The organism is Halocynthiibacter namhaensis (assembly GCF_000812685.1).
Taxonomy (GTDB): Bacteria; Pseudomonadota; Alphaproteobacteria; order Rhodobacterales; family Rhodobacteraceae; genus Halocynthiibacter; species Halocynthiibacter namhaensis.
In genome coordinates this window covers 1-56,140 of sequence record NZ_JWIF01000016.1, presented here as the reverse complement: position 1 = coordinate 56,140, position 56,140 = coordinate 1, and the positions used below count along the sequence as shown (strand labels likewise).

58 protein-coding genes, 1 tRNA gene and 1 pseudogene (1 of these 60 cut by a window edge) are annotated in these 56,140 nt (G+C 51.9%); 30 read left to right on the top strand and 30 right to left on the bottom strand.

Features of this window, described 5'->3' with window-relative positions; genetic code table 11:
* Positions 1–458: the 3' portion of an aminotransferase class IV gene (locus tag RJ38_RS03185; protein WP_039017446.1), read on the top strand. The gene continues 184 nt to the left of window position 1, outside the view; 458 of the gene's 642 nt are visible here — the last part of the coding sequence; its start codon lies beyond the left edge, outside the window; its stop codon occupies positions 456–458.
* 75 nt (positions 459–533) lie between these two features.
* Positions 534–983: a YtoQ family protein gene (locus RJ38_RS03180; RefSeq protein ID WP_039017445.1), complete on the top strand. Its 450-nt coding sequence runs from the start codon at positions 534–536 to the stop codon at positions 981–983.
* A 79-nt stretch (positions 984–1,062) separates the two neighbouring features.
* Here the strand turns inward: RJ38_RS03180 and RJ38_RS03175 are convergent, their stop codons facing one another.
* A complete protein-coding gene (locus RJ38_RS03175) occupies positions 1,063–1,758 on the bottom strand; it encodes a glutathione binding-like protein (RefSeq protein ID WP_039017444.1) in 696 nt (231 codons plus the stop codon).
* A gap of 163 nt (positions 1,759–1,921) precedes the next feature.
* On the opposite strand from RJ38_RS03175, the gene mscL reads away from it, so the two are divergent.
* Entirely contained in the window at positions 1,922–2,356 is a 435-nt protein-coding gene (gene mscL / locus RJ38_RS03170) for a large conductance mechanosensitive channel protein MscL (RefSeq protein ID WP_039017443.1), read from the top strand.
* Positions 2,357–2,840: 484 nt separating this feature from the next.
* Here the strand turns inward: mscL and ald are convergent, their stop codons facing one another.
* Positions 2,841–3,959 carry an alanine dehydrogenase gene (ald, locus tag RJ38_RS03160; RefSeq protein WP_039017467.1) on the bottom strand — a complete coding sequence of 373 codons (1,119 nt, stop codon included), beginning with the start codon at positions 3,957–3,959 and terminating at the stop codon, positions 2,841–2,843.
* A 141-nt stretch (positions 3,960–4,100) separates the two neighbouring features.
* On the opposite strand from ald, the gene RJ38_RS03155 reads away from it, so the two are divergent.
* A complete protein-coding gene (locus RJ38_RS03155) occupies positions 4,101–4,559 on the top strand; it encodes an Lrp/AsnC family transcriptional regulator (RefSeq protein WP_039017441.1) in 459 nt (152 codons plus the stop codon).
* A gap of 7 nt (positions 4,560–4,566) precedes the next feature.
* Here RJ38_RS03155 and RJ38_RS03150 read toward each other — a convergent pair whose 3' ends face one another.
* Positions 4,567–5,085 (bottom strand): peroxiredoxin-like family protein, encoded by a 519-nt coding sequence (locus tag RJ38_RS03150; protein WP_039017440.1) that lies wholly within the window; start codon positions 5,083–5,085, stop codon positions 4,567–4,569.
* A gap of 76 nt (positions 5,086–5,161) precedes the next feature.
* Complete coding sequence (locus tag RJ38_RS03145; protein ID WP_039017439.1) at positions 5,162–6,007, bottom strand: DMT family transporter; 846 nt, start codon at positions 6,005–6,007, stop codon at positions 5,162–5,164.
* Between the two features lie 260 nt (positions 6,008–6,267).
* On the opposite strand from RJ38_RS03145, the gene RJ38_RS18750 reads away from it, so the two are divergent.
* The 5 genes from RJ38_RS18750 (at position 6,268) to tal (ending at position 10,839) form a co-directional block, all read left to right on the top strand.
* Complete coding sequence (locus tag RJ38_RS18750) at positions 6,268–6,438, top strand: hypothetical protein (RefSeq protein ID WP_156121734.1); 171 nt, start codon at positions 6,268–6,270, stop codon at positions 6,436–6,438.
* Positions 6,432–7,388, top strand: a complete 957-nt coding sequence (locus RJ38_RS17970) for a calcium-binding protein (protein WP_052245158.1) — start codon at positions 6,432–6,434, stop codon at positions 7,386–7,388. The genes RJ38_RS18750 and RJ38_RS17970 overlap by 7 nt, the downstream gene beginning before the upstream one ends.
* A 310-nt stretch (positions 7,389–7,698) precedes the next feature.
* Positions 7,699–8,871 (top strand): calcium-binding protein, encoded by a 1,173-nt coding sequence (locus RJ38_RS17965; protein WP_082005609.1) that lies wholly within the window; start codon positions 7,699–7,701, stop codon positions 8,869–8,871.
* Between the two features lie 154 nt (positions 8,872–9,025).
* Positions 9,026–9,709 (top strand): ribulose-phosphate 3-epimerase, encoded by a 684-nt coding sequence (rpe, locus tag RJ38_RS03130; RefSeq protein ID WP_039017438.1) that lies wholly within the window; start codon positions 9,026–9,028, stop codon positions 9,707–9,709.
* A gap of 176 nt (positions 9,710–9,885) precedes the next feature.
* Positions 9,886–10,839: a transaldolase gene (tal, locus tag RJ38_RS03125; RefSeq protein ID WP_039017437.1), complete on the top strand. Its 954-nt coding sequence runs from the start codon at positions 9,886–9,888 to the stop codon at positions 10,837–10,839.
* 87 nt (positions 10,840–10,926) lie between these two features.
* Here tal and RJ38_RS03120 read toward each other — a convergent pair whose 3' ends face one another.
* Positions 10,927–11,661: a helix-turn-helix transcriptional regulator gene (locus RJ38_RS03120; RefSeq protein WP_238321632.1), complete on the bottom strand. Its 735-nt coding sequence runs from the start codon at positions 11,659–11,661 to the stop codon at positions 10,927–10,929.
* Between the two features lie 137 nt (positions 11,662–11,798).
* Between RJ38_RS03120 and RJ38_RS03115 the strand changes: the two genes are divergently transcribed.
* The 3 genes from RJ38_RS03115 to RJ38_RS03105 all read left to right on the top strand — a co-directional run bounded on the left by RJ38_RS03115 (position 11,799) and on the right by RJ38_RS03105 (position 13,650).
* Positions 11,799–12,155, top strand: coding sequence for a VOC family protein (locus RJ38_RS03115; RefSeq protein WP_039017435.1), 357 nt, complete (start codon positions 11,799–11,801; stop codon positions 12,153–12,155).
* A gap of 133 nt (positions 12,156–12,288) precedes the next feature.
* The gene (locus RJ38_RS03110; protein WP_039017434.1) at positions 12,289–13,113 is read left to right on the top strand and encodes a bifunctional allantoicase/(S)-ureidoglycine aminohydrolase; all 825 of its coding nucleotides are present in this window, start codon (positions 12,289–12,291) and stop codon (positions 13,111–13,113) included.
* 42 nt (positions 13,114–13,155) lie between these two features.
* Complete coding sequence (locus tag RJ38_RS03105) at positions 13,156–13,650, top strand: GNAT family N-acetyltransferase (protein ID WP_039017433.1); 495 nt, start codon at positions 13,156–13,158, stop codon at positions 13,648–13,650.
* Positions 13,651–13,693: 43 nt separating this feature from the next.
* On the opposite strand, the gene RJ38_RS03100 is transcribed toward RJ38_RS03105, so the two are convergent.
* The 3 genes from RJ38_RS03100 to puuE form a co-directional block, all read right to left on the bottom strand.
* A complete protein-coding gene (locus tag RJ38_RS03100; protein WP_039017432.1) occupies positions 13,694–15,049 on the bottom strand; it encodes a uracil-xanthine permease family protein in 1,356 nt (451 codons plus the stop codon).
* Between the two features lie 72 nt (positions 15,050–15,121).
* Positions 15,122–15,625 carry an ureidoglycolate lyase gene (locus RJ38_RS03095; RefSeq protein ID WP_039017431.1) on the bottom strand — a complete coding sequence of 168 codons (504 nt, stop codon included), beginning with the start codon at positions 15,623–15,625 and terminating at the stop codon, positions 15,122–15,124.
* A complete protein-coding gene (gene puuE / locus RJ38_RS03090) occupies positions 15,622–17,049 on the bottom strand; it encodes an allantoinase PuuE (protein ID WP_156121733.1) in 1,428 nt (475 codons plus the stop codon). The genes RJ38_RS03095 and puuE overlap by 4 nt, the downstream gene beginning before the upstream one ends.
* A gap of 152 nt (positions 17,050–17,201) precedes the next feature.
* On the opposite strand from puuE, the gene uraH reads away from it, so the two are divergent.
* The 6 genes from uraH to RJ38_RS03050 all read left to right on the top strand — a co-directional run bounded on the left by uraH (position 17,202) and on the right by RJ38_RS03050 (position 25,108).
* Positions 17,202–17,555 (top strand): hydroxyisourate hydrolase, encoded by a 354-nt coding sequence (gene uraH / locus RJ38_RS03085; RefSeq protein ID WP_039017429.1) that lies wholly within the window; start codon positions 17,202–17,204, stop codon positions 17,553–17,555.
* Positions 17,556–18,621: 1,066 nt separating this feature from the next.
* Complete coding sequence (locus RJ38_RS03070; RefSeq protein WP_082005608.1) at positions 18,622–20,955, top strand: heavy metal translocating P-type ATPase; 2,334 nt, start codon at positions 18,622–18,624, stop codon at positions 20,953–20,955.
* Entirely contained in the window at positions 20,955–21,353 is a 399-nt protein-coding gene (locus RJ38_RS03065; protein WP_039017427.1) for a MerR family DNA-binding protein, read from the top strand. Before RJ38_RS03070 ends, RJ38_RS03065 begins: the two co-directional genes overlap by 1 nt.
* Positions 21,354–21,478: 125 nt before the next feature.
* Positions 21,479–22,981 (top strand): glycerol kinase GlpK, encoded by a 1,503-nt coding sequence (gene glpK, locus RJ38_RS03060; protein ID WP_039017426.1) that lies wholly within the window; start codon positions 21,479–21,481, stop codon positions 22,979–22,981.
* Positions 22,982–23,075: 94 nt separating this feature from the next.
* Positions 23,076–23,843, top strand: coding sequence for a peroxide stress protein YaaA (gene yaaA / locus RJ38_RS03055; protein WP_039017425.1), 768 nt, complete (start codon positions 23,076–23,078; stop codon positions 23,841–23,843).
* On the top strand, positions 23,843–25,108 hold the full coding sequence (locus RJ38_RS03050; protein ID WP_039017424.1) for a glycerate kinase type-2 family protein: 1,266 nt from the start codon (positions 23,843–23,845) through the stop codon (positions 25,106–25,108). The genes yaaA and RJ38_RS03050 overlap by 1 nt, the downstream gene beginning before the upstream one ends.
* Here the strand turns inward: RJ38_RS03050 and RJ38_RS03045 are convergent.
* On the bottom strand, positions 25,092–25,418 hold the full coding sequence (locus tag RJ38_RS03045; protein ID WP_052245155.1) for a DUF4377 domain-containing protein: 327 nt from the start codon (positions 25,416–25,418) through the stop codon (positions 25,092–25,094). The two genes, RJ38_RS03050 and RJ38_RS03045, sit on opposite strands and share 17 nt — an antisense overlap.
* Before the next feature lie 500 nt (positions 25,419–25,918).
* Here RJ38_RS03045 and RJ38_RS03040 point away from each other — a divergent pair, with 500 nt between their 5' ends.
* The 5 genes from RJ38_RS03040 (at position 25,919) to RJ38_RS03020 (ending at position 28,563) form a co-directional block, all read left to right on the top strand.
* A complete protein-coding gene (locus RJ38_RS03040) occupies positions 25,919–26,281 on the top strand; it encodes an AtpZ/AtpI family protein (RefSeq protein ID WP_039017423.1) in 363 nt (120 codons plus the stop codon).
* Positions 26,278–27,036 (top strand): F0F1 ATP synthase subunit A, encoded by a 759-nt coding sequence (locus RJ38_RS03035; RefSeq protein WP_052245154.1) that lies wholly within the window; start codon positions 26,278–26,280, stop codon positions 27,034–27,036. Before RJ38_RS03040 ends, RJ38_RS03035 begins: the two co-directional genes overlap by 4 nt.
* Positions 27,037–27,099: 63 nt before the next feature.
* Positions 27,100–27,339 carry a F0F1 ATP synthase subunit C gene (locus tag RJ38_RS03030; protein ID WP_039017421.1) on the top strand — a complete coding sequence of 80 codons (240 nt, stop codon included), beginning with the start codon at positions 27,100–27,102 and terminating at the stop codon, positions 27,337–27,339.
* 80 nt (positions 27,340–27,419) lie between these two features.
* Complete coding sequence (locus RJ38_RS03025; RefSeq protein ID WP_039017420.1) at positions 27,420–28,001, top strand: F0F1 ATP synthase subunit B'; 582 nt, start codon at positions 27,420–27,422, stop codon at positions 27,999–28,001.
* Between the two features lie 4 nt (positions 28,002–28,005).
* Positions 28,006–28,563 carry a F0F1 ATP synthase subunit B gene (locus tag RJ38_RS03020; RefSeq protein ID WP_039017419.1) on the top strand — a complete coding sequence of 186 codons (558 nt, stop codon included), beginning with the start codon at positions 28,006–28,008 and terminating at the stop codon, positions 28,561–28,563.
* A 136-nt stretch (positions 28,564–28,699) separates the two neighbouring features.
* On the opposite strand, the gene RJ38_RS03015 is transcribed toward RJ38_RS03020, so the two are convergent.
* The 4 genes from RJ38_RS03015 to RJ38_RS03000 form a co-directional block, all read right to left on the bottom strand.
* Positions 28,700–28,945, bottom strand: a complete 246-nt coding sequence (locus tag RJ38_RS03015) for a hypothetical protein (protein WP_039017418.1) — start codon at positions 28,943–28,945, stop codon at positions 28,700–28,702.
* 136 nt (positions 28,946–29,081) lie between these two features.
* On the bottom strand, positions 29,082–29,858 hold the full coding sequence (locus tag RJ38_RS03010; RefSeq protein WP_039017417.1) for a FadR/GntR family transcriptional regulator: 777 nt from the start codon (positions 29,856–29,858) through the stop codon (positions 29,082–29,084).
* Between the two features lie 100 nt (positions 29,859–29,958).
* Positions 29,959–30,618: a YiaD family glycine zipper/OmpA-like lipoprotein gene (locus RJ38_RS03005; protein ID WP_039017416.1), complete on the bottom strand. Its 660-nt coding sequence runs from the start codon at positions 30,616–30,618 to the stop codon at positions 29,959–29,961.
* Between the two features lie 111 nt (positions 30,619–30,729).
* Positions 30,730–31,572 carry a methylated-DNA--[protein]-cysteine S-methyltransferase gene (locus RJ38_RS03000; RefSeq protein WP_039017415.1) on the bottom strand — a complete coding sequence of 281 codons (843 nt, stop codon included), beginning with the start codon at positions 31,570–31,572 and terminating at the stop codon, positions 30,730–30,732.
* A 389-nt stretch (positions 31,573–31,961) separates the two neighbouring features.
* Between RJ38_RS03000 and RJ38_RS02995 the strand changes: the two genes are divergently transcribed.
* Both RJ38_RS02995 and RJ38_RS02990 read left to right on the top strand, forming a co-directional pair.
* On the top strand, positions 31,962–33,071 hold the full coding sequence (locus RJ38_RS02995) for an efflux RND transporter periplasmic adaptor subunit (RefSeq protein WP_039017414.1): 1,110 nt from the start codon (positions 31,962–31,964) through the stop codon (positions 33,069–33,071).
* A 10-nt stretch (positions 33,072–33,081) separates the two neighbouring features.
* Positions 33,082–36,114, top strand: a complete 3,033-nt coding sequence (locus tag RJ38_RS02990; protein ID WP_039017413.1) for an efflux RND transporter permease subunit — start codon at positions 33,082–33,084, stop codon at positions 36,112–36,114.
* Positions 36,115–36,205: 91 nt separating this feature from the next.
* On the opposite strand, the gene RJ38_RS02985 is transcribed toward RJ38_RS02990, so the two are convergent.
* Entirely contained in the window at positions 36,206–36,415 is a 210-nt protein-coding gene (locus RJ38_RS02985) for a hypothetical protein (RefSeq protein WP_039017412.1), read from the bottom strand.
* Between the two features lie 126 nt (positions 36,416–36,541).
* On the opposite strand from RJ38_RS02985, the gene RJ38_RS02980 reads away from it, so the two are divergent.
* Positions 36,542–37,594, top strand: coding sequence for a dipeptidase (locus tag RJ38_RS02980; RefSeq protein WP_039017462.1), 1,053 nt, complete (start codon positions 36,542–36,544; stop codon positions 37,592–37,594).
* Positions 37,595–37,606: 12 nt separating this feature from the next.
* Here RJ38_RS02980 and RJ38_RS02975 read toward each other — a convergent pair whose 3' ends face one another.
* The 7 genes from RJ38_RS02975 to RJ38_RS02945 are packed head-to-tail and all read right to left on the bottom strand — an operon-like array spanning position 37,607 to position 44,066.
* Positions 37,607–38,533, bottom strand: coding sequence for an AEC family transporter (locus RJ38_RS02975; protein WP_039017411.1), 927 nt, complete (start codon positions 38,531–38,533; stop codon positions 37,607–37,609).
* Entirely contained in the window at positions 38,533–39,354 is an 822-nt protein-coding gene (locus tag RJ38_RS02970) for an MBL fold metallo-hydrolase (RefSeq protein ID WP_039017410.1), read from the bottom strand. The genes RJ38_RS02975 and RJ38_RS02970 overlap by 1 nt, the downstream gene beginning before the upstream one ends.
* Positions 39,354–40,160 carry a TatD family hydrolase gene (locus RJ38_RS02965; protein WP_039017409.1) on the bottom strand — a complete coding sequence of 269 codons (807 nt, stop codon included), beginning with the start codon at positions 40,158–40,160 and terminating at the stop codon, positions 39,354–39,356. The genes RJ38_RS02970 and RJ38_RS02965 overlap by 1 nt, the downstream gene beginning before the upstream one ends.
* Positions 40,161–40,163: 3 nt before the next feature.
* Positions 40,164–41,309: a DNA polymerase III subunit delta' gene (locus RJ38_RS02960; RefSeq protein ID WP_039017408.1), complete on the bottom strand. Its 1,146-nt coding sequence runs from the start codon at positions 41,307–41,309 to the stop codon at positions 40,164–40,166.
* The gene (tmk, locus tag RJ38_RS02955) at positions 41,306–41,929 is read right to left on the bottom strand and encodes a dTMP kinase (protein ID WP_039017407.1); all 624 of its coding nucleotides are present in this window, start codon (positions 41,927–41,929) and stop codon (positions 41,306–41,308) included. The genes RJ38_RS02960 and tmk overlap by 4 nt, the downstream gene beginning before the upstream one ends.
* A 59-nt stretch (positions 41,930–41,988) precedes the next feature.
* Positions 41,989–43,203, bottom strand: coding sequence for a D-alanyl-D-alanine carboxypeptidase family protein (locus RJ38_RS02950; RefSeq protein WP_238321631.1), 1,215 nt, complete (start codon positions 43,201–43,203; stop codon positions 41,989–41,991).
* A 14-nt stretch (positions 43,204–43,217) separates the two neighbouring features.
* Complete coding sequence (locus RJ38_RS02945) at positions 43,218–44,066, bottom strand: SPOR domain-containing protein (protein ID WP_039017406.1); 849 nt, start codon at positions 44,064–44,066, stop codon at positions 43,218–43,220.
* Between the two features lie 234 nt (positions 44,067–44,300).
* Here RJ38_RS02945 and RJ38_RS02940 point away from each other — a divergent pair.
* Positions 44,301–44,390, top strand: a tRNA-Ser gene (locus RJ38_RS02940).
* Positions 44,391–44,521: 131 nt separating this feature from the next.
* On the opposite strand, the gene RJ38_RS02935 is transcribed toward RJ38_RS02940, so the two are convergent.
* From RJ38_RS02935 to RJ38_RS02900, 8 genes are all read right to left on the bottom strand, one after another.
* On the bottom strand, positions 44,522–45,397 hold the full coding sequence (locus RJ38_RS02935) for a hypothetical protein (protein ID WP_039017405.1): 876 nt from the start codon (positions 45,395–45,397) through the stop codon (positions 44,522–44,524).
* The gene (locus tag RJ38_RS02930; RefSeq protein WP_052245153.1) at positions 45,394–48,369 is read right to left on the bottom strand and encodes a class I SAM-dependent DNA methyltransferase; all 2,976 of its coding nucleotides are present in this window, start codon (positions 48,367–48,369) and stop codon (positions 45,394–45,396) included. Before RJ38_RS02930 ends, RJ38_RS02935 begins: the two co-directional genes overlap by 4 nt.
* Before the next feature lie 83 nt (positions 48,370–48,452).
* On the bottom strand, positions 48,453–49,097 hold the full coding sequence (locus tag RJ38_RS02925) for a hypothetical protein (RefSeq protein WP_039017404.1): 645 nt from the start codon (positions 49,095–49,097) through the stop codon (positions 48,453–48,455).
* 273 nt (positions 49,098–49,370) lie between these two features.
* Positions 49,371–49,793 carry a hypothetical protein gene (locus RJ38_RS02920; RefSeq protein ID WP_052245152.1) on the bottom strand — a complete coding sequence of 141 codons (423 nt, stop codon included), beginning with the start codon at positions 49,791–49,793 and terminating at the stop codon, positions 49,371–49,373.
* Between the two features lie 107 nt (positions 49,794–49,900).
* Positions 49,901–50,179: a winged helix domain-containing protein gene (locus RJ38_RS02915; RefSeq protein ID WP_039017403.1), complete on the bottom strand. Its 279-nt coding sequence runs from the start codon at positions 50,177–50,179 to the stop codon at positions 49,901–49,903.
* Positions 50,180–50,274: 95 nt separating this feature from the next.
* The gene (locus RJ38_RS02910; protein WP_039017402.1) at positions 50,275–50,469 is read right to left on the bottom strand and encodes a helix-turn-helix transcriptional regulator; all 195 of its coding nucleotides are present in this window, start codon (positions 50,467–50,469) and stop codon (positions 50,275–50,277) included.
* 161 nt (positions 50,470–50,630) lie between these two features.
* Complete coding sequence (locus RJ38_RS02905) at positions 50,631–51,371, bottom strand: hypothetical protein (protein ID WP_039017401.1); 741 nt, start codon at positions 51,369–51,371, stop codon at positions 50,631–50,633.
* A 97-nt stretch (positions 51,372–51,468) separates the two neighbouring features.
* Positions 51,469–52,695, bottom strand: coding sequence for a tyrosine-type recombinase/integrase (locus RJ38_RS02900; RefSeq protein ID WP_039017400.1), 1,227 nt, complete (start codon positions 52,693–52,695; stop codon positions 51,469–51,471).
* A gap of 283 nt (positions 52,696–52,978) precedes the next feature.
* Here RJ38_RS02900 and RJ38_RS02895 point away from each other — a divergent pair, with 283 nt between their 5' ends.
* From RJ38_RS02895 to RJ38_RS02885, 3 genes and pseudogenes are all read left to right on the top strand, one after another.
* Positions 52,979–54,187: a tyrosine-type recombinase/integrase gene (locus RJ38_RS02895; RefSeq protein ID WP_052245151.1), complete on the top strand. Its 1,209-nt coding sequence runs from the start codon at positions 52,979–52,981 to the stop codon at positions 54,185–54,187.
* Between the two features lie 20 nt (positions 54,188–54,207).
* Entirely contained in the window at positions 54,208–55,188 is a 981-nt protein-coding gene (locus RJ38_RS02890) for a hypothetical protein (RefSeq protein ID WP_039017399.1), read from the top strand.
* A gap of 169 nt (positions 55,189–55,357) precedes the next feature.
* A pseudogene (locus RJ38_RS02885) lies at positions 55,358–55,732 on the top strand (IS3 family transposase); the annotation flags it as partial.
* A 187-nt stretch (positions 55,733–55,919) separates the two neighbouring features.
* Here RJ38_RS02885 and RJ38_RS02880 read toward each other — a convergent pair.
* The coding region (locus tag RJ38_RS02880) for a transposase (RefSeq protein WP_039017398.1) at positions 55,920–56,140 on the bottom strand (221 nt) is incomplete at its 5' end.

Genomic DNA, 56,140 nt, shown 5'->3' with positions numbered 1-56,140 from the left:
CGTCCAATGTTGCCCTGCGATGTCGGTTCGCGCTGACCCGACAGGGCCTGTCATTAACGACGTCCCCAGTGACCGTCGCCGCCGCCTCGTGGAAGGTCATGATGTCCAAAGGTGCCATTGATGAAAAAGACATCTGGCGGGGGATGAAAACATCTCAGCGTGCGATCTATGACCAAGCCCGCGCAGATATGCCATCCGGCATTGATGAAGTGCTTTTCTTGAACACGCGCGGGGCTGTTGCTGAAGGCGCAATCACCAATATTTTTGTGAAGGATGACAAGGGCATGCTGTTGACACCCCCTGTATCCGCTGGGGCTTTGCCGGGGGTTTTACGTGCGGATTTGCTTGCGACGGATCAGGCGAAGGTTGCGCGATTATCCCTGCGTGACCTCACCGAATCCAAGATCTTTTGTGGCAACAGTTTGCGTGGCTTGATTCCGGCAGAATTGGTGCTTTGATCTGTTTTGGCTGGCACTGAATAGGGGATGGTTTAAGATACGCCACATTGGCTTTGACACAGATGGGACACAGCGATGACATTGAATGTTTACCTCTCGGGAGAGATCCACACAAATTGGCGCGAAGAAATCATGCAAGGTGCGGCAGACCTGGACGTGAGTTTTTCTGCTCCGGTGACGGATCACGCATCGTCCGATGATTGCGGTGTGGCGATCTTAGGTGCGGAAGAAAAGAAATTCTGGCACGATAATTTGGGCGCGAAAGTCAACGCAATTCGCACGCGTAAAGGCATTGCCGATGCGGATGTGGTGGTCGTGCGTTTTGGTGAGAAATACAAACAATGGAACGCGGCTTTTGACGCAGGCTATGCTGCGGCTTTGGGCAAAAGCGTGATTGTGCTGCATGGCGCGGATCACCAACATGCGCTGAAGGAAGTTGACGCGGCGGCACTGGCCGTATGCGAAGACCCACGTCAGGTCGCTGAGATCTTGCGTTATGTTCTAAGTGGTGAGTTGCCTGTTTGACCGGGCCTGAACACACGCGATTGCATTCAATGTAATCGCGTGTGTTCATGTGTTATCTCGTCGTCCTATCGCTGTATGGTTAACCGACCTGAGGAATCTTGAGACCTTTTTGCACAGCGGGGCGGTCCATAAAACGTTCTAGCCATGCGACGACATTCGTATGTTTGTCGAATTCCAGTAGCTCTTTCGCGCCATAGAAATCCAAAGCACGCAACCAAGGCACAATCGCGATGTCTGCGATGGAGTATTCACCCGCAATCCAATCGCGACCTTCCATTTGCTTATCCAGAACCGCAAGCAGGCGTTTGGCTTCGCCGATATACCGGTCACGTGGGCGCGGGTCTTCGATTTCCGAACCCGCGAATTTGTAGAAATACCCAAGCTGACCCAACATCGGGCCAAGGCCGCCCATTTGGAACATCAGCCACTTTAGAACTTCGTATTTGCCAGCACCTTGGGGCATCAACTTGCCGGTTTTTTCAGCGAGATAAATCAAGATCGCGCCACTTTCAAATAGACCAACCGGGGCACCATCGGGGCCATTTGGATCAATGATCGCAGGGATTTTGTTGTTGGGGTTGAGGGATAGAAATTCGGGGCTTTGCACATCGGCATCAGACAGTGTCACAAGATGGGGTTCATAAGCCAATCCAAGTTCTTCCAAAGCGATGGAGATCTTCACGCCGTTCGGTGTGGGGAAGGAATACAGTTGGATCACATCCGCATTTGCAGCAGGCCAACGGGAGGTAATGGAAAATTGAGAAAGATCAGACATGGTGTTTCCTTTTTAAGTCGGGCGTGTGAATTCTGTCATTTATACCGATTGGGGAAATGTAGGCACGATTTCCCCCGAGAACAGGTTTGGATATGTGCGCCGGGTGCAGTATACATCTGCGCAGGCGAACAGCCACTGGGGCTTGTACATAAGGAAACAAGAAATGTTAAAAGAATTCAAGGACTTCATCGCAAAAGGCAACGTCATGGATATGGCTGTTGGTCTGATCATTGGTGCAGCTTTCACAGCGATTGTGAAATCTCTGGTTTCTGATTTGATCAATCCAATCGTTGGTCTGTTTACGGGCGGTGTTGATTTTACCAATAAGTTCATCATCCTAGGCGGTGACGGCACGGTTTATGCATCATTGGAAGCTGCGCGCGAAGCAGGGGCCGCGGCCTTTGCTTGGGGTGCCTTCATGATGGCGGTCGTCAATTTCCTGATTATTGCTTGGGTTGTCTTCATGATGGTGCGCTACCTGAACAAGGTAAAAGAGGCCGCAGCGAAAAAAGAAGAAGAAATTGCGGCGGAAACCCCCGCTGGACCAAGTGAGATCGATGTTTTGCTTGAGATCCGCGATTCTCTTGTTAAGAAGTAAAGTATATCGTGCAGACGGGGGGCGCAGGTAAATTACTCCGGTAACCCTCCGCATACAGGTTTGGGCTCGTCAGCAATGACGGGCCCGTTCTGTTTTTGGGGAGATGATTGGCATTTCCCCGCTGGAAGCGCCGTTATTGAAAGAAGTTGCCGATCATTTTTCTGACGCGGATCGAGATTCGTGAGAAGAGTAAACCCAATGTATCTCCGAAATATATAAAAATGATCATTCCAATTACTGCGATTGGAAAACGCTCGTGATGCCAGGTTTCAGGTTCCCACATATATACGCCCCCCAGTGTTATGACCAAGAAGCAAGTGCCGGAAATACGGTTCATCTAATCTCATATCCCTATGTGAGTATACGCTATCAACAGAAGCAATGCTTCCTGCCATCTATGCAAGGCATAAAAAACGAGTGTACCAACAAAAAAAAGGGCCGGAGGTTTCCCCCCGGCCTAGGTGTTTGATCATCAGGAGAGAGATCAGATTTCTAGTGCTGCTTCTGGTGTGATGCTGTCCATGTTCAGCGCTTCGCCGACGGCTGCGTAGGTCAGTTTGCCAGCGTGTACGTTCAAGCCGTTCAACAGGTGGCCGTCATCTTTACAAGCTTGTTTCCAGCCTTTGTTGGCAAGGGCCAGCATGAAGGGAAGGGTCGCGTTGCCAAGGGCAATGGTGGATGTACGTGCAACCGCGCCGGGCATGTTGGCCACACAGTAATGCATCACGCCGTCGACCTCATAGATGGGGTCTTCGTGGGTGGTGGCTTTGGATGTTTCAAAGCAACCGCCTTGGTCAATCGCAACGTCCACAAGAACAGCACCTGGTTTCAGAGTTTTCAACTGCTCGCGTGAGATCAACTTAGGTGCAGCGGCGCCCGGGATCAGAACTGCGCCGATGATCATGTCAGCGTCTGCCGCCAATTCAGCGGTCGCACCAGCGGTAGAGTATTGGTTCTTGAATGTGCCGCCAAAGACGTCGTCGAGATATTTCAGACGTGTCAGGGACCGATCAAGAACAGTGACGTCCGCGCCCATACCAGCTGCGATTTTCGCTGCATGCGTACCAACAACACCGCCACCGATGACCAGAACTTTCGCAGGGGCCACACCAGGAACGCCGCCCATCAGAACACCGCGACCGCCATTGGCTTTTTGCAATGTATATGCGCCAACCTGTGGGGCCAAACGACCGGCAACTTCGGACATTGGGGCAAGCAAAGGTAGGCCGCCATTGCGATCAGTCACAGTTTCATACGCAATCGCAGTACAGCCGCTTTCGATCAGATCGTTGGTCTGTGCGGGATCGGGTGCCAGGTGCAGATATGTGAACAACAGCTGACCCTTGCGCAGCATCTTGCGCTCGCCTGGTTGTGGTTCTTTGACCTTAACGATCATGTCTGCAACTGCGAAGATCTCAGCAGGGGTCGCCATCATGGTCGCGCCAGCCGCGATATAATCTTCATCCGTAAAGCCAGCGCCGACACCGCCGCCTGCTTCGATGAACACTTCATGGCCGTTGTTTACAGTTTCCAAGGCCGCGGCCGGTGTCATACCGATGCGAAATTCTTGGGGTTTGATCTCTTTTGGGCAACCGATTTTCATTGTGTGATCCTCACTCATTTCTCTTAAGGCAGACTGTCGCAAGGGCCGCACGCAATTGCTTGGGTAATTATGGGGTGTAATTCGGGTATTTTTGAAGTATCTTCGATGCTGAGTGAAATTATTAGAAGAATCCACGAAGATATGAGCATCGACAGCGTAGATCGACGAATACTGATTCAACTTCAAAAGAGTGGCAGAATGTCCAATGCGGAACTGGCCGAACGGATAAATCTGTCGGCCTCGGCCTGCCATCGTCGCGTGCAGCGTTTGGAAACGGAAGGGTACATCAAGGATTACGTGGCGCTTTTGAACCCGCGCAAGCTGGGCCGTCCGACAACGGTCTTTGTGGAAATCACATTGGCCGCGCAGGCGGATGAGGTCTTGGACGCTTTTGAACGTGCGGTCGCAAAAATTCCAGATGTGTTGGAATGCCACTTGATGGCCGGGAAGTCGGATTATGTGTTGAAGGTTGTCGCGCTGGATACCGAAGATTTCGCCCGTATCCACCGCCAACATTTGTCGCGCCTGCCCGGGGTGACGCAGATGCAAAGCTCCTTTGCCCTGCGCACCGTTTTCAAGACAACCGCGCTGCCGGTCTAAGGTCGAATTAACCGGCGTAATCGCCACGGATTGGGTAGTTGTTTTCGCGGATGTATTTCACGCCGCCGGCAATCGCACCCATATCCGGGCGGGAAAATGGTGCGTTGGAAATATCTGCAAGGTGCAGAACACCTTGGTCATTCACAACAAAAAGGCCCGGTTCCGCATAGGGGCGGTCGGTTTCCGCCGCGCTGCGAGGTTCTGAAATATAAAGACCCAGTTCTTTCATCTGCTCAATCGACAGGCCATAGGCCACTCTCGCGTCCAGTTTGATGTCAGAATGGAAATTGCGGGCTTTTTCTTCGGGGTCGCCGGACACGACTGTGATCTCAACACCGGTTTCGGTGAAGGCTGCAACATGTTTCTGCATGGCCTTCAGTTGCAAGCGACACAGCGGGCAATGCGCGCCGCGATACACCAGAACAAGGGCCCAATTGTCGCCGGATGCTTTGCCAAGGGTGACGTTTTTGCCAGATAGGGTTGGCAGCGTGATTGCGGGGAAAGTTTTACCAGTTTGCGGTTTCATGTTTTGTCCTTTGTACGTTTCTGGCCGCAGAGTGACCGTATCGTATCAAAGGTGCAAATCGCGATGTTGTGATGTGTCAACCGGTTCTGCGTAGCAATAGCGTGGCAAAACCCGATGCGAGCAGCAGTGCAATGCCTGCAAATCCTAGGATATCTGGCCATGTGTTGAAGATAAGGGCCCCGAAAACCGTCGCAGAAATTAATTGAAGGTAGATGAAAGGGGCAAGGCGCGAAGCCTCGGCCCGTCGATAGGCCATGACCAGACAATAGTTCCCAATGGCAGAGCCAAGCGCGCTGATGAGAAGGGGGATGGTGAGGGCGTGATCAAAACTTGGTATGCTGATCAACCCCATAGGTGTCAGCAACAGCGAGCCGATCACCAGTTGCGATAACAGCATTTCTAGCGGGCGTGCGCGGTCGGCCAGCCAACGACTGGCGGTTAGGTAGCTGCCGTAAAATACCCCAGCAATTGCTGCGTAGACTGCCCCAACACCCATGTCTGGACCGGGCCGAACGACCAATACAACACCGCAAAACCCCAGTAAAAGAAGCGCGGTTCGTTTGCGTTCCAAGCGTTCTCCAAGCAGGAAGCCTGATGCAAAGTAACTTAAGATTGGGCCTAGGAAGAAGATTGCAAAAACCACGGCAATGTCTTCCGTGCGCAGGGCTGTCAGAATGGATGAAATACCGCCAGTGATGAAGGCGCCCCGGAGCCAGACCCGCCAATCAAGATACAGGTGCAAATCGAAGCGCCCGACGATGGGCATAAATACTAACATCCCGATGAGGAACCGACTCCAGGCGACAAAGAATGGCGAGACACTCAGCGTTGCGGTCAGGATTTTACCCGCTGCATCCCCACCAGGGATGAGCACCATGGCAGCACATATAAGGGCGATTGCTGGGAAAAGAGAACGATCCATGTCGCAGGTGTCCCAGTTTTTCCGGGTGCGTGCAATATGTGAATGGCCGTTGATGCCTGACGGGCCGTGCGGAATGACTGCATTTTATTTAATTCAATTCCAAATTTAAATTACATTTTAAAAACGAATATTTACGGAGAAATGATTTGTAGTGAATTTACGGCTAATAAGGTCGGTGATTTTGAGACAGAAGTGTTTTTAACGAATGTTCCATTGGTTTGAGGATCGAATTTTGAGTAGGTGCGAGGGATTGATTTATCATGATTGGCCTGATCGGTATTGCTGGCTTGCTGTACAGTGGCGTTGCTTTGAGCATGTTTTGGGATCTTGAAACAGATTCCCAGACCGACCCTGATGAAGGGGGGGGCAATGCGGGGGGGGGGCGCATGGCGCAGGTACGCAGCAAGGGACGGACGGAAACGATGTGTTAACCGCCGATTTGGGGGGGGATACCCTTCATGGCAGGAATGGGCGCGACACGCTGATTGGGGCGGATGGAGACGATCGAATGTTCGCGGGCGCAGGCAATGACGTCGTGGCTGGTGACGCCGGTGATGACTTGCTCATGGGCGGCGGTGGAAGTGATCTACTGAATGGTGGTGGTGGAAGTGACCGGGCCTTTGGTGGTCGAGGCATTGATACTATGTCTGGGGGGGATGCCAGTGATCTGATGTTGGGCGGTGCCGGCAGGGATGTGATGGCAGGTGGGGCGGGGGCGGACCGCATGTTCGGTGGCGATCATTATGACATCATTAATGGTGAATCTGGCGATGATCAAATCCACGGTGGCGATGGTCAAGACAGCCTATACGGCGGGGTGGGGGACGATAAGCTTAATGGCGAACAGGGCGGTGATATCATATTTGGCAATGCAGGTGACGATGAGCTCATTGGATTTTCTGGTGATGATGTTTTGATCGGAGGCGCAGGGGAAGACACTATGAACGGTGGCGTGGGCAATGACGTTCTCATCGGATGTGAAGGGGTGATCGACTACGTTGTTGATCGTCATATTGTAACGTTGGCAGGACACAAAGACGTAGAAAACGGGGCGGCGCAGGACAGCTTGATCGGAGGCGCGGGATCTGACGTGATCTATCTGGGTAACGGAGATGTCGCCACAGGAGGTGCCGATGCTGATATATTCAAGCTCGGGAATTGGTTGCGCAGCTCAAATCTCGCGGAGATTGCGGATTATGATGCGTCGGAGGGGGATGGGATTGAAGTGCTCTACGATCCTGCAAAGGCGACGCCCATGATTGCTGTGAATGTGAACGGATCTGATGCCGAGATCCTCGTCAATGGCGAAGCCGTCGCGCGTGTGATCGGCGCTGGATCGACATTGCAGGTTTCCAGCATAAAACTGACCCAGCTTGTGTAAGTGCAGTATTGACGGGACTGCGGGGTATCCCGTCTGACATATGTGCGAGGGTTACACGCGTCATTCAATGGCAACACACACTAAGCGAGAGCCAGTTGCGCTGAGCATGAAACGAGCACTGAGAAGAATTGCGATCCCGCTATAGGTGTGGACAAAATCCAACAGTCGCATTTGCGGTTAATCATGTCACAACAATTTCGTTGAATTACCTTGTTTATTTGGATAAGCCTGAATTAACTATCGAAAAATTTGCGCTTAGTGAGTCTATCAGCTTCGCGGTGAGTACATTGTAATTGGAAGGCCGCATAAGATGACGGGAAGTATTGGAATATTGATGCTGTTGATGGGTGGCGTAGGAATCGCTGCATTGATGGGCGGTTCGTCTGATGATTCTGACGACTCAGGTATTACACGTGATGGCGCACCGACGGACGATAAATTTACGGGAACCAGCGGCGCTGACCTTCTAGACGGAAACGATGGGGATGACCGTCTTTTCGGATTGGGCGGCGATGATACTTTGAACGGTGGCGAAGGTGATGATGTCATTCTTGGTGGTGCTGGTAAAGATGTGATCGATGGTGGCGCCGGTATCGACAAAATCTTTGCTAACGAAGGTGACGATACTGTTGAGGGCGGCGACGGTGATGACGTCATTGATGGCCAACAAGGCGTCGACACAATCCGTGGTGGCGATGGCGTTGATACAATTTGGGGCGGCAGTGGCAAAGACACCATTTATGGTGGTGATGGTAATGACACGATTGATGGCGGCGCGCGCGCCTCTTCACCGACCATTGAGGACCCGAGCAATCCTGGAACACAGATCCCTAATCCCAATCCCAACCCTGATAATGGTATCCCTGACTCAGCCGATATCATTTTCGGTGAAGGTGGTGACGACCGTATTGAGGGCAATGGCGGTCAAGATGCACTTGATGGCGGTATCGGGGTTGACACTATTTTTGGTGGCAACGGTGACGATGTTTTGATTGGCGGCGATGGTGTTGATACCATGTCTGGAGACGACAACAATGATGTGTTGTTTGGCCTTGAAGGCGCTTTTGACACGCTGCTTGACGGCAATAAACTTGGCTTGGCTGGCTATCAGGGTGGCGAGACGAACGCTGCTGCGGATGAGTTGAACGGCAACGCAGGTGATGACACATTATATGTCGGCAACGATGATGTTGCCGCGGGTGGTGCTGGTGCGGATAAGTTCGTTCTGGGCACATGGCTGAATGATGGAAATGCCGCTCGTATCACGGACTTTAGTGATACCGACGGGGATAGCATTGAACTGATGTATGATGGCAGCATCGCACCCACTGTTGAGGTTGTTGCAAATACCGCGAACCCTGCGAATGCCGATGTTGTGATCAAGGGGGTCGGCGCGGCACCTGATGTCGTCGTGGCAAGCATCACCGGCGCGGGCGGGATTGCGAGTTCAATTTCGGTTTCCACAGTTGCGGTTCCGACATAAGCGCTGTGAGATGATTTTTAGAGTTAAAGCCCGATGCAGATTGCGTCGGGCTTTTTCATGTGTAAGCGATCGTGACGTTGCGGATTGAACCTTGTATACGGCGGTAACGCTGACCTTCGGGATGATTCCCGATACTTCATGACAGGATACTCACATGGCTTTTGACCGTTCCCTAAAAATTGCGCCTTCAATTTTGTCTGCGGATTTCGCGAATTTTGGGGCGGAGATTCAAGCTGTCGAAGCCCAGGGTGCCGACTGGATCCATGTGGATGTGATGGACGGGCATTTTGTACCGAATATCACCTTTGGCCCTGACACCTGCAAAGCGATCCGCCCGCATATTAAAACGGTGATGGACGTGCATTTGATGATCTCGCCTGTGGATGCTTACATCGACGCGTTTGCCCAAGCGGGTGCGGATTTCATCACCGTGCACGTCGAAGCCGGCGCGCATATGCACCGCACGTTGCAAGCGATCCGCAGCGCCGGCGCGAAAGCTGGCATTGCGTTGAACCCCGGCACGCCCGCGTCCGCAGTTGCACCTTTCATGGATCTTGTGGATCTGGTCTGTGTGATGACAGTGAACCCGGGTTTTGGCGGTCAAAAATTCATCCACAGCTGTGTCGAGAAGGTTTCTGATCTGCGTCTTATGATCGGTGACCGTCCTGTGCACATTGAGATCGACGGGGGCGTGACGCCAGAAACAGCACCGCTTGTGCATGCGGCTGGTGCCGATGTTTTGGTTGCGGGGTCTGCTGTGTTTAAGGGCGGGTCCGTCGTTGATTCCGCGCCATATGGCGAGAATATTCGCGCGATCAAGGCCGCTTGCAAGGCATAAGAGGCCAGCCCCTGCCTGCGCTATTGCGCAGGCCACCCCGGAGTATTTCGGACAAGATGAAGAAAGAGGTTATGCCGGTGCAGAGGTTTCTTTGCTCGGTTTTCTTTTGCTCTGTCCGCCTTCCCGGGTTTCCCTTATACTGCCCTTAAATTTTGTAACCTCACAGGACCTGCCCTATGTCTTCTGCGCTTGAACAGCTTCGCTCTATGACCACCGTTGTTGCCGATACTGGCGATATTGCCGCGATTGAACGCCTTAATCCGATTGATGCAACGACCAATCCATCCCTGATCCTGAAAGCGGCAACCATGCCGGAATATGCGGATCTGGTGAAGGCGGCGATTGGCCGTGTGGACCGTGCAGGAAAGTCTGATGCGCAGGTTGTTGAAGATGCGATTGACCAGATCGCGGTTGGTTTTGGCCAGCAGATCACAGCTCTTGTGCCGGGTCGCGTTTCAATTGAGGTTGACGCGCGCCTGTCTTACGACTTTGACGCAACTATCGCCAAGGCCCGCCGTATTGTCGCGTTGTTTGACGCAGCTGGTGTGGATAAATCCCGTCTGTTGATCAAGATCGCAGCGACCTGGGAAGGTATTCGCGCGGCTGAAGTTCTGGAAAAAGACGGTATCAACTGTAACCTGACGTTGATCTTTGGTTTTGCCCAAGCGCGTGCCTGTGCCGAAGCCGGTGCTTTCCTGATTTCGCCTTTTGTGGGGCGTATCTTGGATTGGCACAAAAAGGCCAATCCTGGCACCGAATACACATCCGAAGCTGATCCCGGCGTTCTGTCAGTAACTGCGATTTACAATTGGTTCAAAACCCATGGTTACCCAACGGTTGTTATGGGCGCGAGCTTCCGTAACATTGGCGAAATCAAAGCCTTGGCCGGATGTGATCGTTTGACCATCAGCCCTGGCCTGTTGGATGAACTCGCAACCGATAATGGCGAGTTGCCACGTATGCTGGAAGACACAGGCGCGACCACTGATCGTCCGGCCGTTTTGACAGAAGCTGCGTTCCGCTGGGACATGAATGAGGACGCTATGGCGACTGAAAAACTGGCTGAAGGCATTCGTGGTTTTGCGCGTGACAGTGAAAAACTGGAAGCTATCATCGCTGATATGATTTAACATTGCGGTCTGGCGGGGCGTTTTGTCCCGCCAGATTGATGCTTGGTCCAGCTTTATGGGCCATCTGTGATGAGGACCTGTCTCAGATCACACTGATAGGTCGTCATTCGTCAAGGACGGGTGGAAATCTTCCTTTGGCAGCAGATGGAAGTGCATTCCTGTTTTGGTCGCCGAAGACATCCGGTCACAACGAAACATGCGCGGCGCATGTCTAAGCTGGTCATAGGCAACCACATACCACACAGGGTATTTTAACAGCAGGTAATGCGGAGCGATCCGTCGCTTCGATGATAGACCATCCTCGCGTGTGTATTGAATATCCAACATCTCTTGATCGATGAAAGCCTGGTGCAACGCTTGAACGACACGTTTGGGTGGGGCGCTTGCGCTGGCTTGCACGTAAGTTGATGCTGTGATTCCGATCAGAATGCGGGATTTCAACTGATTTACTTTGTGGCGCTTTTTCTTCGAAAACGAAGCTTCCAGTTGCCGACGTACAGACCCAAGGCTGGCCAGAAACATCGGTGAATCCATTTGTTCTGCAACGGCGATGCTGATCAGAAGGTCGACTGCCTCAGAATAGGTCAGGTTGACCCGACCGACGCCCCAGTTCTGATCAAGGCGTAGGCCGCCGCCGCGCCCTCGGTCGGCGTCAATCTGCATGCCTTGATCGCGCATCAACGATATATCACGGGCAATTGTCCGAGCGCTGACGCCATGTTGAAGGGCAAGGTCTTTGACCGTGCAGTGGGCGTCTTGTTTTAACTGAACGGCAAGCAGTTCCATGCGTCTTAATCGGCCAGTTGCATTTGTACGTGTCATAAAAGAAATAGGACATAAAATGACATATTTATCAATATGCAGTGAAGGGTCGAAATAGGGAACGTCGCCGCTTGCTCCAAATCCTGTCAGGTTGGAGCTTGGGGCGGGCGTGGCCAAAGCAAACCAAAGGACCCGTTATGAAAATGAACTATTTTGTTGTTGGTACAAACAACATGGAGACATCAAAGGCATTTTATGATGCCCTTTTTGCGAAATCGAACCTTCAGAGCATGTCGCCGTCGGACAGAATGACCTATTGGGTTACGGATGATTTTGCCTTCGCCGTTGCGATCCCATTTGATGAAAAATCCGCCAGCGTCGGGAATGGCTCTATGGTCGGGTTTTGCGTTGGCACATATAATGAGGTTCGCAGAATGCATGAATTGGCGATTGCGCTTGGGGGCACTTGTGAGGGGAAGCCGAACCAGCGCGGCCCGCGTTTTTCCGCCTATGTAAGAGACTTGGATGGCAATAAACTGTGCTTTTCTGACTAGGCGAATACGTCGTTCGGCGTTTTCAGGTCAGATCGATTATCAAAGAAAACAATGAATAGCTTCTGATAAGCCGGGCGCGCAATTGCCCGGCTTAATGCGTATATTGATCGCGAATGACTGAAAGGCCAAGACAATGTCAAATAGCAACTATTTCGCCCCGACCGGTGGCCACCCCCCACAAACGGATGTGATGACAGATCGTGCGATGTTTAAGACGGCATACGCTGTCATTCCGCGCGGTGTGATGCGTGATATTGTGACCTCAATCTTCCCACATTGGAATGACACAAGGGCTTGGATCATCGCGCGTCCTTTGTCAGGTTTCGCTGAGACGTTTTCCCATTATATCATGGAAGTCGCGCCAGGTGGCGGCAGTGATACGCCTGAACCTGATGCAGGGGCAGAAGCCGTGTTGTTCGTGGTTTCTGGCACCGCTGAGCTGACGCTTGATGGTAAAACGCATGTCATGTCTGAAGGCGGGTATGCCTTCATTGCACCGGGTGCGGATTGGCAGCTGAAAAACAACAGTGACGCAAATGCGACGTTCCATTGGATCCGTAAGGCGTATGAGGCCGCGCAAGGGGTTGGTGCCCCTGAAAGCTTTGTCACGCGTGAGGTCGACATGGATCCTTCCGTGATGCCGGACACCAATGGCGCTTGGTCCACAACGCGGTTCGTTGATCCTTCTGATGTGCGTCACGACATGCATGTAACAATTGTGGACTTTGAGGCCGGTGGCAGTATTCCGTTTGCGGAAACCCATGTGATGGAACACGGGCTGTATGTGTTGGAAGGCAAAGCGGTTTATCGCCTGAATGAAGACTGGGTAGAGGTCGAAGCAGGCGATTACATGTGGCTGCGCGCCTTTTGCCCACAAGCCTGTGTTGCGGCGGGGCCTGGGCGTTTCCGGTATCTGCTGTATAAAGACGTGAACCGCCATCCAAAGCTGAAGCTGTAACGTGCTTCAAACGCGGTACATTCGATCCATTGGAGGGGCGAAATGATCATTAGACCTGAGCAACCGGCGGATCGCGATGCGATCAATGCGGTGACCATCGCAGCATTTGCGACGGTGCCGTATGGCAGTGAGCATGATGGCAAGATTACGGATTTATTGCGCGAGGCCGGCGCGTTGCGTTTGTCTTTGGTCGCCGAGGATGCTGGAGAGATCTTGGGGCATGTGGCGTTTTCCCCGGTTGGGGTGGGCACCTGTACTGAGGGTTGGGTCTGCCTTGGGCCGGTGTCCGTGCGTCCGGATCGACATGGCGCGGGGATTGGATCAAAGTTGATCCGGGAAGGCCTTGAGCAGGTGAAATCTCTGTGGGAGGCCGGTTGCATTCTAATGGGAAACCCTGCGTATTACAGTCGTTTCGGATTTGAGGTGAGCTCGGATCTAAAGCTAAACGGTGAAGGCAGCCCCTATTTGCAAGCTTTGGCCTTCGGTCCCAATGCGCCCCAAGGGGATGTGCGTTTTCACGCTGCATTTGAGGAATAAGTAAACTGGCCCCGAATACATGGGGGCCAGTCTTAACAGAGGATCAGTCGAGATCGTCAGGCAGAAGCAAGTTCAGGACAATCGAGATCACAGCGGCGGGAAGTAGGCCGGATGTCATCAGGATCTTCACAGTACCACCAAGGCCAGCGAGAGCTTCAGGAACCTGTTGGAAGCCAAGACCGATAGACAGGGAGATCGCGAAGATCGCCATGTTACGCTTGTTCCAGTTCACTTCTGACAGCATGTTCACGCCAGCAGCAGCAACCATGCCAAACATCACCATCACGCCGCCGCCCAAAACAGGGTAGGGGATCGTGTTGATGATTGCGCCGACTTTCGGGATAAGCCCGCAGAGGATCAAGAAGATCGCTCCGATGGTTACGACGTGGCGGCTCATCAATCCAGTCATGGCAACAAGGCCAACATTTTGACTGAAGGATGTGTTGGGCAGACCACCGAAGGCACCGGCGATTGCGGTGCCAAGACCGTCGGCGAAGGTTGCACCCGCGATTTCTTCGTCAGTTGCTTCACGACCAGCGCCACCTTTGGTGATGCCGGATGTATCGCCTACGGTTTCAATTGCTGAAACGAAGGCCATCAGGCACATGCCGATGATGATCGCCCAGTTCAGTTCGAACCCGAATTTGAAAGGCTGTGGAAGGGCAAACCAACCCGCGTTTCCGACGTTTCCAAAATTCACACCGCCCATGAGAAGCGCCACAATGTAGCCCGCGATCAAGCCGATCAGAACGGCAGCGACCGACATGAAACCACGGGTGAAGAATTTCACACCGAGGGTGACCACGACCACGACCATTGCTTGGAACCAATTGCCAGCGCTGCCCCAAGTGGGTTTGGACCGGTTAAAGTCACCCGCACCACCCGCAGCATATTCAATGCCAACTTTCACAAGTGCGAGACCAATCATCAGAACGATGAGGCCGGTGACCAGTGGTGGCAAAGCAAAACGGAACTTGCCGATGAAAAAGCCAAGGAAGAAGTGGAAGATACCACCAACCATGACGCCGGTCATCAAGCCTGCCATTCCGGCAGTACCCGCACCCAGCACAGCCGGGATCATGATCGGCAAAAAGGCAAAGCTTGTGCCTTGAACGATCGGCAGACGCGCACCGGCAGGGCCAAGACCGATGGTCTGGATCAAGGTCGCAACGCCAGCAAAGAACATCGACATTTGGATCATATAGATCAATGCTGGAATATCAGCGCCAGGTGCGCCAAACCCAAAGCCCGCAACGCCCGCGATGATGATCGCTGGTGTGATATTTGAAGCAAACATTGCCAGAACATGTTGTATGCCTAGCGGAATTGCTTGCCTCAGTGGGGGCGTGTAGTTGGGATCGCGCATCTGTTCTGCGGTCCCTATTGTATTGTCAGCCATTGGTTTCTCCTCCCGTTTGACTATCCCTCGTAGGTCTTTACAGACCTTCTTCTAAGGCCGTTGAAACGGCTCTTATTCTGGTTTGACGACTGTCCAAGCCGTTTCAAACCAGTATTCTTCTAGGTTTTCTGCGGCGTCTCCATCCGTCGCAATTCTATCAATTACCGCAAATAGCCCGGGCGCATGCAGGGGGGTCAACACCCCGTGCCAAGTATTGCGATGAAAATTGATGGCTTGGCCCGGTTCCGTAAGGAAGGCCTGTGGTTCGCCGGGTGTCCCGTCTTCGTCCGGGGCGACAATCACCAGAAACCCGTGTTCAGTCATGGGCACAAAGGCTTGGCATCCAAGTGGATGACGTTCCATCATATCCAAAGTGTAAGGCAATGCGCGGGGCGTGGCGTTAAACAGGCTGACCCCCATACGCCCGCCATCAAAATCCAGATGGGCCTTGTCGTGATAGCGCCCGCACATGCCTTGGTTGATCAGGACATCTGGCGCGCCTTCGATCTGCATAAGATCACCGAAAGGCGCAAAAGCATCGCGCGTCATCAAAGCGGTATGGATCATGCGGCTCATAGGGCGCTTTCCAGTGTGTCGGACAGGCGATACCACGCGATGCGTTCGACTTGTTTGCAGGCTTCGGTAAACTCTGTGGCGCTGTCGTTGTTGATGCGACGTTCAAAGGCGGCCATGATTGATGCCTTATCGTTGTCACGCACGGCGATGATGAAGGGGAACCCATGTTTGGCAACATATTGCGTGTTTTGCTGAGTAAAGGCCTCACGCTCGGGGTCGGTTAGCATGTCCAGGCCTGCGCTGGCCTGTTCGGATGTGCTTTCTTCGGTTAACCGGCCCGCCGCCGCGAGCTTGCCCGCGAGATCAGGGTGCGCGTTCAAGACGCCAAGACGTGCATCATGATCGGCGGCACGAAAAGCACGACAAAGCAGGTTGTGCACACCTTCAAGGCAGTCATGCGCTGGGCCTTTTTCTAGTTCAAATGCATTTTCGGCGACCCAACTTGAGTGTTCAAAAATGCCTCCATAGGCAGTGACAAACGCCTCGCGCGGCATTTCGGACGGACGGGCCCATTGCGCAGGGGCAGGGTGATGTTCTTGCCAGTGACGCGCGATATCTATGCGGCGCGGGAACCAAACATCTTCGTGGGCTTGAGCGTATTCTATGAAATCGCGCAGGGCTTCGATACGTCCGGGACGCCCCAACAGACGGCAGTGAATACCGATGGACATCATCTTCGCTTGTCCGGCCTCACCCTCGCGATACAGTGCATCAAAACTATCGCGTAGATATCCGAAGAATTGATCACCTGAATTAAACCCCTGTGGCGTTGCGAAACGCATGTCATTGGCATCCAGCGTGTAGGGGATGATCAGCTGATCTCGGCCCTTGTGATGGCGCCAATGAGGCAGGTCGTCGTCATAGGTATCCGAGATGTAATCAAATCCACCCTCTTCGGTTACAATATCCACGGTATTGACCGAGCAGCGCCCCGTGTACCATCCCGTCGGTCGGGTGCCGGTGACTTCTGTATGCAACTTAATCGCGGCTTCCATGTCGGCGCGCTCAACATCTTCAGTCGCGTCTTTATACTCGACCCACTTCAACCCATGACTGGCGATTTCCCAATCAGACGCTTGCATCGCAGCAAGTTGTGCAGGGGATCGGGCAAGTGCTGTGGCCACCCCATAGACGGTTGGTCGGATTTCCATTTCATTGAACAGACGGTGCAAACGCCAGAAGCCAGCACGTGCGCCGTATTCGTAAATCGATTCCATATTCCAGTGGCGTTGGCCGTACCATTGGGCCGCACCAACGATTTCGGATAGAAACGCCTCAGAGGCCTCGTCCCCGTGTAGAATGCAATTTTCGCCGCCTTCTTCGTAGTTTACAACGAATTGGACGGCGATTTTTGCACCGCCCGGCCACTTGGGATCGGGGGCATTGGCGCCATAGCCAAGCATGTTCCGCGGATAGATCTGCACGTTGTGCCCTCGTCTTTTTGTTTTATTACTGTGATCTTAACGTAAAATAACGTCGTAGGTCTTCAAAAATTGCCTTAAACTGTTTACACGGGATGCGGCTTTCCTGAGGCGCGGAAGCGGGGCAGATATATGGGGAAAAGGGAGAAGATCAAATGGCAGGTTGGCTAAGCACACATGTTCTGGATACAGCGAAGGGATGCCCTGCGGAGGGGATCAAAATTCTGCTGTATCGGGTGACTGGAAACTCTCACACGAAGATTGTGGAAGCTGTGACCAATGCAGATGGGCGCACCGACACGCCGATCTTGCCCGAAGAAAAGTTCAAGACCGGCACCTATGAATTGATTTTCTTTGCAGGTGATTATCTGCGGGCCACGGGGCAAGTGGATGAGGAAATCTTGTTCCTTGATCAAGTCCCGATCCGTTTTGGGATGAACGATGAAACCCATTACCACGTGCCGCTTTTGCTGTCCCCATACGGGTGCTCAACATATCGCGGAAGCTGAGATGGCTTTGTCCGACCTGCGTTCCGGCTTTCAACTTACTTATGCGACCTGTCGTCTAAATGCCAATCGTTGTTGATGGTGATGGCCTGGAATTCTGCCGAGAGGGTAGGGGCATAATAATTGCCCTTACCACTCATAGATGTGTTGACGTCATGCTTGGAAGGCGATTTATCAATCTACCAAGTGCGTTTCCTCAACTAAATGCCTTTGCCCCCCGCTCAATGATCATGGCAGCATCGCGAACAGCCTAGACCAATGCTCTGGGATCATGCAGTCTTCAACTGCGCGGAGGTCGAAGAAAGACTTGCGCGACCCTACAAATCGATCAGAGTAAGGTACTTCCTGGCCCTCCAAGGCTTGCTTAAGCAATAGATCGAAATTGGTTGTAAAGCTTCTATTGCAATCTTGCCGTTGATAGAGCCAATCCACTTACAAAGACTGTGGTAAGGGGTCTCGTCATTTGGGTGAATTGCATCCAATTTCGTTACGATTTCATCGCAGATGCTCTTCTCAATTTTGTTCAAATCTTTCTCTGTAAGTCCTAGAACTTCACCTCCTTTTGAAACCGCCAGAAAGCTACGCAAAAACTTAGTATGTCTTCGATAATTTCGCGACCGCTATCGTTAAGTTCTTGATGTCTGGAATGAGGGGCCATTTATCTTCAGGCATAGGAACTGCGAGAGGGCAACTGGCAGAAATAAAGAAACCTATCGCTTCGTTATCGACAAAATACTTGAGGGCTCAGGGTCACGCGTGGTTTCATCAGTTTTTGAAGCATGATTTGGGTCTTTAGTTTAAGACTGTTGGTGGTGATCTGAAAGCCTGAAAAGAACCAGAGCATCGGTATGGATTTTCTGGCTGCCTTTCGCGAGCTCAATTTTGAGGTCGGCATTTCGGCTTTGAGCAGATGGGGCAGACTCAAGCGCGAAAGCACAGTGCTTGGCGCGGGTCATGTGGTCAGGCTGCTAGATATGTGTACCATTATCAATTGTGGAAAGTTTGGACTTGACCTTCCTGCGACTGGAAGGTCTATCTGTGCAAGCTCGACGATAATCAAAGGTTCGCTATGACCGATTCCAATCCGACAAATGTGCCCTCAAACAAGACATTGGTTTTTGATGTTTCTGGATTGTCTTGCGCCAGCTGTGTTGGGCGGGTTCAGCGCGCGTTGGATGGCTCTGATCTGATTTTGGGCGCGCGTGTAAATCTTGCAACCCAAACTGCCGTTGTCGATGTGTCCGATGCGAATCATAGCTCGATGATTGAAGAACTGATCGTGGGTGCGGGATATGCTGCGTCACTTCGTGTTGAGGGCGAGATGACTTCGCCCTCGCCCGATCAGGGGGGAGCGTATCGAAGTGCGTTTCTGTGGGCGGCCCTTTTGGCGGCGCCTGTTTTTATTTTGGAGATGGGGGGGCATTTGTTTCCAAGTTTCCATCACATCATTGGCCGCAGCTTGGGGCATGACAACAGCCGGGTCATCCAGTTTGTTTTGACATTCCTTGTTTTGGCTGGCCCCGGGCGCGGTTTCTTTCGCAGTGGCATACCTGCGTTGTTCAAGGGCGCGCCTGAAATGAATTCACTGGTGTGCTTGGGAACATCGGCCGCTTTTGCATATTCAACAGTCGCAACCTTTGCCCCACAGTGGCTGCCCGCTGGGAGCGATAATGTATATTTTGAATCGGCAGCAGTGATTGTCGTATTGATATTGCTGGGTCGTTGGTTGGAGGCACGCGCCAAGGGGCAGGCGGGGGCAGCGATTATGCGGTTGGTTAATCTTCAGCCTGCGGTGGCGCGGATCGAGGTGGATGGCGTAATTTCAGAGATCGCGACACGTGCAATTTTGCCCGACGACATGCTTCATATTCGTCCAGGTGAACGATTTCCTGTAGATGGCGCTCTTACCCGTGGCACTGGCTATGCTGATGAAAGCATGCTGACTGGGGAACCTATGCCGGTTGAGAAAGGCCCGGGCGATACAGTGAGTGCGGGGACTTTGAACGGGACCTCGGCCTTGGTGATGCGGGCGACGCGGGTTGGTCGTGACACGGCGATTGCGCGCATTGTGAAGTTGGTTGAGGAAGCTCAAGCCACGAGATTGCCGATCGAAAACTTGGTGGACCGGATCATCCGTGTGTTCGTGCCAGCGGTCCTTGCTTTGGCGCTGTCTGCTGGGCTGGCTTGGTTGTTCTTTGGACCAGATCCTGTGTTGTCCCATGCTTTGGTTGCTACAGTCTCCGTATTGATCATCGCCTGTCCCTGCGCCATGGGGCTTGCCGTGCCTGTTACTATTATGGTTGCAAGCGGGCGCGGAGCAGAGCTGGGTATTTTGCTGCGCAAAGGCGATGCATTGCAGCGCTTGGAACATATACGCACCTTCTGCTTTGATAAAACGGGGACGTTGACGGCGGGCCGGCCTGAATTGGTCGGTCTCTCGACGGCCACGGGTTTCGAACGTGATACTGTATTGCGCTTGATGGCGGGCGCCGAGTTGAATTCGGAACATCTTCTGGCAGGGGCGATCATGCGAGCTGCGCAAGATCGCGGCATTGAGCCTGGGCTGAACTTGGATATGGAATCTTTGCCTGGGGCCGGGTTGCGCGCCTTGGTCGACGGTCGGCGTGTCCTGATTGGAACCGAGGCCCTGATGAAATCTGAGGGTATCGATCTATCTGACCTATATGCGCCCGCGCGGGATTTCACCGGCGAGGCACAATCGGTGGTATATGTTGCTGTGGACAAAAAAGCGGCGGCTGTCGGGGCGATTGCCGATCAACTGCGTCCAGACAGTTATGAAGCGGTTAAATCGTTGAAATCAGATGGCATGCGCGTGGTGATGATCACCGGCGACGCAAAACCGGCCGCGATGGCGATGGCGAGATTGCTAGGCATCGAAGAAGTTTACGCGGAAACGCTGCCAGGTGATAAGTCCGCTGTCGTAAAAACACTTCGGCAAGATGGACCTGTTGCCTTTATTGGAGACGGCATCAACGATGCCCCCGCATTGGCACAGGCAGATGTGGGCATTGCGATGGCGGGTGGAAACGATGTGGCGACCGAGGCTGGCGACGTCATTTTGGCCAATGGTGATCCAATGTCGGTTGTGACGGCGCGGAAACTTTCATACGCGACGATGCGCAATATTCGCCAAAACCTAGCCTGGGCCTTTGGCTATAACATTTTGCTTATTCCAGTTGCGATGGGTGCGCTATATCCCTTCACCGGGCAGGTGCTATCGCCGGCCTTGGCAGCTGGGGCCATGGCTTTGTCCAGTGTTCTTGTCGTAAGCAACGCCTTGCGTTTGCGTCGGGTTGGTACAGGCTATTCCGCTTCGGGGAAATCAGCATCGCGATATGTTTCGGCGCGTGATTTGGCGACAGAGGCTAAGGTGGGTGTGTGATGAATATCAAAGAGGTATCTTTACGCACCGGGCTTCCGGCGAAGACCATCCGCTACTATGAAGAAATTGACTTGGTGCGTCCCGGACGTGCGGCGAACGGATATCGTTCCTTTGAGGGGCGTGATATACATAATCTGACGTTCCTGGCCCGTGCCCGTGCGCTAGGATTTTCGATTGAAGACTGTCGCGCTTTGTTGGGTCTCTACGAGGATGACGGCCGCGCGAGCGCAGAGGTCAAGCAGATTGCCAATAAACATCTTGCCGAAGTTGAAGGCAAAATCAGAGACCTTGAGGCGATGCGCGGTACTTTGTCAGATTTGGTTGATGCCTGCCGGGGGGATGCGCGGCCAGAATGTCCCATTTTGAACGGAATTGGCGGGACCTTCCGTCAGAATTGAACTTATTTGCGTTCAAAATGTTTGGCAGCTCAGGATTTTGCGCCTGACAGCCCGCTGTGTTGCATCTAAGGTTTCCAAAAGTGAATCCGCCTTTATCTATTGGCGGAGAAGGATTGGGCAGGACAATGACGGGTTTTATTCTGGCGATTGATCAAGGTACGACATCAACGCGTGCGATCATCTTTCAAACCAATGAGATGGGCGTACCTACGCCCCTGGCCACAGCGCAAGAAGAATTCCCGCAACATTTCCCGTCATCTGGCTGGGTGGAACACAACCCGGAAGACCTTTGGGAAACGACGCTGCGTACCTGTCGTGAGGCGCTTGTTTCGGCGGGTATTGCTGCGACGGACCTCGCGGGCATCGGCATAACCAACCAACGCGAAACGACAATTGTGTGGGACAAAGCAACAGGCCTGCCGGTTCACAACGCTATCGTCTGGCAAGACCGCAGAACGTCCGAATATTGTGACGCATTGCGTGAGCGTGGTTGTGAAGCAGAAATCACATCAAAAACGGGCTTGCTGTTAGATCCTTATTTCAGTGCAACCAAGTTGCGGTGGATCCTTGAGAACACCAAAGACGGGCGTGTCCGCGCACAATCTGGTGCGCTATTGTTCGGGACTGTTGATACATTCCTTATTTGGCGTCTTACAGGGGGGGCGTCCCATGTCACTGACGCAACAAATGCTGCGCGCACGATGCTGTACAATATACATGATGGGTGTTGGGATGCAGATCTGTTGCAGCTGTTTGATGTTCCCGCTGCAATGTTGCCCCAAGTTACGGATTGTGCCGCTGAATTCGGGGTGACTGGGCCGCATGTGTTCGATGGGGATGAAGTGCCTATATTAGGTGTTGCAGGTGATCAGCAAGCGGCCGCCATTGGGCAAGCGTGCTTTAAACCTGGCATGATGAAATCAACCTATGGCACAGGGTGTTTTGCATTGATGAACACCGGTGACAAGCCAGTGGCTTCTACAAATCGATTGCTTACAACCGTGGCCTATCAACTGGATGGAAAAACGACTTATGCGCTTGAAGGCGCGATCTTTGTGGCCGGTGCCGTTGTGCAGTGGTTGCGCGATGGGCTGCAGATGATTGGTCATGCCCGTGAAACCCAAGCATTGGCGCAATCTGCCGATCCAGAAGCGGTTCTGACGTTCGTGCCTGCCTTTACGGGGCTTGGTGCGCCTTATTGGAATCCGAACTGTCGGGGTGCAATTTTTGGCCTCACACGAGGATCCGGGCCAGCGGAAATTGCGCAGGCGGCTTTGCAAAGTGTTGCGTTTCAAACCCGTGATTTGGCGCAAGCGATGAAGGCTGATTGGTCTGAGGGGCAGGGGGATACTGTGTTGCGTGTGGATGGTGGTATGGCCAATAGCGATTGGACGATGCAGGCGTTGGCGGACCAACTTCAAGCGCCGATTGATCGGCCGGTCGTAACGGAAACCACTGCGCTGGGCGTTGCATTTCTGGCCGGGATGCAAGCGGGGATATGTCCTAGCCCGGATGAATTTGCCCAATCTTGGGCGCTTGACGCCAGGTTTGAGGCACAACAATCACGCGCAGACAGTGATGTGGACTATGCGCGTTGGCAAGATGCCGTGGGCCGCCTTTTATCTTAGCCAAAACCAGGATTTCCCGATCATGTGATTTGCTTTCCTTTGGGCAAGCTATACACAAACACCATAAATCAGAACCCGTGAAAGGAATTGCTTCATGCTTGCCCTGTTGTCTCCGGCCAAAAGCTTAGATTTCTCAGCCGCCCCAGAAGGGGTTGCGCATACGATGCCGGATTTCCAAGAAGATGCAAACCGCTTGGCGTTGATTGCGAAGAAGCTATCCGTTGAGGATCTGCGCAAATTGATGAAGATCTCTGAAGGTCTTGCTCAATTGAATGTGAACCGCTTCAATGCGTTTGGTAAGTCTTCAACAGCAGAGAACGCCAAACAAGCGTCCCTTGCGTTTACGGGGGACACTTATCAAGGGCTGCAGGCCTGGGATTTCGACGCAAGTGATTTTACATATGCACAAGATCATCTGCGCATCTTGTCTGGGCTTTATGGTTTGTTGCGCCCGTTGGATTTGATGCAGCCCTACCGTTTGGAAATGGGAAGCCGCCTGGAAAACAAGGCAGGCAAAAACCTATATGCCTATTGGGGCGATCGCTTGGCGAAGGCGGTCGATCAGATCTCAGAAGGCCCTGCCGTGGTGAACCTTGCGTCGAATGAGTATTTTAAAGCGGCTGGTACGAAGGCCCTGAAGACATCGGTCATCACGCCCGAGTTTCGTGAGGAACGCGGCAATGAATTGAAGATGATTGGCTTTTACGCCAAGCGTGCGCGTGGCTCGATGGCGCGTTACATGGTGCAAAATCGTGTGGATCGGCCTGAGGGTTTGAAAGACTTCAACACCGATGGCTACGGCTTCCGTGCAGATTTATCTGACGCTAAAAAATGGGTCTTCACACGGTCCGAAGCGGCATAATGCTGTCGGGTCCTGAAAGCTTTTTGCGCAAGTGTTTTTCAATTGCGGTCGCTGCTGCGGATCCGATGAAAACCATTCCTGTTGCGTTGCCTGCGCGCCCCAAAGGGCGCGTTGTCGTGATTGGGGCGGGCAAAGCCTCTGCACGCATGGCCGAGGCTGTGGAAAGTTGCTGGGGTCAATGTGAGGGTCTGGTGATTACCCGGTATGGCTATGGCCGGCCTGTTGATGGCATCGAGATTGTTGAGGCGTCGCACCCTGTGCCAGACAAATCGGGGCATGAGGCGACCGAAAAGATGTTGGATCTGGTTGCCGGATTGGGGCCCGATGACATGGTGCTAGCGTTGATCTCTGGTGGTGGGTCTTCTTTGTTATGCGCGCCTGCGAATGGGCTTGATTTATCTGACATGCAGTCGGTGCATCAGGCTTTGTTGGAAAGTGGTGCGCCGATTGGTGAAATGAACGTCATTCGTAAGCACTTGTCACGCATTAAGGGCGGGCAGTTGGCGGCGGCGGCCTTTCCGGCGGAAATGCTATGCTTAATGATATCAGATGTGCCTGGGGATGACCCTGCGGATATCGCATCTGGCCCCACAGTCGGCGAGATGACGACAGTGTCAACCGCGCAAAATATTGTAACCAAGCGTGAAATACCCTTGCTCCCATCGGTGCAACGGGTCTTGACCCAACCTAGCACTGTTTGCCGTCCTGATGATCCCCGGCTGGCCAAAGTTGTAAATCAGGTTATCTCTGCCCCGATTCAATCCTTGGACGCAGTTGCCAAGTTCGCTCGCGATCAAGGTGTTGACGTATGCATATTGGGTGATGCCATTGAGGGGGAAGCCCGCGATGAGGCCCATCGCCAAGTCGGCCTTTTGCGTGACCTGCAAGGGAAACGGACAGACGCCGAGGCACCTTTGTTGGTGTTGTCAGGGGGCGAGTGCACCGTTTCAGGTTGGGGTGGGGGAATTGGTGGCCCTAACGCAGAATTCGCTCTTGCTGCGGCGATCGCATTACAAGGACAAAGCGGAATTCACATGCTGGCCTGCGATACAGATGGTGTAGACGGCGCTGATGAAATTGCCGGAGCTGTTGTTGATCCTAAGACGCTGGCCCGTGCCCAATCACTGGGGCTTAACCCGAATGATATGCTAATGCGCAACGACAGTCACAGTTTTTTCAAAGCGCTAGAAGCACAGGTTATTACGGGGCCGACGTTGACCAATGTGAATGATTTCCGTGCGTTCCTCATTACGGATCCGTCGTAGCCACGACGGGAATGGCGCTGATCACACGTACCAAACGGTAACGATAGTATCCAACGTCATGCAGGATCTCGCCCGGTGCTGCACGCGGGGATTTCTCGACTTCAAGCTGATAGGTTGTTCCCGCGATATGGGTGAAATCCTCAATGCCATCGTAGAAAAGCTCGCCGTCAACAACCAGACATTTCATTGGCATCATACCATGGCAATCAACCCGCTGCGGGGCGACTGCGACCTGCATCAAAACGGGCGCTTCTGGTTCTGGGTGATTTCCAGAGTAGACGTTGTCTACGCCGTCGATATCAGAAGGCATCACCGGTGTTGTGGTTTCACAAGCCGAGAGAGGGGCGCGAGTAGAAGAGTAAGGGCGCAGAAACGGAAGTGGTTCATCATCGGGTTCCTTATGGTTTGTACTGATATTGGGGCGCGACTTCCTGATCTACAGGGGAAAATATGCATCAATACATCATGGTCCCCAATTCCGAGGTGGCGTTGAGCATGCGGACGCGACGGTCAGGCGACGGGAATTGCGTTGCGACCAGTTTCTTTAGGTACTCGGTTGGGTGCGCTTGTGACGGGCATTTGCGAGAGGCAAAATCTGTCTCGTACTGACACTCAACCAATAAGTTGAATAAAGAGATGTGAGGTTAGTCACACGTGATCGGAGAACTCTGTGGGGTGGGTGATTTTTAAATACATATCTTTATCGTTTTTTATCAACGTGTTGTGAGGTGGTATCTTTGTTTTAGCTAATGTTGACTCTGGACGCGTTGATGCCTAGGTTCGCGGCAAGTTTCCAAAGGGGCCTTTTTGATGTCTGAACAGCCCGATCCACAACGCCTAGCGGCGCTAGAAAATCGGATCGACGCGCTGAAAAAGACGCAAGAAGAAACGCCACCGATGGAAAGCCACCATTCCATGGCCTCAGCGGCTTGGCGGATGGTAACAGAGCTTGTAGCCGGTCTAGCGATTGGTTTTGGCGTCGGATGGGGGCTGGATACAGCCTTGGGCACGACGCCCTTCCTGATGGTGCTATTTGTGCTTCTGGGTTTTGTTGCTGGTGTTCGGGTCATGATCCGCACGGCACAAGAAATCCAAGAGCAAAGAATTATGGCAGAGAAATCTGTCCCTGAGACACAGGCGGATATCACCGCCACAGAGACGACGAGGAAATGACCGTGAGCGCAGCAGCAGCACCAAGTGGTTTGCAAATCCACCCAATGGACCAGTTCAAAATTTCACCGTTGTTCGGAAATGGTGACGTTACGTGGTGGACACCAACAAACGCCACTCTCTGGATGGTTTTGGCCGTTGTTTGCGTCGTTGTGATGATGGTCATGGGCACCAGCCGCCGCGCAATCGTTCCAAATCGCAGCCAGTCCATCGCGGAAATGGCTTATGGTTTCGTTTATAAAATGGTTGAAGATGTAGCTGGCAAAGACGCTGTTGGTTTCTTCCCATATATCATGACATTGTTCATGTTCATCGTGTTTTCAAACTTCTTGGGTCTGATCCCAATGAGTTTCACCACGACATCCCACATTGCGGTAACTGCGGTTCTGGCGATGCTGGTATTCTTGACCGTAACCATCGTGGGTTTCGTCAAGAACGGCACGGCGTTCCTTGGCCTGTTCTGGGTATCTTCAGCACCATTGGCCTTGCGCCCGGTTCTGGCGTTGATCGAAGTTATCTCATATTTTGTACGCCCGCTGAGCCACTCTATCCGTCTTGCGGGTAACGTGATGGCCGGTCACGCTGTGATCAAAGTGTTCGCTGGTTTCGCTGGCGTCATGGGCATCGGTGCAATCCTGCCGATCTCTGCGATCGTTGCGGTGTACGCCCTCGAAGTTCTCGTGGCCTTTATCCAGGCTTACGTTTTCACCATTCTGACCTGTGTGTATCTGAAAGATGCACTGCATCCGTCCCACTAAGACATGCGCAACAGGAACTGAACCTAAACAACTAATACTCATTCCATCGTAAGGAGAAACATCATGGAACTCGTAGCAGCAGCAGCACTCGGCAAATTCATCGGCGCAGGCCTTGCAGCCATCGGCTCAGGCGCAGCAGCAATCGGTGTTGGCCACGTAGCCGGCAACTTCCTCGCAGGCGCACTGCGTAACCCATCTGCAGCAGCAGCTCAGACAGCTACTCTCTTCATCGGCATCGCGTTCGCTGAAGCTCTGGGGATCTTCTCGTTCCTCGTAGCTTTGTTGCTGATGTTTGCTGTTTAAGACCTAACAGAACATTCCTTACGCACGGGGGAACTGTTACCCAGTTCTCCCGATGTAACCGAAGGCTCTGAGGGGACGACATGTCAAACACTACAGAAACGGCAACTGACGCCTCCCATGGCGCTACTGAAACTGCACATGGTGCGGTTGATGCGGCTCATGAAGCTGCAAGCGGTGGCCTACCACAACTTGATTTTTCAACGTTTGGGAACCAGATTTTCTGGCTCGCCCTTGCGCTGATCGCAATCTTCTTTGTGCTGTCCAAAGTGGCCTTGCCACGGATCGCGTCCGTTCTTGCAGAACGCCGTGGGACTATCACAAATGATATTGCTGCTGCAGAAGACTTGAAAGTGAAAGCACAAGAAGCTGAAGAGGCCTATAATCAGGCTCTCGCAGATGCGCGTGTGGAAGCGGCCAAGATCGTTGCAGATGCAAAAGCAGATATTCAAGCAGACCTTGATGTGGCAATCGCGAAAGCGGACGCAGACATCACTGCAAAAGCCGCGGAAAGCGAAGCAGCCATTGCTGAGATCCGTGCTGGTGCCGAAGCAGCCGTCAAAGACGTTGCCAAGGATACTGCTAAAGAAATCATCGCTGCGATGGGTGGGAAAGCCGATGCGCGTTCCGTGACCTCCGCTGTGACCGCACGGATGAAAGGGTAAGAACATGAAAAAACTCACCGTTCTTTTTGCACTTGCTGCAACCCCGGCTTTCGCCGCTGGCGACATTCCGTTCTTCTCGCTGTTCAACACCAACTTTGTTGTGCTTCTGGCCTTTATCGCATTCATCGCCGTTTTGGTGGTTGCTAAAGTTCCTGGGATGCTGGGTGGGCAATTGGACGCGCGTGCCGAAGGCATTCGTTCTGAATTGGACGAAGCCCGTGCTCTGCGTGAAGAAGCGCAGACTTTGCTGGCCTCATATGAGCGCAAGCAAGAAGAAGTCAAAGAGCAGGCTACACGTATTGTTGCGCATGCCAAGATGGAAGCTGAAGAAGCTGCTGAACTTGCGAAAGAAGATCTGAAGTCTTCCATCGCACGTCGTCTGCAAGCTGCTGAAGATCAAATTTCCTCTGCAAAAAATGCAGCTGTTAAAGAAGTACGTGATCGTGCTGTGACAGTTGCCGTTGGTGCAGCAAGCGATCTGATCGCGAAGAAGATGACTGCGGCCGAAGGTAATTCTTTGATCGACGCTGCAATTGTTGAAGCTGAACAACGCTTGAACTGATACTTCTTTACTTACAAAAAAGGCCGGTCAAACATTTGTTTGATCGGCCTTTTTGTTTTGAAACGATCACGCAATACAAACGAATTGCACGATGATAACGCCCGTTGGGGCGCTACCCTAGGTCTTATTCGATCGCTTAGCGCGCAGTCAGGAGACGATTACCTTCTGAGATACAGACACGGTTGCCTTCTTGGATGCTCATGCCAGCTGGTACAGCAATCGCTTCGTCCCAAAGAACTTGATCCAAAGTGTAAAGTTGGCAAATCACAGTGCCCTTTTCAGTTTGAACTTGAACTGGGGTCGTTGCGTAAGATTGTTGGTCAATACATCCTGATAATGCGCTAGCTGCGACCAGGCTGCCGATTAATAGCATAGACTTCATTGATAACTCCTAGGTACTTTATAAGTTCATTCTAGCATTACTGTAGGAAATCTAAAAAAACAATTTCCGTTTCGATGATCTTGGCATTTCTTTGTAGACCGTGCCATTTTTGAATAAGCGTTGCTTCTGCCCGTATTCAGCCAGGTAGGTCACTGACTTCATTGGATAACCTCAGCTGGGCGATTGACTCGTTCTCGTCCCGGCGCTTTTGTGAGAGCAGACAACTTGAAACATATTCCATATGCGCTTCACAGGCTGCGCGTGCTGCTTGGGCATCTCGCGACTGCAATGCGTGGTTGATACTTCTGTGTTGTTCCAACATCGTGTCAGACATGGTTCCATGTTGGAACATCGTTCGACGATTGTAAAAAACGCCTTGCTGGAGAAGATCGAACATCGACCGCATCATGTGCAGCATCACGACATTGTGGCTGGCCTCCATGATCGACAAATGGAACTCTGCGTCCAATTCTGCGGCGCGGGCGTCTTGATCATTGGTGTGCGCGATTTCCATTTTTTTGAAGATCGCATCAATGACCTGTAGGTCTGTGTCAGACCCATCGAGCGCCGCGCGTTCTGCTGCAAGCCCTTCCATGTCGCGTCGAAAGCTGACGTAATCCAACACGGCGCGGTCATGACCTGCAAATAGGGTGACCAGCGCGGCAGAAAATGCAGACCCAAGTACTTCGGTGACAAAGATCCCTGACCCGGCCTTGCTTTCCAGCAATCCCTTGCGTTGCAGTGACGCGATCGCTTCGCGCAGGGAAGGGCGCGACACACCAAGGCGTTCAGCCAAGTCACGTTCTGCTGGAAGGCGGGCCCCAGGACGCAGTATGCCCTGTAGTATCAATTCTTCGATTTGATGATCGACGGCCTCAGCGAGCTTTTGCGGCTGGATTTTTTGGAATGGCATCGGCGCTCCCGTTTTGGTCCAATTATATGACCAGTTGAGCGAGCTGACAAATTAAAAGGGGCCGGGAAAGACCCGACCCCTTTATGACGTGATGCTAAGATCAGTTGGTTGGGCTAATGATGATGTCAACGCGGCGATTTTGTGCGCGGCCCTCTGTGGTCAAATTCGTTGCTACAGGTTCGTTCTCGCCACGCCCAAACGCGCGGATTCGATTTCCTGAGACACCTGAGTTGCGCAGCACTGAGGCAACTGAGGTGGCACGACGTGAAGACAGATCTTGGTTATAGCTTGCTTCGCCCGTGTTGTCCGTATGGCCGATGATATCGACGGTGCTGTCTGGGTATTGGTTAAGGCTGTTTGCCAATGTCCGTAGGTCGCCCTGAAGATCGCCACGCAGGTTTGCACTGTTTGTTGCAAAGAGAATATCCTGCGGCATAGATACGGTCAGTGAATCGCCGTTGTTCACAACATTTACATCATTGCCCAAATCGCGGCGCAATTCGTCAGCCTGTCGATCAAGAAGGCCGCCAACACCTGCACCCACGAGACCACCCAGAACACCCCCAATTGCAGCGTTCTTCAGGCGATCGCTGCCACTGTCTTTGGTGCCACCCAGAACGGCGCCAATCCCGGCCCCAATCAGCGCGCCATTTTGCGCGCGCGAGTTGCCATTGCGGGGCTCGGGACCTGGGGTCATACAAGCGGTCAATGCGATGGTGCTTGCGCATAGGACTGCAACGGAAGATTTTACACGGATCATGATGTGCCTCATTTCATTATTTGTTTCGTTGTGAAAATATATAGGCATGAGGCCGATGTTATTAAATATCACTGTCGTGATATCCCGTTGAACAGCAAGATTTAGCTTGTTTTACGCCACATCGTCGCGTTCATCCGCCCGTGCGCCTTCCCAAGCCAGCAACGCACGCTTCACAGGAACCCCCCAATGATACCCACCAACATCGCCGGATTTTCGCAACGCGCGGTGGCAAGGGATCAGCCAAGACACGGGGTTGCGGCCGACAGCTGTGCCAACGGCCCGCTGCGCACGTGGTGCGCCGATGGCGGAGGCGATCTCTGAATAGGATGTGACGTGACCTGACGGGATTTGAAGAAGGGCTTCCCATACTTTGATTTGTATCGGTGCGCCGATCAAAACAACGCTGGTTTCGGTGCCGCCGATGGCCCCGTCAATCCAGGCTTTGATACGGTTCTCTTCCTGAATGAAATGGGCCTTTGGCCAGCGGGATTGCATGTCATTCAAGGCGGCCTCACGGCCACATTCTGATGTGAAGGCGAGGCCACATAACCCTCGGTCTGTGCCCATGGCTAACATCTCGCCAAACGGGCCGTCAAACCACCCTTGATAGATTGTTAGGCCTTCACCCTTTGCCGCATAAACGCCCGGACTCATGGCTTCCCATTGGATGAACATGTCGTGTAAGCGGCCGCTACCAGACAAGCCGGTTGCATGCGCGGTATCAAGAACGGAAAACCGATCGCGCAGCAGCGTCTTGGCATGCCCAAGTTGCAGATACTGTTGATAGCGCTTGGGGGAAACGCCAACCCAACGCGAAAATATCCGCTGGAAATGTGCCGAGGACATCTGCATTTTTCCCGCTAAGTCTTCCAGCGACAGAGGGCTGTCTGCAGCATCGATTTCGTCCAACGCGCGGCGAATGAGAGAGAAATGATATGTATCTTGAATGGTCATCTGGCGCTCCTTTATCGCAACGTTAATGCAGGCCTCTGTCTGAAGCGACCCGGATTATGCGGTTTGAGAATGCTGCGCAATTCTGAACATCACGATGCGCGGAGCCGAACGCGCGATCACACAGGCCATAGGCTGGGCGTCCGCGCAGGCTTAACAATACAAACGAATCTGCGTTAAAGTTGTTTTGTTTCAGTGTATTAATGTTTCGTTTGGCCCAGACACACCCGTGTTGATATCTAATGCCGGTGCTAAGACGCAGTCCTGATAGGTTGTTCTTGCCTAACTGAAGTATCGTCAGGATTTACAAGCAATGCTTGACCCAAAAGCGAGTATCAGGTTGATACGGATTATTCTGAACGTGACCAACGTCTAATGAAGTGGAGAGAAACATGTTTGATAGGTTGTTTGCATCGGTTCTGGTTGGGACTTGTATTATGGCGCATGCGGTCTCTGCTCAGGACGTTGCGCGTGACGTCGTGCGCGGGCTAAAGACGGTGTTGATCGAAGAAACCGACAGCACTGTGTATCGACGCTATCCGTCAGTGTTGGTCCCCGCAGACGTTAGCACCTTGTCGTTTGAGATCGGCGGAAAACTGGAAGCGGTGAACCTAAGCGTTGGGCAAGTCGTTGCAGCGGGTGATGTTCTGGCAGTCCTAGACGAAACCGCGATGCAGCGCGAATTGCAGCGTGCGATTGCGGCTGTTGAACAAGCCCAGGCCCAGGCCACAAACGCGAGCGAAGCCTTGATCCGAAATGAGGAACTGTTGAAGCGCGGATCTGTGACACGAGTTGCTGTGGACAATGCGCGCACGACATCTGTTTCCGCGACAGCTACGCTGGAACAGGCCCAAACTGCGGCAACGGTCGCGGAAGATAATCTGACGAAAACACAATTGCTTGCGCCGTTCGATGGCACAATTAACACTGTTGATGTGGAATCTTTCAGCAACGTCGCCGTGGGAACATCGGTCGCGACGCTGTATCAACAAGATAGCTTTGAAGTGAAATTCACCGTTAATTTTGACATCGTGAACATGTTGGTTTTGGGGAAAGAGGCCAAGATCCGCCTTGCGGCACGCCCAAACACGGTCTTAACTGGCACGGTGACCGAAATTGGTGCCCGCGCAGACCAAGTCTCTTCGTTTCCGGTGGTCATCACCGTGACGGATGCGCCTTCCGACGTACGGGCCGGGATGGCTGTTGAGGCAGAGCTTGATTTTTCATTGATCACGACGCCGGGCTATTCCATTCCGCTGTCGTCCATCATTGGTGATGGTGAACTGGCGAGCCCAGAAAACCCGCTCGATCCGGTTGATGCCCAAGTCTATCTATTTGACGAAGCCACATCGACTGTAAAGCGTCACACAATTAAGATCTTTGGTGTCCGTCAAAACCAACTGCTTGTTGCAGAAGGGCTAGCGCCTGGTGACCATGTTGCATCCGCTGGCATTCCGTTTTTGCGCGATGGCATGCGCGTGAAACTGTTGACACAAGATTAAGGGGCGCGACATGGAATTCTTAACCCGTTTCGGAATAGAAAAAAGCCGACTTACATTGTTGGTTATCGTCGGCTTGTTGCTGATGGGCATGATGACATATTTTGATCTTGCAAAGCGTGAAAACCCGGCCATTACCATTCGCTCGGCGGTCATAACGGCTCAATTCCCAGGAATGTCACCCGAACGTATTGAAAACCTGATCGCGACGCCGATTGAACAATCTTTGCGCGAAATTGGTGAAATCAAAGATATCAATACATTGATATCAACGGGCAGTCTGGAAACGGCCGTCTCGATCCATGACGAAGTCGCCAAGGTCGACATGGAAGCCGTATTTCAGGACATCCGCACCAAGATGCGCGATATTGCCCCTCAGTTGCCGGACGGAACGGTTGGGCCACAGGTCAACACCAACTATGGTGACGTCGCAATTGCCACGGTGGCCGTGACAGGTTCGGGCTTTAGTTACGCTGAAATCTGGGACGCCGCAGATGATCTGCGCACGCAACTGTATCGTTTGCCCGGCATCAGCAAAGTGTCAATTATGGGCCAGCAGGATGAACGCATTTGGCTTGAAATAGACGCACGCAAGCTGACCTCTATTGGTGTTCAGATTAACCAAGTTATCGAAGATCTTCAGTCCCAGAACGTTATCTTGCCAGCGGGCGAGTTGGACGCTGATGGCACGTCGATTATCCTTGAGGCCAACGGGGAACTGACATCGGTTGAGGCAATCGGAAACGTGCTGACGTCCGTACAGGGCCAAGCGGGATATGTGCGCATCAAAGACCTGATGTCAGTGCGTCGGGGGTATGTTGCCCCCAAGGAAACGCCCGCATTCTTCAATGGAGAACCCGCGTTGATCGTTTCGGTCGAAATGAACAGCACGCAAGATATTCAGGTGCTTGGACGTATTCTAAGTGAAGATATGCCATGGTTTGAAAGTACGCAACCCATTGGAATATCGTACAATTTTTCAACGTTCCAAGAAGCCAACGTCACTGAATCTATCAATGGTGCCCTGACGAATGTGATGCAGACATTTGCAGTCGTATTATTGGTCATGATGTTATTTATGGGGGTTCGTGCGTCCCTTGTCGTGTCTGGTATCGTACCCTTCACCGTGATGTTTGCCTTGCTCGGCATGAGCTATCTTGGCGTTAGCATTGAACAGATCTCTATCGCTGGGGTCATAATTTCTCTTGGGTTACTTGTCGATAATGGCGTGGTCGTTGTCGAAGATATCCAAGGCAAGTTGTCCAACGGTGAGGCCCCGAAAGACGCGGCAATCAGTGCGGGTAAACAGTTTTTTATTCCGCTTGCGGTTGCCTCTGTCACGACGGTGTCTGCATTCATTCCAATGTTTATTCTTAAAGGGACATCAGGCGAATTCGCGTTTTCATTGGGCGCGGTTGTTGGGGTAATGTTGCTAGGATCATGGATCACAGCGCATTATATTTTGCCCTATCTTTGTACGCTCTTTTTGCGCCCGAAAAAGAAAGTGACACCGGAAAAGAAGAACGTGTTTTTGCGCGGGTATTTGGCGTTAACAAGCAAAACTATTGGCTACGGTTTCATCATTGTCCCGGCTGCTTATGGCTTGGTTATGTTGTCTGTCACACTGTTCGGGTCATTGAAAAATGAACAATTTCCATTAAGCGAACGTGCGGAATACTTGATCTATTTCAACATGGCGAAAGGCACGTCGATTTCGGAAACGGAACGAAATGCGCTGGATGTGGTGGCATGGCTGCATGATGCCGATGTTAACCCAGAAGTCGCCAATTCGACGGCCTTTATTGGTACTGGTGGCCCGCGGTTCTATCTTGCGCTTAATCCAGCCGATTCAAACCCCGCGACGGCCTTTATTCTGGTGAACACAGCAACCTTTGAGGGGGCGGTTGCTGCATCTGAACGTGCACGGCGTTATTTGATTGAACAGCACCCCGAAGCCCAAACACGGGTGACCCGTTTGTCGATGGGGGGATCCGAATCTGGCATCGTTGAAGTGAAAATTAGCGGCCCCGACGCGGATGTATTGTTGCAAGCCGCGCGAAAAGTAGAGGCCAGCTTTGCTGATGTGCCCGGGATCGCTTTCTATGAAAACGATTGGGGCAATAAGGTGTTGAAGTTGGTCGCGGATGTTGCCCAAGACAACGCGCGCGAACTGGGTGTGACATCGAAAAGTGTTTCCAATGCGCTGGAGTCGTTCTTCACGGGTTCAACATTGTCGACCTACCGTGAAGGGGATAAGTCTATCCCCATCGTGATCCGTGCTGGCGAAAGTTTTCGCGACAGCCTTGAAGATTTGGGGAACTTCGCGCTTGGGGCTGAGAACGGACTGATTTCGCTGGACGAAGTTGCAACCTTTGAACCGAAGCTTGAATTTTCGCAGCTGCGTCGTGAAAACCAAGTCCGACAAATTAACATCTCTGGCAAAAGCAATACGGGGTCGGCCTATACGACGCTTGCGTTGCTTCAACCCACAATCGACGCGCTTGGCCTTGGGTCTGCTTACACGGTCGAAGTTGGTGGCGAAATCTCGGATGCGGCTGAAAGCAATGCGGTCCTGTTGGCTGGTTTGCCCCCTGCGTTGCTTGTGATGTTAACGGCATTGATGTTCCAGTTTAACTCAATCCGCCGTGTGGGACTGACGTTGATGACGATCCCGCTTATTTTGATCGGGGCCCCGGTTGGGCTGCTTATCATGGGGCAGCCCATGTCATTCTTTGCTATCCTTGGCCTGTTGTCGTTGATGGGGATTATCATCAACAATGCCATCGTCTTGATCGATCAGATCGATATTGAAAGGCGTTCCCTGCCATTGCGCGATGCGGTGATCAAAGCCGCCGAGCAGCGCTTCAATCCGATCCTGTTGACGTCCATGACAACGATCCTTGGGCTGGTGCCAATGGCCATATCAGGGGGGGCGCTGTTTGAACCGATGGCCACCTTGATGATCGGCGGACTTGCCTTCGCAACGCCGGTATCGTTGTTCTTTGTGCCTAGCGCCTATTATCTGTTCTTCAGATGGAAAGCGTGATGATACCAGTGGTGTGACCACATCATGGATACATAAAACTCAAAATGCCCTTCGTATATGCGAGGGGCATTTTGCTTTTGTTTGAGGGTATTCAGTCGCTGCCCGTACCGGATATCATGCCAAACCCCCAACGAAACACATGCCCAAGGGTCGCGGTGGTTTCGGCTGGTAAGTAATAAAAACTGCACCCAAGCAAACCAAGAATGACCCAGCGGTTCAGAAGCAGACGCAACAGCAGGAAAAACATAGGTACCAAACTTCCATATTCATTGTCTTCAAACGCGTGTGCTGGCTTTAACATGGGTGATTGAGGATGCAAACACTGCCTCAGCTTTGCCCTCGGTCAGTTTGACCTCATGGATGAAATAGTGTTCGATCACGCGCTGGAACCACCGCGCTCACAAAGGTCAGATGCCCAATGTCAAACATGCCCAAGCAACCCGTATTTGATGGCCATAATGATGTGCTTTTAAAGCTGTGGAAATATGCAGACCACGAAGATGCGGTTTCGCAATTTATCGCAGGTTGCGCAGGCCATATCGATGTGCCGCGCAGTCAGAAGGGTGGATTTGCAGGTGGGTTTTTCGCGATCTACGTGCCTTCGCCAGATCTTGGCATAGATATGGATGTCGACATGATTAAGGCGGCCTATGAATTGCCGTTGCCGAGCCCTGTTGAATACCAGGATGCATTGCCGATCGCATTGTCTCAGGCCGCGATATTATTGGAAATGGAGCGCCAGGGTGCAGTGAAGATCTGTCACCAAGTTTCAGACATTCGCAATGCACATAAGGCGGGTGTTATGGCTGCCATCATGCACATGGAAGGTGCCGAAGCCATTGCTGCAGATCTAGAAGCCTTGGATGTATTCTATGCAGCGGGCTTGCGTTCGTTGGGGCCAGTGTGGTCCCGCCCCACAATATTTGGCGAAGGCGTGCCGTTTCGATTTCCGTCTGATGGTGACATTGGCGAGGGGCTGACGGATGTGGGCGGGGCGTTGGTTCGAAAGTGTAATGAACTAGGTGTCTTGGTTGACCTGAGTCATCTGAATGAAAAGGGGTTTTGGGATGTTGCAGAAATTTCCGACGCGCCCTTGGTCGCGACGCACTCCAACGCGTGTTCAATTTCTTTGCAAGCGCGCAACCTTACAGATGCTCAACTAAAGGCGATTGGCGACAGTAAGGGTATGGTGGGGTTGAATTTTGCGACGGCTTTCTTGCGCCCGGATGGGAAGATGCTGCGGGAGACGCCTTTGTCCGACATGCTTGCCCATCTGGACCACATGATTGCAATGTGTGGCGAAGATCACGTTGGTCTGGGGTCAGATTTTGATGGGGCGACGGTCCCAGTTGGCATCACCGATGTTGCAGGATTACCCCGACTTGTGCAGGCCATGCGCGATCATGGGTATAGCACCACTCGCATTGATAAGCTGTGCTTTGAGAATTGGATGTCGGTGCTTGAACGCACTTGGAAGTGATGTCTGACACTTCTAAAGAAGTGACAACCAAAGCCAAGCCGTCAGCACGCAAGCCGCAGTCGAGATCAACACCGAAGACGCCGCAACACGCTGTGCGCGCCCGTAGATGGATGCAAAAACATAGGCGTTGATGCCTGGTGCCATCGCGCTTGTCAGGATGAGCGAGCGGAACATTTCTGGTGGAAGATCATTGGCGCGGCCAAGCACCCAAGCCAGAGCAGGATGCATGAACAGAGAGATCGCACAGACAAACAAGATCACGCGCATGTCGCCCTCTGGTTTATATTGGATCAGGACGCCACCAAGCCCAAATAGGGCGGCAGGCAATGCCGCGCGGATCATCATATCAATGGCGTCCATTAACGCGGTCGGTAAGATAAGCCCTGTGAAGTTCACGATGAAGCCCAGTGCGATTGCGATCACCAATGCATTATGGAACATCGCGTTCAAGATCGCCCTAATCGTGGCCAGTGGGCTACCACCACGATTGCGTACGATTTCCATCGCGGTGACGCCGACGCCATAACAAAACGGCGCGTTGAAAGCGATGATCATATAGTTCGGACCAAGGGCAGCCTGCCCGAAGGCACGTTCCGTGATTGGCAGTCCCAGCAGGACCGTATTGGCGAACATGCAGCCAAATCCGATGACCACAGCATCTTCCCAATCGCGCCCAAACAGGTAACGTGCACCCAAAAGGCCGACGGCAAAGCCCGCGCCTGAGGCAAAATAATAGGACAGTAACAATCCTGGTTCGAACTGCTGATCAAGGTCTAAAGTGGCGATAGCACGAAACAGCAGGCAGGGGATTGCAAATTGTTGGGTGAATTTCATCAACCCCTGCACGCCCTCAGGCGAGAAGAAACCGCGCCAGACAGCGACATATCCAAACCCGACGACCAGGAAAACTGGTAAGATAACGTCGAGCAGGGCTTGCATTATGCTTGGTCCGGGTCGGGCAGGGTCAGGACCATTCCGTCATAAGCCGCAGATATGTGATCGGGTGTTTCTGCCTCAACCGTCGCGTAATCCAGATCAATATGCATGTTGGTCAGGATCGCTTTCTTAGGCTGCATCTTGGCAATCCATTCCAGCGATTTGGTAAGGTGGATATGGGTGGGGTGGGGATCACGGCGTAGGCAATCCAACACCCAAATATCTAGGTCTTTCACGTGATCCCAAGCCTCGGGGTACATGTCGGACACATCGGGTAGATAGGCCAAGCCACCAATGCGGAAACCAAGTGCATCAATACGCCCATGGGGGACCAAGAAAGGTGAAAATGTGATTTTTCCACCAGCACCATCAACGGTGATCGGCCCGTTGATCAGGTTTAGATCCAGGATCGGCGGATAGGACGACCCTTCGGGTTGAACAAAGACATAGGCAAATTTTTCGATCAACTGATCGGTTGTGGTTTGATCAGCCCAGACAGGCAGACGCTGTTTCAGGTTGTAAACAATGACGCGCAGATCATCGATACCATGGATATGGTCCGCATGGGCATGGGTGAACAACACCGCATCTAAGGTGCCCACGCCGGCGGATAGAAGTTGTTCGCGCAAATCCGGCGAGGCATCAATCAGAACACGGGTCGTGCCTTGTTGGGTGATGCGCTCCACCAGCATGGAACAACGGCGTCGGTTATTCTTTGGGTTGGTCGGATCACACTGCCCCCATTCACCACCAGACTGGTCGGACAGGCGTGGCACGCCGCCAGAGGACCCGGTGCCAAGAAGGGTATAGCGCAGCTCGGCCATTATGCAACTTTCTCGCAAAGCCTGGCACGGGTGAAGACACGGTCGAAGTTTTCTTCGGTTTGCGCCGCGAAATCAGCATAATCCATGCCGAATACATCTGCACCAATACGACCGGTATGGGCGGTATAGGCGGGCTCGTTTCGTTTGCCACGGAAGGGGATTGGCGCAAGATAAGGCGCATCGGTTTCTAACAGCACACGATCCACCGGGGCAGCCGCGAAAATATCGCGCACTTCTTGGCTGTTTTTAAACGTCGCGATACCAGACATGGACAGATAAAACCCAAGATCGATAGATGTGCGCGCCAGTTCCGGGCCAGAACAGTAGCAGTGCATAACACAGTCATAGGCGCCTTTTGCATGTTCATCAGATAGGATTTTCGCCATGTCATCATCTGCCGCTCGGGCGTGAATGATGAGCGGCAATTTTGTCTGACGTGCGGCCTCAATGTGGATCAGAAGGCTTTCTTGTTGGATGGTTTTGCTGTCCGCAGTGTAATGATAATCCAGACCTGTTTCACCAATGCCAACGAATTTAGGGTGCGCGGCGAGGGCGACCAAGTCTTCGACTGATACCAAAGGTTCGGAAGCCGCGCTCATCGGGTGGGTGCCAGCAGCCCAGAACACTTGCGGGAATTGGTCGGAAATGGCTTGCACCTGTGGTACGTTTTTCATCTTGGTGCAGATTGTGACCAAGCGCTTAACACCCGCTTCGCCCGCGCGCAGGATGACGTCGGGCAGTTCGTTTTCAAAATCAGGAAAATCGAGATGGCAGTGGCTGTCAGTGATGGTAGGCGTATCGGTCATATTTTATCTCGTAGCATGTGTGGCGGCGAGGGCATTGATCTTCAGCCCCATGTCCAGAAGAAGCGCGGCGGGATCAAGGTTCACGGCTTTGCCGTGGCGTGCGCGTGCCCCAAGTTCTTGTTGTGCCTGAGCCCAAGCGCGCCCAGCATAGGGATTTGGTGACAGGCGGGTCAGAACGGCGGTCTCGTTTTGGCAAGCCTCATGTTGGGGCGGACCAGAGACACCTGCACGGGCAAGGCGCGCGACAAAGAAATCAAGCAGCTTCAACAGCAAGTCAAAGTGGTCGATGTTTTTTGCCCCCGCGGCACTTTCAGCAATGCGCAATAGGGCAGGGCGGTCGATGTTGGGACAGGTGCCAAACAAGGTGACGATGTTGTGATAGGCCTCCATCCCGCCGAGATTTAGAAGCCGAAGCGCGGTGCCGGCAGACCCGGAAGCCAGGGTGGCCAAGGCTTCGGTGCTGGCGGGACTATCGGTGCCGGATGCCACCAAGCATTGTGCCATGTCGTCAGGGGAAAGTGGGTGAAGGCGCAGTGTCTGACAACGTGATCTGATCGTGGGCAACAGCGCGGACGGCTGATGCGAGATAAGCAGAAGCGTGACATCTGCGGGCGGTTCTTCGAGCAACTTAAGCAATGCGTTCGACGCAGAGGTGTTCATTTCATCTGCGCTGTCGACGATAACCACGCGACGTCCACCATCTGCGGCCGACATCATCAGGAAGTTCTTTAATTCACGTACCTCATCGATGGTGATGACAGTTTTATGCTTGCCTTTCTTATCGTCCCAAGCGCGACGCAAAAGTTTCAAGCGCGGCTCAGATAAGGCAGTGACACGGGCTGATATAGGGTGGTGTTCATCCACGTCCAGCGTCTCAGGCGTGGCGGGTGTGAGGTCTTCACCGAATAATCCGCCCCCTGCGTCGGTCCGCATGGGTTGGGTCAAAAGAAATCGTGCCATACGCCATGCTAAGGTTGCTTTGCCGATCCCTTGTGGGCCGGTGATGAGCCAAGCATGATGTAAATGTCCCGCGTTATATGCCGTCAGGAATTCTTGTTCTGCGACGGTTTGGCCAAACAGATGTGGCGTTTCACGGGGATGTGGTGCGCCTTCTACGCGGTCTGCTTCAGGGACGGTCTCATCCCTCATGACAAATGCTCTTGTACGGTCTCGAGGATTTCCTTCGCGACATGGTCCATGTCACGTGCGCCATCAATCACAACGCATCGGTCCGAAAATTCTTCAGCGAGTTTCAGAAAACCCGCGCGCATCTTCGCCTGGAGTTCCTCACCGAATCCTTCAAAGCGTTCTTCCGAGGTTTGTCGCGATAATGCACGCGCCAGACCTGTGGCGGGGTCCATGTCGACAATGACCGTTAAGTCGGGTTCGCGGCCAATCATAAGTCGATGTAGTTGATCCACCACGTCACGTAGATCACCGCGGGAAATGCCCTGATACATCCGGGTGCTGTCAGCGAAACGATCGCATACGACAATCTTGCCTGCGTCAATCGCGGGGTTGATTGTTTTTTCCATGTGGTCACGACGGGCGGCGGTGAACAGCAGGATTTCACTTTCAGCGGACCAACGATCAGGGTCGCCCTCCAAGACCAACGACCGGATCTCTTCGGCGCCGGTGGATCCACCGGGTTCACGTGTGTGCACCACCTCATGTCCGAGGTCGCGTAGGGTGGCAACAAGACGTTTGGCTTGGGTGGATTTCCCAGAGCCGTCGATGCCTTCAAAGCTGATAAAAATGCCGTTGGTCATACAGGATCAATACAGAGGAATTTTGCGGCTGACCAGCGAAAGGGCCAACATATTGCCAGTTAACCCGCAGAAGCATCCGGGGCCAACCACCGCTTCATGAGAACAGAGGCTGCCGCTTGCAAACGGACCAACACACCACCTAGGGCGATGTCACGTTCCGCGATCAGCGGAATGACGGCATCTGGAAGACCGCTGCGCTTCACCACGAGGCTTGCAACTTCGTCTCCTTGTGAAATCGGGGCGCGTAAGGGGCCTTTGTATACGACTTGCGTCTCAAGAGAATCCGCTGACTGTATGGCTGGGATTAAGACTGTGGTGTCAGCTGCGGCGATTAACCCAACACTGCGTTCAGCGCCCAGCCAAACGGGCGCGCGGGCGACCTCTTGGCCGGTTTGCAGAAGTGCTTGTTCACGGAATTGGCGAAAAGCCCAATTTACGACGGATTCAGCTTCCTCAGCGCGTGCGCGTTCCGATTGCATGCCTGTTATGACGAAGATGATGCGGCGCGTGCCTTGAACCGCTGACCCAACAAGCCCGTAACCCGCTTCGCTGGTGTGGCCGGTTTTTAGGCCATCTGCGCCGATATTAAGTTTTAACAGCGGGTTCCGGTTGAAACGATTGTCGGGTGCGCGCCCATCAAAAGGAAACTCACGCTGGCCAAAATATCCATAATATTCGGGGAATTCAGTGATCAGACGTTTTGCCAATATCCCGAGATCACGCATGCTCATACGTTGGCCAGGGTTCGGCCAGCCAGACGCATTTGCGAACATCGAATTGGTCATGCCAATCGTGGTGGACCGTTCGTTCATCATGCGCGCGAACCCATCTTCGGTGCCGCCAAGCCCCTCTGCAATCGCGACACACGCGTCATTGCCGGACATTACAATCACGCCTTGGATCAGCTCCTCAACGGTGGGGCGATCCCGCTCATTCAAGAACATGGTCGATCCACCCATGGCCGCAGAACGCGCCGAAACACTGAAACGCGTATCCAAGTTGACGCGGCCATCACGCAGGGCTTCAAACAACATATTCAAGGTCATCAACTTTGACATCGACGCCGGAGGCAGGGCAACGTCAGCTTGCTTCTCGAATAAAACAGTGCCTGTTTTTACGTCGTAGATCCATGCGGCGGTGGCACGTGTATCCAACGTGGATGTGGTTTGTGCCTGAGCAGTCGAGACCAGGTTCAACAAGGCCACAACGGCAAGCGTTAACGCAAATATGGGGGGCATCAATTTACGATAAAGACCGAATACTTTGTGTGTCATTGCAGGTCTCCTTGTTATCTTCTGACGAAATAGGCGTCTGTAAAGCCAAGATCTTTGACCTTGCCCAACAGCGCTGCGCGATCCGCTGATGTCGCCGATGGACCAACAACAACACGCCAGAACTCACGTCCATTGGACATCAGTGAACGTACATCTGCCGTCAACCCGGCCGTATGCATCGCAGTTGCCGTATTGTTGGCGTTGGTTTCAACACTGAAGATTCCGATTTGGATGTAAGGTTTGCTCAATGCATTTGATGCTGTCGGCGCAGAAGCTGGCGGGGCGCTTGGGGCGTCTGTGCCGTCGATGGCTGCCGCCGCTGCTGCGATCGGATCAAGCGGCGTGGAGCTTATGTCATCAGGGTTCTCAATGGCCGACTGTGTTGTATCGTCGTTGACCTCTTCAAGAATTTCTTCTCGGTTTAGCGCCGTGACGCTGAGCTGTGCAGGCTGCCCGGCCAACATGCCTAAGGCTGCGGCCGCTTCTGACGAAATTTGGAACGCAGGGCCAGGTGTGATGCGTTCTCGACGAAATAGGGCACCGACAACGAATTTTCCGTCAGCTTCATTGCGGATGATCACACGGCCTGATTCAGCGACATCAGCATGTGCGACCCAAACGCCTCCAATTGATGGGCGTCCGTCCCACAAACCGCGATCAGTTTTTTGGAAAATATCAGGGGCCTCTACATCGCGCTCCACGGTGCGCGTCCGGCTTTGTTCTGCGACCTCTTCCACAGCCGAGTCGACACGCGGTTTGAAAGGGTTGAACCCTTGGCCGTCTTCACAACCCGCAAGGATGAATAAACTCCCAACAGCTGCAAGTAACGTGTTCGAATAATAGCTCGATTTTCTGCCTGTCATTTTCTGCCCTCATTAACCCCAGCGGCGCATCAAATGTATCGCGTATAAGATCTTCTAAACTGGATCTCGCTTTTTATATGGATACATTTGCTTGATACACGGGGCATATTACCCAATTTACATGGATACTAGCCGCGAGATCGCATGTTGGAAACCCTTGCATTTGACAGATCTGAAAACCAGGCGTTTTTCCCCCTTGAAGCTCGGAAAGACTCACGCTAGATAGCAGGCGTCGGAGGAGTGGCAGAGTGGTCGAATGCACCGGTCTTGAAAACCGACGAGGGTTAACGCCCTCCCAGGGTTCGAATCCCTGTTCCTCCGCCATTTACTTGGCTTTTGTGATGTTAAATCAAGCAATTAAGTGTTTTCTTCAATATTGCGTCCCCCAAAAAGCCCGCCATTATGGTTTTTATGGAATTTCTAGCTGACGTAATTGCGGGAGAATTAATAGCTTGCTATCCGTCCCTTTGTTGCCGTGCGCGTTCAGTTAAATCACGAAGCAAGTCTGCATGGTTTTTGAAGTCTTTGTCAGTCACTCGAATACGGTAGTTCGACCAGCGCGTGCTGTATTCTAGCGTTTCAACTCCTGCACTTTCTAGCAAAGTATCAACTTCATCGGATCTTGTGATTTTGGGTTCAAACACAACTGAGTTTTTCTGAGGCCGGAAGGTGACGTAATTGTTGGCACGACCTCCTTTGATTAACCCAACATAGAATTTATTGTACTTCAGCTCACTCGCAGGATCGCCCTCTTTTACCAAGGCAAAAATACGATCCATGAGGGCAACGGTTTTAGGACTTCCCTTGTCATTTTCCCAATAGTCACGGTCAGTTGGCGCGCTAATGGCGTCTTCATCCTCGTCAACAAGGCCACGCTGCATTTCGTCCAGTACCTTGGTAAACACCAACGTCACATGCTCGCCAACTTCAAATGCCTGCATTTGTAACGCGATTATGGGGAAAGAACCGTTGAACAAAGAAACAACATTCAAAAAGCGGCTAGTGATGTCTTCGGCGACCAAAACTGCACAGTGTTCGTATTGCGGGTAGCGTTTACGTTCGATGTCCCAATATTCAATTGTTCGGATGATATGCGTTTCATCCGTCGCACCAAGCTGCAATTCCACTTCATACCGTTTGTATGTTTCTGGATCTTGCAGCAATAGGTCCAACCGACCCGCGCGAGATTGGATGCGTTCGCGGTCACGAAGAACCAGATCTCCAATTCCCAGAATGGACGGATCATTAGCAATGATGTCCTGTACCCAGTTTTCAGAATAGAGCGGGTGATTTTTTAATGAAATTCGTTTTGGGCGCGTAAAAGGGGTCATTTTTTTGATTTCGCTTTTGGTTTGGGCTTTCGCGCTTTCTTGGCGGCAGCTTTTGCCTCTACTTTCGCACGGGCTTGGTTCAGTTTGAATAAACGTGATAGAATTTCATCTTCGGTCAAAAGACCAGCGCGCCAGTCGTCGCCCCAACCGTAAGCCTCTGCTACGGCCTCATCCAAGGCCTTGTGGGCGTTATCCAGCCAAGTAGGGCGGGTGTTGTAGAGATTGGTGAGGGTGCGCTTCTTAAGCTCTTTGGCGGCGGCCTCATTTTTGGGCAGGATGCGGTCGGGATAGCCGGAGACAACCTCTGGTACTCGGTCCACCAGGTCGGCGGGATTAAGCCAATTTTCGCGCAACTCGTTTAGGTGCGCTGCAGCGGTAGCTATTTTGATGGCGCGTGGATCTGTGGCGTAATCGGCGGCGGGGATGTTGGGGCCTAGATCGTCGGGGAAGGGGAAAGTTTCGAATGTGGTGGAGGGGGTATAGCGAGGGTCGTTTCCTACACCCAGAAACGTACACAATCCCAAGGACCAAAGTTGGTGGAAGGCCGAGTGTAATACTCCAAATGTAGTGTCGTCATCTCGTGCGATTACAACGCACAGGTTTTCAGGAATCTGAAGTGCTGGGAGCCAAGAAAAATTGCGATGTTTTGCTACCATTGATGTGGCCATAAAACGTGACAGAGGTTGAAGCGCATTCCTAAGTCCTGGGCGATTTTCGCCATAAATCCACCACTTTTCACGATGGTTTTTCCGTCTCAAGTTAGCTCTAGTAGGCTTTACGCGCTCTTCAACTATCTGAAATGGTTCTTCAAAAAGTGCAGCGTCATGTTCTTGCATCACATTAAAGTCAATAATCCATGTGTCAGAGCTTCTTCGAGTAAGGTCCATGCCATTGGACCATTTTCTTACCACTAGAGAATTACTTTTCCCATTTGGGTTGACTGGACGGGAAAGTAACTTCTCCGCTTCATTGCGGTCTAATGTAAAGGGGCCATTTCTTTGCGTTCCAATAAATGATGCTTTACGATTACTTTCTAGTGTAACTGCCTTTGAAAGGTCTATACCAGTTGCCGTAGCGGATAGGTCTGAAAATATTTCAGACACAGGCACACCATCTAGTGCTATTATTTCGGGTTTATTTTCTTGGAAGCACGTCATAGATACTCGCACTGAGGCGTCCAACATCGTGTGTGCTCGGCCACCTAAGCTAGGAGGTATTGTCCATGGGACATCTCCCCAAGCGTTATAGATACACCCTTTGTCTGCAATTGATTTCAGACACTCGCGGTTTGCTCCGCCTCGTATCGAATTAGTTGAGACCAATCCAGCTCTGACCAGCTTTCCATTCCGCATTAGTTCCCAACATTTTACAAACCAATAAGCAACTAAATCCAGACTGCCTGAGGTGCCTTTGTATGCTCTTCGTAGGGCCACGGCATAATCTTCGCCCAATTCCTTTATCATCTTTTTATTGCCCAAAAACGGTGGGTTCCCAATTACTACGTCCGCTTTAGGCCATTCGGCCTGCGTCCCGTCTGCGTTCAACACCGCGTCGCGGTTCTCAATTGTGGTGAGTGTACGCAAGATTGGGTTTTTTGCTGCTTCAAACCCATTGCGGCGCATCCATTGAATTTCACCGATCCAAACTGATACCCGTGCTAATTCTGCGGCATAGCTGGAAAGCTCAATTCCCAAAACGCATTCTGGCCCAAGTTGGGGGAAGCCACGGGGTAGGCCCAGCGCCTCGGCTTCTAAATTCACACGGTGTTCGATGTTCTTGAGTTCTAGCAATGCGATATAGAGGAAGTTTCCAGATCCACAGGCCGGGTCAAGTGCGCGAAACGCTTTGAGACGTTTAATGAACTTCAGGTGCAGCTTTTCTGCATTTTTCAAAGCGCGAGTTCGTGCTGCTAATTCTTTGTCTCGAAGCAGTTTTTCCTTGGTTTCCTTTGGGGCTTTCTCGATGGTGTCTTCAATTTGTGTTTTGATTTTCGCCCATTCAGCAAGAAGTGGTTCGACTATTACCGGATTAACAATTTGCATGATTTTGTCGCGGTCGGTGTAATGTGCGCCAAGCTGGCTACGTTTGGCTGGGTCTAACCCGCGTTCAAACAACGTCCCAAGGATTGAAGGGTCAATATCGGCCCAATCCAACGTGGCTGCGCGGATCAAATCGTCTAGGTCTTCCCACTCCAACGGCAACACAGCGTCACTGTCAAACAAGCCACCGTTGAACCATTCAACTTTTTCAAACCCTACAAGCCCACCTTTCCTCATAGCGCCGAACAGCGCCTTTGCATGGATTGCGAAGTCTTCGGGCTTAGGCCGAGCGGCTTTAATCATCCGCTCAAACATTTTGTTGGGCAATAGATCTACGTCTTCTGCGAACATGCAAAACACAAGACGGTTGATGAAATGCGCGACCTCTTGGGGGTCGTGGCCACGCTCTCTAAGGCGCTGGGCCATGCTCGCAAAGCTTTGGGCTGCTTGCTCAGTCACCAATTGCCGTGTCTTTGTGGGCTTTAATTTTTCGGGGTCTAAGAAGGCATGACGTAAAATTTCGCGGTTTGCGGCGTCTGTCAGATCGTCCAGATGAATTGTATGGACGTTTTGGACCGTGTTGGTCCAGTTGGTATGGACACGTATCACATCCATATCTGACACAATCAAAAGCGGTGGGTTTTCTAATGCGATTGCATAATTTAGAAGTTGGTCAAATGCCTTGTCCAGATTGGCACGTTTGCCTTTGTACTCCCATGCAAAGGAGTTTTTGCGCCAGACATCTGCCCAGCCTTCGCCACCACTTGTTTTAGATGCGCCCTTTTCGAATGTGAACCATTCGCCCTTTGGGTCGGCAGTGATGGGTTCTTCAATGTCCAACAGCCTGCACAAATCGTTGAAATGTGACTGTGAAGCTGTGCGTTCTTTCAATTCAACATTGCGCCACTTAGCGATGAAATCTTTTGGTGTCATAATGCTTCCTAGAAATACCATTTGGTTCCAATAGACGCGGGGTAGAAAATAAGGTCAAGCGACGCACGGCTAGATTGTCCATTTTATTCTGGATCGAAAAACATCGCCCTTTCTTCTGTGCCAAGAAGATGCGCATATTTTTCTATGAACCAAGAGTTTGCTTGGTCTTCACACCAGTCAATTTTTAACCGTTTGCGTTGGTAGGTCCGCTCCCACATACCCTTCGGCTTGGGTGCAATCCAATGGGCCGCTCCCGGTTCACCGCCCAGCGCCGTGCGTAATTTATTTGCCCGGCGTAACATGCGGTTGTGGCGGTCCTCTGACTGACTGGCGTAGGAGATATTATAACAATGCCGACACAGGAAGTAGCGCCCGCCAGAGTACAGCTTGCCGACGCGCCGCCCGCAATGCTGCCCAGCCACTATGCCGGGGCAGAGGAAATAGGGTCGTTGATTACCATAGTGACAGCTTGAGTAGGTCAGGGGGATCGGCTGCGTTATCGGCTCCCAGTCGCCCCGGTTTTGGCGCACTTTGTAATTCAAGACAAAGCGGGAGTGGTCGGTCTTGTATCCGACTCTTGCTACCTCTGCGTCCTCGCTAGACCAGACCCAACTCCCTTGGCTGCCATGTTGCAAACTGCCTGCACGATGTAGGCGGTTCACGTCCAAAGAGCGGCAATGTTCCGCTTTTTGCTTGTAGCTTGATCTTCCTGAGCCATATCCGCCCATTTTATATCTCCTAGTATTTTCCGAAATCATTAGGGAAGTTGTGTTTTTCCTTAGGGTGGCTAAGCACATCGAACTGATTTATCCGGTTTCGTATCCATGTGAACGAACGCGGCGGGGAAGTTATATAAGTTGCTCAATCAAAGCCCTTCCTAGTGGTATATCTATATATGTCCCAATTCTTGGGGGGCGGGTTGCATGTTTGTGTCCCTAGTATTGGGGCGGTTTGGTTGGTTTTTATGCCTGTTTTCATTCGGTGACACCCAACTGTCCCAATCATAGGTACGTAGTGTCCCCTTTTTTGGGTGGGGCTTTTGTTTTTACGCGCCATGCCGCAAAGGTCTTTTTTGCGGGTTTTAAATCTGCGGTTGGATATTCAGTCAAAACCCATCTGGTTGTTTTACCTATGCCGGACGGACCAAGACAGTGACTAACTTTTGTTGAGATAAAACCACGAGTTTCGAGTTCCCTAAAGTAAGGGCCAATCGTGTTTTTGCTAACGCATAGCAGAACAGCGGCTTCGCGGTGGCTTAGCATCAGGTTGCCGTTGTTGCTGCCTGTATAGCGCCGTTTCATTTCGACATAGAGGCAGCGGGGGCCTAGGGGTAACGTGCTCCATGCTTCAGTTTGCATCAACCATTCAGGAAGCTGGACGTGACGCCCAGCTCCCCTTTTCTTGCTTTTGTATCCTTTTGCCATTCTAGGCCCCCCCCAAAGCGGGCAATGCCAGAGGATTGGCACTAGTCTCGCTTAGGGCATGTTTGCACATGATGCCCCTAACGGCGAAAGGTGCTGGTGATGTATATTTACGGTTCAACACATGTCACCTGCGCATTACAAGACAGCTTGTAGCGGGCGTGATGCCCTGAGTAGATACCTGCATGGGCTTCAATCTCAGTTTCGATTGGCACACCAAGTTTACGCAATGAATGGACATAGGCAGACAGACGCGGCGCTGGGTGTTCGATGGTGCTAATACCATGCACGCCAGCCTTAGCTAATCGGGTCATCGCCCAACCCAGACGGCCTTTGAGTTCAAGCGTGCGGGGTTGTTCGCTCAAAAAGAGCGTTACGTGAATTTTCATCACTGGGTCCTTTATTTTTGAAGGTCAGCGCGGTATGAGGGTGTTGCTTAGACATTCCAGCACCCGCGCCAGTTTAGTTACTCGCGGGTGTTGTCCTATCCGACAACAGGAATGGCGATGGGGCGCTGAGAAAGCCAAGCGTTCACAGTGCTTTCAGGCCATGCGACAGCGCGTTTTCCAATGCGGATTGGACGTGGAAATTCTCCTGCATCCATCATAGCGTAAAGGCTGGATCGGCTAAGGCCCGTTGCGGCTTCAACCGCTGGGCGACGTAAGTGATGTTCGGTCATATCTATTCCTTTTTGAACCAATTCGGTACTGCGAGGAAAATAGAGGAAATGAGGTTCTTCTGACATAATCACAAACTCCAAAAACCCATTTTTGACATTTTAGTTTTTTAAGTTAGTGTATTATAATAAAAATATTGGAGTGCTAATGTTCTGTTGAGGATTTACGCTACTTGGGCCATCGCTTTGCGCAGGGTTGTCATGCCGATTGTTTCGTTAAGTTCGGTCTCGACACTCCGTCGAAGATTCTTTTGGGGGATGTTTTGAAAGCCATCGGGAAATGCGCGGCGTAATGCCTCAGAAGCTCTGTCGATCTTTCTAGGACGCCCAAGCCTTAATTTTATAGGTGGATTTTCAACCTTCTGGTCAATCATACTTTTGGCGAAGGTGTTCATTGCTGCGCCTAAGTCTTCCGGGTAGATACTTACAGGGAAGCAGAGTGAACACCCATCTAGTCCGTTGATCAACTTGGCAACACGTTCAATTGTCGCGTCAAGCTTGGGTAGTGCGCTTAAACGTTCACAATCCAGAACCCAAAGCTCTTGGTCAAAAAAGGCATATCGTGAATCCAAGCTGGCGTCTTTAGTGGTTGCTAGCTTTTCTGACAGGGGAAGGGTTGTGGGCAGTTCGTCTCTCAACACTGTGAGTGCCCAATCATCAATGCGTTGCACTGTACTTGACCGCTGGCAGAATACTCGCGCTTCGTGCGAATGTTCCTTGATGAAAAAATGAAGAAAAACCTTGGCACTTGATTTCAGGACAGCATCCAATTCATTTGGTTGAATAGAACTCGCAGTCTGTTGTGCAGATGCAAAGACTGTTTCGCGCACGAAGGACACACTAAGAGACTTGGAAAACGCTGTTTCCAAAGACTTAGGCGTGAAAAAGTCTTCTGGGCAGATCATGCAATGCTTTATATTTGGTTTCGTTTTTGGAACATACTGGAAAATGTGCCTAGTTACAACATTGTGGTGCTGTTTTACGATGCGATGCTAAATGTAGCTACTTTAAAGCAATCGAAATCACGCTGTTAGGTTGGTTTATGATATGCCCCTCCCAACTATTCATTAACTTACGCCGTTTATCAAAAAAATCAGAACGTGCGTAGGCTGCCTCCGCCTTATCTTTGACCGAATGCGCTAAAGCAGCCTCTGAGACATCGCGTGCCGTGTTGGTGCGTTCCTGTGTCCAAGTCTTGAAAGAAGTCCTAAATCCATGCACGTCCACATCATAGCCCAGCGATTTTGTGAGTTTAGATAGGGTCATATCAGATAAGGGTTTACCATTAACAGTACCGGGGAATACGAGACCTTCGCCAGAACCAAGGCTTGCAGCTTGCGAAAGCAACTCTATTGCGCGGGGGGAAAGGGGGATGCGGTGTTCTTTCTTTGATTTCATGCGTCGCGCTGGGCGTGTCCAGACGGCTTTGACTAGGTCAATTTCTGACCATTCAGCTAGGCGAACCTCGCCAGAGCGCGATGCGGTCAAAATGACCAACTCCAGAGCCAATTTAGTGGCCATGCCCGCGTTCGATGTTTTAAGTACATTCAAAAATTCTGGCACCTTGTCATAAGATAATGATTTTCGATGCTGTTGAGTGTTGCCTTGCTTGGGTAACGCTTGCGCAATCGCATCCGCTGGGTTGTTTTCCCTCCAGCCGTTCGCGATAGCCCATTTCATGACTGTACCAATACGCTGGCGCACTCGACGTGCAGTTTCGGGCTTTTCCAACCATATAGGTTGCAACACCGCTAACACGTCTGCTGTGCTGACCTCGGACACTTTTAGGTTGCCCATGCGGGGGAATGTATATGTTTCTAAGGTGCTCAGAAATTGTGCTGCGTGTTTTGCGTTACGCCATGTTGGTTCGTGGATCTTGTGAACCTTGCGTGCGGCTTCTTCAAATGTCAGCAATGCTTTGGATTCACGCTTCGCTTGAAGTGGGTCGCCGCCTGCACGCGCCAGCTTGCGATTTTCTAGAGCTTGTTCGCGTGCCTCTGCTAAACTAACGAGAGACGCACTCCCCATGCCAATCTCAGTACGTTTTCCTCGTATCACAATGCGTTGTACCCATCGCCGCGCGCCTGACGTATCTACCTTTAGAAAAAGCCCGTGTCCGTCCGTATATTTTCCGGGGGTTTTTACTGTTCGCACAAATGCGGCGGAAAGAGATTTTTCTGCGCGCTTCCTAGGAATTATGGCATTTATTGCCCCAACTTCATCCGCCATTTCGTCCCCCATTAATGTTAGGAATATGGGGGACGGCTCTGGAATATACAAGACCTTGAATGCAATAATATCCCTATATTATATACGTTATGAGCATTCTGTGGAATTTGTTATGGCGGACTGTTCCTCCGCCACCTACTATTTTTGTTGGCATTGATTGGGTCGCTTTGAGCGGCCTTTTTCTTTTGTTTATATGGCTTTGCTCGATAGTTTTCTTTTCTTTGGATTTGTTTGAATTACCCTGATATACCCTCCTTGAGTGGTGCAAAATGTGGTATGAATAATGGCTGCACTATCCGGTAAACTGACAAAGAGGCTCGTCGAGAACCACGGGCCGGGGCGGCATGGGGATGGCAACGGCCTTTATCTTGTCGTCGATCTGAGTGGCGCGAGGCGTTGGATCGTACGCGTGACGGTGAAGGGACAAAAGAATCGCAAGGGCGGACCGTTGCGCACTGATTTTGGTCTTGGTGGTGCGGATATCGTGACGATTAATCAAGCCCGTGATCGTGCCTTGGAATATCGCCGTATGGCAAAGCAGGGTTTAAACCCACGTTTTAATGCCCAGCGCGAAATCCCGACTTTTGAAGAAATTGCCCAGCAAGTTCATATTGACCGTATGCCAACTTGGAAAAACCAGAAACACGGTCAGCAATGGATCAACACCCTGCGCGATTATGCGTTTCCTAAAATCGGGCGGATGCCAATTGATAGCATAGGCCAGCCAGAAATTTTGATGTGCCTTTCACCAATTTGGACCGAAAAGCACGAAACGGCCCGTCGGTTGGCCCAGCGCTTGAAGATCGTGTTAGATGTCGCGCGTTCTCAAGGTTTCCGGGATGGTGAAAACCCTGTTACGGCAATCAAAGATGCGGGCGTTTTACCCAAAGTCGTGAAAAAGGCAAAACATCATAGCGCTATGCCGTGGCGGGATTTACCAGCGTTTTATGTTGAACTATCACAACGTAATGAAATGGCGGCAAAAGCGCTGATGTTTACCATTTTGACGGGGGCCAGAACGGGTGAAGCGCTGGGCCTGCGTTGGGAAGAGTTAGACCTGCAAGCCCGCGTTTGGACTTGCCCAGCAGAACGCATGAAAACCGCTGATCAACATCGGGTGCCCTTGTGTGATGAAATATTGGCCATCCTTGAACCTTTGATGTCGATGCAGTCTGAATATGTGTTTGAAGGCCAGAAGCGCCATAAACCGTTGTCAAACATGGCTATGTCAATGTTGTTGCGTCGTATGGGTCATCATGACGTTACGGTTCACGGTTTTCGCTCTACATTCCGGGATTGGGCCTCTGAAGTCGCAGAAGCCCCGCGAGAGGTTGCAGAGTTATGCCTAGCGCATAAGGTCGGGTCAGATGTCGAGCGGGCTTATGCGCGATCTGATCGGTTAGAAAAACGGCGGGAATTGATGGCGCAGTGGGTTGAATTTGCAAATGCTGATGACGCAAAGGGGGCAGAGTATTGGAAAATGAGCCAATAACCTTTCTGAAGGAAGTGTAGTTGCCCCCATATTGTTTTCTTTCAGAGGCGATTGATTGGATTGCGCTGGGGAGAGTTCCAGAGCTGAACTATCATACCGAGAGTGACGCTGATGCTAGTTTTGATGCTCGATTTTACTGGGGCGACATGCCTGATAATTTTGAACCTCCATGTGAATACCCTTGGTTTGATAGGTCTGAGTTTGAAAGTTTAGAAATTCCGGTAGATGAAAGGTATTTTGAAGCTGCCGATGAATGTGCGTTTCAGAACATTGGGCAACTGCAGGACCGAATTTCTGAATATAAGACAAAGGCCGCTAAAACCATTGAAACACCTGAAGGTGAGGTTTTTGATGTCTGGGCAAAGCTTGTCCATGATGCCGAAGAGAATTTAGAGCGTCTGAAGCCTCTTTTTGATATTGTGGAGAGGACTGAAGCCAATTTTCAGCGTGTGTATGAAATCGCATGGTCAAAACTCTTTCCTTTGATCGCAGAAGGCAAAATTCAGTGTGAGGGTCTGGACTTCGAGCGTTGGGATCGGCTTTCTGAAACTGATGACTATAGGGGTGCTGGAAGGTTTGATCTTATTCCTGCAAGCGCGACCTCAATATCACTCGACTGGCGGGCAAATGAAATTACCAATGATGGTAGGCGATATGTCGCGATGAGGGTTCGTACGAGTGACCTTCTGAAATATCGTGAGCGATTGTTCCATGTAGGAAAGTCTCAGAATGTTGAGAAGTTTGGTATGTTTTTTACTTCTGGTCAGAGTCTTAAATCGCAAAAAGGAGCGAGGCGCGGGCGACCGAAGCTATATGATTGGATACGCATTAAAGAGCACCTGGCTGAATTATACTCAGCAGGGTTGCAGCCTGATTGCAAAGAAAATTGCATATTTGAACTGATCTGTTTTGCTGAAAAAACGCTTGATCAGTCTCCGGGTCGTACATCGGTTCAACGAAAATTGAAGCAAGAACTGGACGCCATTTATGCCCGTAATTGATAGGTTATTTATGGGCGCGGTAAGGGCGGGCGCAGTGGGCCTGTTCTGATCTATTCGGAGTCTGAAAAACCTTCGATATTCACCTCACAATAACCGAGTGAGGCTGAAAATTGACAAAACTATTCGATCAAAATCGAAACTACGTTCTGGGTGATCCAGAACTTAACCTATCAGTAACCGCATGAAGAAGGATCTGGCAATCCGGGCGTTAGATATGGCCGTTGCTTTGCGCCAACCACCGGAGGATTGCATTCACCATACGGATCGTGGTTCGCAATATTGCTCAAATGAGTATCAGAAGCGCTTGTCCAAGCACGGTTTCAAGGTCTCGATGAGCGGCAAGGGAAATTGTTATGATAATTCTATGGTCGAGACGTTCTTCAAATCCATTAAGGCTGAGCTGATTTGGCGCAACCGTTGGGACACACGCCGTCAGGCTGAAGGCGCGATCTTCCAGTATATCAACGGGTTCTATAACCCGCGCCGTCGCCACTCATCGCTTGGCGGGAAAAGTCCCTTGGCTTTTGAGCGAAAGGCCGCATAAATGAGTTCAGAGACCGGAACGTAAGCGGGACAAGACCAATCTGCGGCGAAGCGCAAGGTGAATTGCTAAATGTCCGCTATGAGGCCTACCGTGTGACTTTGCAAATGTCGCTAACCAGCCTATTCTGTTGAAAAACTCGCAGTTTTCACGGCACTGCATCAAAGGATGAATAGCTCTTGTCCTGATTTCACAGGACGGTTTTGGCCTGACTTGGGTTCGGAGCTAGTTTAGCTAATTTTTTGAGGTTCTGGGCGGTTGCAGCTAGGATAAATTCATCATGTGCGCCACAGGGGCCGCGCAATCGGAGCCGCCCTAAGCCGTGAATGCGTTTCAGATGGGCGAACGACATTTCGACCTTTTTGCGCAGTCGGCATGAGATGGCATATTGCTGTGTTTGCGATAGTGCGC

Bases quoted from the DNA above. Each gene is read 5' to 3' on its own strand.
- RJ38_RS03180 (WP_039017445.1), top strand. From the start codon at position 534: ATGACATTGAATGTTTACCTCTCGGGAGAGATCCACACAAATTGGCGC.
- RJ38_RS03175 (WP_039017444.1), bottom strand. From the start codon at position 1,758: ATGTCTGATCTTTCTCAATTTTCCATTACCTCCCGTTGGCCTGCTGCA.
- mscL (WP_039017443.1), top strand. From the start codon at position 1,922: ATGTTAAAAGAATTCAAGGACTTCATCGCAAAAGGCAACGTCATGGAT.
- ald (WP_039017467.1), bottom strand. From the start codon at position 3,959: ATGAAAATCGGTTGCCCAAAAGAGATCAAACCCCAAGAATTTCGCATC.
- RJ38_RS03155 (WP_039017441.1), top strand. From the start codon at position 4,101: ATGAGCATCGACAGCGTAGATCGACGAATACTGATTCAACTTCAAAAG.
- RJ38_RS03150 (WP_039017440.1), bottom strand. From the start codon at position 5,085: ATGAAACCGCAAACTGGTAAAACTTTCCCCGCAATCACGCTGCCAACC.
- RJ38_RS03145 (WP_039017439.1), bottom strand. From the start codon at position 6,007: ATGGATCGTTCTCTTTTCCCAGCAATCGCCCTTATATGTGCTGCCATG.
- RJ38_RS18750 (WP_156121734.1), top strand. From the start codon at position 6,268: ATGATTGGCCTGATCGGTATTGCTGGCTTGCTGTACAGTGGCGTTGCT.
- RJ38_RS17965 (WP_082005609.1), top strand. From the start codon at position 7,699: ATGACGGGAAGTATTGGAATATTGATGCTGTTGATGGGTGGCGTAGGA.
- rpe (WP_039017438.1), top strand. From the start codon at position 9,026: ATGGCTTTTGACCGTTCCCTAAAAATTGCGCCTTCAATTTTGTCTGCG.
- tal (WP_039017437.1), top strand. From the start codon at position 9,886: ATGTCTTCTGCGCTTGAACAGCTTCGCTCTATGACCACCGTTGTTGCC.
- RJ38_RS03120 (WP_238321632.1), bottom strand. From the start codon at position 11,661: ATGACACGTACAAATGCAACTGGCCGATTAAGACGCATGGAACTGCTT.
- RJ38_RS03115 (WP_039017435.1), top strand. From the start codon at position 11,799: ATGAAAATGAACTATTTTGTTGTTGGTACAAACAACATGGAGACATCA.
- RJ38_RS03110 (WP_039017434.1), top strand. From the start codon at position 12,289: ATGTCAAATAGCAACTATTTCGCCCCGACCGGTGGCCACCCCCCACAA.
- RJ38_RS03105 (WP_039017433.1), top strand. From the start codon at position 13,156: ATGATCATTAGACCTGAGCAACCGGCGGATCGCGATGCGATCAATGCG.
- RJ38_RS03100 (WP_039017432.1), bottom strand. From the start codon at position 15,049: ATGGCTGACAATACAATAGGGACCGCAGAACAGATGCGCGATCCCAAC.
- RJ38_RS03095 (WP_039017431.1), bottom strand. From the start codon at position 15,625: ATGAGCCGCATGATCCATACCGCTTTGATGACGCGCGATGCTTTTGCG.
- uraH (WP_039017429.1), top strand. From the start codon at position 17,202: ATGGCAGGTTGGCTAAGCACACATGTTCTGGATACAGCGAAGGGATGC.
- RJ38_RS03070 (WP_082005608.1), top strand. From the start codon at position 18,622: ATGACCGATTCCAATCCGACAAATGTGCCCTCAAACAAGACATTGGTT.
- RJ38_RS03065 (WP_039017427.1), top strand. From the start codon at position 20,955: ATGAATATCAAAGAGGTATCTTTACGCACCGGGCTTCCGGCGAAGACC.
- glpK (WP_039017426.1), top strand. From the start codon at position 21,479: ATGACGGGTTTTATTCTGGCGATTGATCAAGGTACGACATCAACGCGT.
- yaaA (WP_039017425.1), top strand. From the start codon at position 23,076: ATGCTTGCCCTGTTGTCTCCGGCCAAAAGCTTAGATTTCTCAGCCGCC.
- RJ38_RS03050 (WP_039017424.1), top strand. From the start codon at position 23,843: ATGCTGTCGGGTCCTGAAAGCTTTTTGCGCAAGTGTTTTTCAATTGCG.
- RJ38_RS03045 (WP_052245155.1), bottom strand. From the start codon at position 25,418: ATGCCTTCTGATATCGACGGCGTAGACAACGTCTACTCTGGAAATCAC.
- RJ38_RS03040 (WP_039017423.1), top strand. From the start codon at position 25,919: ATGTCTGAACAGCCCGATCCACAACGCCTAGCGGCGCTAGAAAATCGG.
- RJ38_RS03035 (WP_052245154.1), top strand. From the start codon at position 26,278: ATGACCGTGAGCGCAGCAGCAGCACCAAGTGGTTTGCAAATCCACCCA.
- RJ38_RS03030 (WP_039017421.1), top strand. From the start codon at position 27,100: ATGGAACTCGTAGCAGCAGCAGCACTCGGCAAATTCATCGGCGCAGGC.
- RJ38_RS03025 (WP_039017420.1), top strand. From the start codon at position 27,420: ATGTCAAACACTACAGAAACGGCAACTGACGCCTCCCATGGCGCTACT.
- RJ38_RS03020 (WP_039017419.1), top strand. From the start codon at position 28,006: ATGAAAAAACTCACCGTTCTTTTTGCACTTGCTGCAACCCCGGCTTTC.
- RJ38_RS03015 (WP_039017418.1), bottom strand. From the start codon at position 28,945: ATGAAGTCTATGCTATTAATCGGCAGCCTGGTCGCAGCTAGCGCATTA.
- RJ38_RS03010 (WP_039017417.1), bottom strand. From the start codon at position 29,858: ATGCCATTCCAAAAAATCCAGCCGCAAAAGCTCGCTGAGGCCGTCGAT.
- RJ38_RS03005 (WP_039017416.1), bottom strand. From the start codon at position 30,618: ATGATCCGTGTAAAATCTTCCGTTGCAGTCCTATGCGCAAGCACCATC.
- RJ38_RS03000 (WP_039017415.1), bottom strand. From the start codon at position 31,572: ATGACCATTCAAGATACATATCATTTCTCTCTCATTCGCCGCGCGTTG.
- RJ38_RS02995 (WP_039017414.1), top strand. From the start codon at position 31,962: ATGTTTGATAGGTTGTTTGCATCGGTTCTGGTTGGGACTTGTATTATG.
- RJ38_RS02990 (WP_039017413.1), top strand. From the start codon at position 33,082: ATGGAATTCTTAACCCGTTTCGGAATAGAAAAAAGCCGACTTACATTG.
- RJ38_RS02985 (WP_039017412.1), bottom strand. From the start codon at position 36,415: ATGTTAAAGCCAGCACACGCGTTTGAAGACAATGAATATGGAAGTTTG.
- RJ38_RS02980 (WP_039017462.1), top strand. From the start codon at position 36,542: ATGCCCAAGCAACCCGTATTTGATGGCCATAATGATGTGCTTTTAAAG.
- RJ38_RS02975 (WP_039017411.1), bottom strand. From the start codon at position 38,533: ATGCAAGCCCTGCTCGACGTTATCTTACCAGTTTTCCTGGTCGTCGGG.
- RJ38_RS02970 (WP_039017410.1), bottom strand. From the start codon at position 39,354: ATGGCCGAGCTGCGCTATACCCTTCTTGGCACCGGGTCCTCTGGCGGC.
- RJ38_RS02965 (WP_039017409.1), bottom strand. From the start codon at position 40,160: ATGACCGATACGCCTACCATCACTGACAGCCACTGCCATCTCGATTTT.
- RJ38_RS02960 (WP_039017408.1), bottom strand. From the start codon at position 41,309: ATGAGGGATGAGACCGTCCCTGAAGCAGACCGCGTAGAAGGCGCACCA.
- tmk (WP_039017407.1), bottom strand. From the start codon at position 41,929: ATGACCAACGGCATTTTTATCAGCTTTGAAGGCATCGACGGCTCTGGG.
- RJ38_RS02950 (WP_238321631.1), bottom strand. From the start codon at position 43,203: ATGACACACAAAGTATTCGGTCTTTATCGTAAATTGATGCCCCCCATA.
- RJ38_RS02945 (WP_039017406.1), bottom strand. From the start codon at position 44,066: ATGACAGGCAGAAAATCGAGCTATTATTCGAACACGTTACTTGCAGCT.
- RJ38_RS02935 (WP_039017405.1), bottom strand. From the start codon at position 45,397: ATGACCCCTTTTACGCGCCCAAAACGAATTTCATTAAAAAATCACCCG.
- RJ38_RS02930 (WP_052245153.1), bottom strand. From the start codon at position 48,369: ATGACACCAAAAGATTTCATCGCTAAGTGGCGCAATGTTGAATTGAAA.
- RJ38_RS02925 (WP_039017404.1), bottom strand. From the start codon at position 49,097: ATGGGCGGATATGGCTCAGGAAGATCAAGCTACAAGCAAAAAGCGGAA.
- RJ38_RS02920 (WP_052245152.1), bottom strand. From the start codon at position 49,793: ATGGCAAAAGGATACAAAAGCAAGAAAAGGGGAGCTGGGCGTCACGTC.
- RJ38_RS02915 (WP_039017403.1), bottom strand. From the start codon at position 50,179: ATGAAAATTCACGTAACGCTCTTTTTGAGCGAACAACCCCGCACGCTT.
- RJ38_RS02910 (WP_039017402.1), bottom strand. From the start codon at position 50,469: ATGACCGAACATCACTTACGTCGCCCAGCGGTTGAAGCCGCAACGGGC.
- RJ38_RS02905 (WP_039017401.1), bottom strand. From the start codon at position 51,371: ATGATCTGCCCAGAAGACTTTTTCACGCCTAAGTCTTTGGAAACAGCG.
- RJ38_RS02900 (WP_039017400.1), bottom strand. From the start codon at position 52,695: ATGGCGGATGAAGTTGGGGCAATAAATGCCATAATTCCTAGGAAGCGC.
- RJ38_RS02895 (WP_052245151.1), top strand. From the start codon at position 52,979: ATGGCTGCACTATCCGGTAAACTGACAAAGAGGCTCGTCGAGAACCAC.